Source organism: Chryseobacterium lactis (assembly GCF_003815875.1).
GTDB classification, from domain to species: Bacteria; Bacteroidota; Bacteroidia; order Flavobacteriales; family Weeksellaceae; genus Chryseobacterium; species Chryseobacterium lactis.
This window is the reverse complement of the sequence record NZ_CP033924.1, coordinates 518,815-576,485: the sequence shown is the minus strand read 5'-3', so window position 1 is coordinate 576,485 and position 57,671 is coordinate 518,815. Positions and strand designations below refer to the sequence as shown.

The window sequence follows — 57,671 nt, the reverse complement described above, 5'->3', positions numbered from 1 at the left end:
AAGCATGGGTTTCGTCAGCATACCACTTCTGGTGGTGGCTCCTACTAAGGTAAAAGGATTCAGACCAATCTGAACACTTCTCGCATTAGGGCCTGTTTCCAGCATAATATCAATTTTATAATCTTCCATGGCAGAATACAGATATTCTTCCACTACCGGAGAAAGACGGTGAATCTCATCGATGAAAAGAACGTCATTTTCTTCCAGATTGGTCAATAAACCTGCTAAACTTCCCGGTTTATCCAATACAGGACCTGAAGTAATTTTACAATTTACTCCCAATTCATTAGCGATAATATTGGCTAAAGTAGTTTTCCCCAATCCCGGAGGACCATGCAACAGTACATGATCAAGTGCTCCGCCTCGCCTTTTGGCTGCAGAAACAAAAACTTCAAGGTTTTCCAGCGTTTTTCTTTGTCCCGCAAAATCTTTAAAGCTCTGGGGACGGATTTGCTCTTCCTGCATCAGCTCCTCGCGTGAGTAGTTTTCCTTATCTGGATGTAAAAAATCTGGCATTAATTCATTTCATTTACTTCAAAGATAACAAATTTAGACTAAGGTTGAAGGCGAGATTGAGAAAAGGTTGAATTAAGACAGAAGTTAAGGCTGATGCAAGGTAAGGGCAGAGAATTAGGAGAGCTAAGACTTACTATATTGAGATATTTTAAGTATTTTTGAGAGGAAATATAAAGTTTGAATGATAAAATTTAAATTTGACCGGAAGTCTTCAAAATGACAAAATTTGTTGTACTAAAAGTTTCCGGATATTAAAAAGAATTAAATAAAGCATTCATCTTCTAACCTTTAGCCTAAATACATGAAATTAATAGGACCTTTCAAGCAGGTAGTAACACTTGCCAACTTACCATTAAGAGGAAAATTAACCGACGATCAACTTGAAATTATTGCTGATGGAGGAATTGTAGTGGATAATAATGTCATTCAGAAAATTGGGAATTTTGCAACATTAAAAGCCGAAAATCCCAACATAGAAATCGAACTGATAGAAGGAGAACAGGTTATTCTTCCTGCTTTTGTAGATTCACATACCCATATTTGTTTCGGTGGAAACAGAGCCAATGATTTTGCCATGCGTAATGCAGGGAAAACTTACCTGGAAATTGCAGAAAGCGGAGGCGGGATCTGGAGTTCGGTGCAACATACCAGAAATGCTTCAGAAGAAGAACTGCTGAACACTTTATTAGAACGTATAAACTTCCTTATTAATCTTGGAATTACAACTATTGAAGTAAAGAGTGGGTACGGTCTGGATGTGGAAAATGAGCTGAAAATGCTTCGAATCATTAAAAAAGCTCAGGAATCAACGAAAGCGACTTTAGTTCCTACATGCCTTTCAGCCCATTTGAAGCCGAGAGATTTTGAAGGAAGCAATCCTGAATATCTGGAGTATATCCTTACCGAAATTTTACCAAAAGTAAAAGAAGAAAAATTAGCCAACCGTGTGGATATCTTTATTGAGAAATCGGCCTTCCAGCCTGAAGAAAGTAAAGAATTTCTACTTAAAACGAAAGGTTTAGGTTTTGAAATTACCGTTCATGCTGACCAGTTTACTCCGGGAAGCTCAAGAATAGCGGTAGAAGTAGGAGCAAAATCGGCGGACCATCTGGAAGCAACAATTGATGAAGATATTGATTTTCTAGCACAATCGGATACCGTAGCAACAGCACTTCCGGGAGCAAGTTTAGGCTTAGGTGAAAAATTTACTCCGGCAAGAAAACTTTTGGATGCCGGAGCGATCGTAGCAATTGCCAGTGACTGGAATCCGGGCTCAGCGCCGATGGGAAATTTAATTACTCAAGCTTCCATTCTGGCTACTTTCCAAAAGTTGACCACTGCTGAGGTATTAGCCGGAATGACTTTTCGTGCTGCCTTTGCTCTTAATCTGGAAGATAGAGGAGTATTGGAACCTGGCAAAAAAGCTGATTTTGTTACTTTTAAAACGAATAATTTTCAGAATGTACTTTATAATCAGGGAAGTTTAAAAGCCGAGAATGTATTTATCAATGGGATAAAAATATAATGGCAAGCTTTTAAAGATTTGCAGGAGAAATTTACATAAACAACCAAGGTAAAGACTGAAAATAGGCCTATCGTTCTTATATCGAGGTCTTTGCATATTATTTGAAAGCTGCTTTTATATCTAAACAATATTAGCTAGCTTTACTGGATATAATGATGTGACTAAAATTGAATTTTTAAAGAATTATGTTTCAAAATATTTGGCAGGGTAGATTGGATGGAGAAGAACTTCTCTTCCACAGGCTATTTCAGAGAGTAAAAGAAGAACAGAATTACGACAATATTTCAACGAATGATTTCGTTTTACATGGCTTTGCTGTGGACGAGGGAGTGAGGAGAAACAAAGGCCGTCAGGGAGCTAAAGAGGCTCCGGATGTGATCAGGAAAAATATGTCTAATTTTCCGGTGATTCTTCCGGATTTCTCCATGCTGGATTTTGGAAATATTACCTGCGAGGACGGAAACCTGGAAAGTTCCCAGAATAACCTTGCAAAAAACGTATCTAAAGTACTTTTAAAAGGCGGAAAATCTCTCGTGCTAAGCGGAGGCCATGAAGTTACCTATGCCCATTATCTGGGCGTAAAAACTGCCTTTCCTGAACAAAAGATTGGGATTATCAATATTGATGCTCATTTCGATAACAGACAACCTGAAAATGGTGTAGGTCCAAGTTCCGGAACGGGATTCTGGCAGATCGCGCAGGAGGGTCCTATCAATTCTTTACACATCGGAATTCAGAGAAATTCAAATACATTAAAACTTTTCGATACGGCGCATCAGTATGGAATGAAATATATCCTTGCCGATGAGCTCTTTTTTGAAAATCTTTCTTCAATCTATCAACGCATTGATGACCTGTTGAACAACGTTGATTACGTCTATCTTACCATTTGTATGGATGTTTTTAATGCATCTATCGCTCCGGGAGTTTCTGCTTCCGCATATAATGGTATCTTTGCAGACGCAACCTTTATGCATTTTTACAGGCATATTTTAAAGAATAAAAAACTGGTTGCACTGGATGTAGCTGAGGTAAACCCGTCTTTTGATATTCAGGACAGGACGGCAAGACTGGCAGCATGTCTGGTGAATGAATGGCTAATGATGTAAGATAAAATTATATTCTTCCGATAGAGAAAATCACTATTTTATTTACCCTTAAGGAACAGAATTTGCTGATTTTATCCGTGCTTTTAAAATAATGGCACTCGTAAATTCATTAGCTGAATTTAAAACAGAAATTATATTATGGAACAATTGATTGAAAGCAAGCTTGTTAAAGCCGATAAAGCGTTTTCAGCATGGAGAAAAGTGCCGTTTGAGGAAAGGCAGAAGTTAATTGCAAAAGCAGCAGAAATTTTAAAAAATAATTCGGAAAAATTTGGAAGGATCATTACTACTGAGATGAACAAACCGATTTCAGAATCGATTGCCGAGGTTGAGAAGTGTGCTTTAATGATGAATTATTATGCGGATGCTGAAAATATTTTAAAACCTGAAAAAGTAGCATCTGAATTTGCCTATTCTGAAGTTCATTATGTTCCAAAAGGGGTGATTTTAGGGGTGATGCCGTGGAATTTTCCTTTCTGGCAGGTGTTGAGATTTGCTACTCCTGCAATTTTGGCAGGAAATACGGTAGTTTTGAAGCATGCATCAATTTGTTTCGGAAGTGGAAATGCGATCGAAGAAGCTCTTTTGGAAGCAGGTTTTCCGGAAGGTATTTTCCAGAACTTAGAAGTAGGACATCAGGCCGTAAAGGAAATTCTTGAACATGATGCTGTAAAAGGAGTAAGTCTTACAGGGAGTGGAAAAGCAGGTGGAGAAGTGGCTTCAATAGCTGGTTTAAATATCAAAAAATCTTTACTTGAACTAGGCGGAAGCGATGCCTTTATCATTTTTGAGGATGCCGATCTGCAGGAAGCTGCAAAATCAGGAGTAAAATCAAGGCTTCAAAACTGTGGTCAAACCTGTACTGCTGCTAAAAGATTTATCATTGATGAAAAGGTTGAGAATGAATTTTTACCTATTTTCATTGAAGAATATAAAAAATATGAGATTGGTGATCCTTTTAGTAAAGACACCAAACTAGCCGGAATGGCAAGACCTGACCTTGCTGATGAGTTGGAGGCCCAATTCAACAGAGCATTGGAAAATGGTGCGGAAATCATCATTCCTTTGGAAAGAATTTCAGAGAATCAATTTAAACCAGGTTTAATCAGGGTTCAGGAAGGAAATCCAATTTTAAAAGAAGAGCTTTTCGGACCTCTTGGAATGGTTATGATTGCTAAAGATGCTGATGAAGCTCTACAGATTGCCAACGATATCCCTTTCGGACTTTCTAATTCTGTCTGGACTAAGGATAAAGACCGCCAGGTATTCTTCATCGAAAACCTTGAATCAGGCACTGTTAATATCAACAGAATGACCAGTTCTGACCCGCGTTTCCCATTCGGTGGCTCAAAGGGTTCAGGATATGGGACAGAGCTTTCTTTACTGGCTTTAAAAGAGTTTGTGACAGCAAAGACTATCGTAGGCAACTAAAACCTTACAGTGTCATTCCGAGGAACCGAGGAATCTCGGAGATTCTTCACTGCACTTCTGAACTACGTTCGCAAACCTCCGGTTTGTGTTCAGAATGACAGAGTCCACAATATTATAATACGACAATAAAAACTCCCGGAAATTAATTTCCGGGAGTTTTTTATATGCTTTGACAAAAAGTAATTTTGCTTATTGCTTATTGCTTATTGCTTATTGCTTATTGCTTATTGCTTATTGCTTATTGCTTATTGCTTATACTGTTGTCAATCTTAATGTATTTGTCTTTCCGCCTTCATAGGATGGAGTAGCGTTAATGTTGATAACAAAATCTCCGGTTTCAATATACCCGTAGTTGTGGGTAAGCATATTAACCTGAATGATGGTTTCATCCGTAGACTTCTTCATATCATAATAATACGCGTGAACACCCCAAAGAAGGTTCAACATGGTGATCACCCTTTTATTTCCACTGTACACGATGATTTGAGAATTTGGTCTGTGAGCCGCAAGCTGGAAAGCTGTATATCCAGAGTGAGTAAGAGTTACAATAGCCGAAACATTCGTTGTTTTAGCAATTCTTACCGCTGCAAGACATACTCTGTTGGTGATGAATCTCTCATCAATACAGTTATAATCTTTTTCGATGGGCTCATTTTTATGTTGATAGAAATGAGTGGTCTCAATGTTTTTTACAATTTTAGCCATGTTTTCCACAACCTGTACAGGATATCTTCCTACAGAAGTCTCCCCTGAAAGCATTACAGCGTCAGCACCATCCAATACAGAGTTGGCAACGTCATTTACTTCCGCCCTTGTTGGCGTCAAGCTGTTGATCATGGTTTCCATCATCTGGGTAGCAATGATAACCGGTTTGGAATAGAATCTTGCTTTCTCTACCAGATTTTTCTGGATGGCAGGAACTTCTTCCATTGGAACTTCTACTCCAAGGTCACCACGGGCAACCATTAATCCGTCACATTCTACAAGAATTTCTTCAATATTTTTAACCCCTTCCGGTTTTTCAATCTTCGCGATAATCGGAGTTTTGAATTTACCATTTGGATGCTTGGCAATTAATTCCTTTAAATCAATGATATCCTGGGCATGACGAACAAAAGAAAGTGCGATCCAGTCTACTTCCATGTCCATCATGAAGTTGGCATCCTGAATATCTTTCTCCGTCAATGCAGGAAGAGAAACCTGCGTGTTAGGTAGGTTTACTCCTTTTTTAGAACTTAGAGGTCCTCCCTGGATTGTTTTAGCTTTTACGGTATCTTTTTCGTTGGTTTCAATAACCTCCAATACAAGCTTACCGTCGTCAATAAGAATTCTTTCTCCTGCTTTTACATCCTGAGGAAACTGTTGGTAAGTCATGTAAACTTTGGTAGAATCTCCTTCCATCTTTTCATTGGTGAAAGTAAGAATGTCTCCAGGGTTCAGGTAAGATCCTTCCTTTACGACACCGACTCTCAGCTTCGGTCCCTGAAGGTCTCCGAGGATACCCACCGAATACCCGTACTCGCTGTTTAGTTCTCTAATTATATCAATATTTTTTCGAACTAAGTCGTAATCTGCATGGGAAAAATTTATTCTGAAAATATCAACACCCGCCTTCATTAAATCTAACATTACCTCCTTCGATGATGAAGCCGGCCCTAGTGTTGCGATAATTTTTGTCTTCTTTAAATACTTATTCATAATACTGGATAATTTGATAAAGTTCCTCTTCAGAACTCAGTGTATAATCTTGAATTGGAAACACAAGATTTTCAGGGAGCAAAATTACGGAAAAATCAGGAAACTGTTCCGAACTATGCAGAATATATTCTACATCTACCTGATTATTTAATAAAAATTTAATGTTTTCTTCTTCTGTAAAGAGTTCGGTTTGAACTTTTTTTTGCTTACTTTCAGAAGATTTGTTTGAAATAAAAGTAAAACAAGTCTTTGAAAACTTGTGGTAGGCCTCATATCTCGGAAAAAAATAGTCATAATAATCCCCATGAAAAACAAGATCTTTTTTTCTTGAGAAACTGAGGTCGTTATTTTGATTGATTTTGAAAAAAAACTCGTGAGCGGGTATATCTTTTGCTAATCTTACCAATCCTATGGCAATATCTTCAAATTCTATATCATCCAGATCATAAAGTTTTTGAATTTCCAAGTATATTTTCTTTTTTATTTAAGATATAAAATGCTCTTTGTGCTGCCTTTTCCTCCGCTTTTTTCTTAGACGTTTCTGTTGCATTGGCAATTTTTTCGTCTCCTAACCAAACGTGGCACCTGAATACGATCGATTTATTCACCTGGATTTCTTCGCAGGTTTCATATTTTATATTGACCTTCTTCTTTTGGCTCCATTCCAGCAGCAAACCTTTATAACTTACAATTTTATTTTCAAGCTTATTGATTTCGGAAGGCGTCAGCAATTTTTCCATAATGATCTTTTTGCAAGTATCATAGTGGAAGTCCAGGTAAACGGCACCGATTAAGGCTTCAAATAAGTTTCCGGAGATATTTTCACCCAAAGCTGAAGAACTGTTTTGCTTTTGCAAAAGGTTGGTAAGTTTGAGATCTTCTCCTAGTTTATTAAGGTTTTTCCTATTAACAATCTTAGATTTCATCTGTGTCAGATATCCTTCATTAGCCTGAGGATAAGTCTGGAACAAATGACAAGAAATAATTGTACCCAAAACAGAATCTCCTAAAAATTCAAGTCTTTCGTAATTGCTGTCTTGATTTTTAGAAGAATTTTTCAAAGAAAAAGCCTCACGGTAAAGAGCAAGATTTTGAACCTCCGTACCCAAAACTCTGTTGAGCTCGGTACTGAGAAAATAGTCTCTCTCCGTTAATTGTCTTTTTCTTTTTTTGAGAAGGAATTTAGAAAAGTATTTCTGTAACTCCATTCATTGAATTTAGATTTTCTTAAATAGAACGCAAGCGTTATGCCCGCCAAATCCAAAAGTATTGCTCATGGCTACTTTTACATCTTTCTTCACAGCTGTATTAAACGTAAAGTTTAGTCTGCTGTCAATATTTTCATCATCAGTAAAATGGTTGATGGTAGGAGGAACAGTACCATGAATAATAGTTCCTAACGCAGCGATAGCTTCAATGACACCTGCCGCCCCTAGAAGGTGACCTGTCATCGATTTTGTAGAATTGATCTGAATGTCAAAAGCATGCTCGCCTAATAATCTTGAAATTGCATTGGATTCTGCGATGTCTCCTAATGGAGTAGAAGTACCATGCATATTGATATGATCTACTTCATCAGCAGTTAAACCAGCATCTTCCAGACAACTTTTCATTACCAGATAAGCGCCAAGACCTTCAGGATGTGGAGCGGTCATGTGATGTGCATCAGCACTAAGACCTCCTCCTAATAATTCTGCATAAATTGTTGCACCACGTTTTACTGCGTGCTCATATTCTTCAAGGATGATCGTTCCTGCTCCTTCTCCTAATACAAATCCGTCTCTGTCTTTGTCAAAAGGTCTTGAAGCTGTTTTTGGATCGTCATTTCTTGTAGAAAGTGCCATCATTGCATTGAATCCACCGACACCACTTGCAGTAACGGCAGCTTCTGAGCCTCCGCACACAATTACATCAGCTTTTCCTAACTGGATCAGCATTTTGGAATCAATTATAGCATTTGCTGAAGATGCACATGCAGATACAGTAGTATAATTGGGTCCGTGGAAACCATACTCGATAGAGATGTGTCCCGGAGTAATATCCGCAATCATTTTAGGAATAAAGAAAGGATTGAATCTAGGAATTTCCGTATTGGCCCATCCTAGTACTTCAGTTTCAAAAGTCTCTAAACCTCCGATTCCGGAACCCCAAATTACGCCGACTCTGTTTTTATCTACATTGTCTTCAATAATTCTGGAATGTGCTACAGCTTCTCTTGCTGCAACAAGCCCCAACTGGGTGTTTCGGTCCATTTTTTTTGCTTCTTTCTTATCGAAATGCTGCAATGGATCGAAATCTTTCACTTCACAAGCGAACTTTGTCTTAAAGTTTGTGGCATCAAAAAGAGTAATCGGAGCGGCACCGCTCTCACCTTTTACAAGATTTTCCCAGTATTCTTTTGCATTATTTCCAATCGGTGTTATTGCTCCAAATCCGGTTACAACTACTCTTTTTAATTCCATAAACTTTGTTTAATTTCTTTTTTGTTGAAGAATATTATTTATTTACTACTTCTTCGATGTAAGCGATAGCGTGTCCTACAGTAGTAATTTTTTCAGCTTGGTCATCTGGGATTTGAATGTTAAATTCTTTTTCGAATTCCATGATTAACTCAACTGTATCTAGTGAATCAGCTCCTAAATCGTTAGTGAAGCTAGCTTCAGGAGTTACTTCTGTTTCTTCAACGTCAAGCTTATCAGCGATGATAGCTTTTACTCTTGATGCAATGTCTGACATAGTAAATTATTTTTTTTAATTGTTAGATGGTGCAAATATATAAAATTCTTTACGATAAAACATTTTTTTAGTCTTTTTTGTGGATGGGAGGTCTTCATTTTAGGTGATGAAGTTTTAGTGTTTTAGTTTTCAGTGTTTTATAATAAGATGGAAGAGAAGTGTTTATTTTAAAATTGAAGGTAAGTTGACTTCTTATGAAGATGATTTTGTTTTTGAAAGGGATGGTTTTCGCCATGCTGAGCAGATAAGAAGTGAATAAGTCTATCATTTGTTCTTTATTTACCCATCGTGAAATTGGGATATTAACTATGTTGAAAGCTTTTAAAATGAAAGAATTCTTTACGAGTCTTTTCCTTATGTCGTAAGAGTTATATTATATTCCCGCACTGTTTTTGCTGTAGATGCATTATAATCACTTAAATAATATGTCTATGAATACAGTAATCGGACTTATCGCAGGAAGCTTACGTAAAGAATCTTTCTCCAAAAAAATAGCATGGGCTCTTATTGACATGGCTCCCGAAGGATTTGAATTTAAAATTATTTCCATTGAAGATTTACCTGTATACAATCAGGATTTTGATGATTACAATAATGTTCCGGAATCTTATGTAAAGTTTAGAGAAGAAATCAGAAGTATTGAAGGGGTGATTTTTATTACTCCTGAACACAACCGGTCTGTACCTGCTGCTTTGAAAAATGCCATTGATATTGGCTCCAGGCCATCGGGGAAAAGTGTATGGAATGGAAAACCGGGAGCTGTCTTCAGCAATTCACCCGGGAATTTATCGGCTTTTGGAGCGAATCATCATTTGAGACAAAGCCTTGTCTTTCTTAATATTCCAACGATGCAGCAACCTGAGGTTTATTTGCCTCATATCAACAAAATGTTAGATGAAAACGGGAATTTAAATGATAAGGATACTAAAGATTTTTTGCAGAAAGCAGTCGATGCCTACATTGAATGGTTTAAAAAGAATAAATAAAATAGCATTAATAAGTACGTTAAAATAAATACCACTGAATAGTTCGGTGGTTTTTTTTGAGCTTTTTAACAAAGTTACATTGAGCTTTTCAACAAAATAATAAGGATGTATTTGTCGGAACTTTGTCCTGTAAAATTAAAATAAATAGAGATGAAACGTATAGACAAAGCCTATATAAACGGCGAATTTTCCGCGTTGAACGGAAATGAAATTTTTGATCTGATCAACCCGTCAAACAACCAAAAAATTGGTGAAGTGGTATTGGGAGACGAAATGGATACCCAGAAAGCGATTGCTGCTGCAAAAGATGCTTTTAAAACATTCTCCAGAACAACTATTGAAGAACGTATTGCTATCCTTGAAAAATTACAAAAAGCAGTTGAAAGTCGTGAAACAGATCTTATAGAAACTATGATCCTGGAATATGGAGGAACCCGACAGTTTTGTACGGCAAGTTTTCAGAATATGGTGAGTGGTTTTAGCAGTATGATAGAAACTCTGCGTCATTTTCAGTTTACCAGAAAGGCCGGAAATACTCAGGTTCAAATGACACCGGTAGGAGTGGTGGGGATTATTACTCCCTGGAATTCCAGTAATGGTTTTATTTGCAATAAGTTTGCTACAGCAGTTGCTGCAGGTTGTACGGTGGTGGTAAAGCCGAGTGAAATGAGTGCGCTGCAAACTCAGGTTATTCTTGAATGTTTTCATGATGCCGGGCTTCCAAAGGGTATTTTTAATCTGGTTAATGGGTTAGGAAATGTGGTTGGAAGTGAAATGGTAAAGAGTGCCGATATTGCCAAAATATCATTTACCGGTTCTACTCAGACAGGAAAGATGATTGCCAAAGGAGCGGTAGATTCTATGAAGAGGGTGACGCTGGAGCTTGGAGGGAAATCGCCCAACATTATTCTTGATGATGCTGATTTGAGCAAAGTGATTCCTCAGGCTGTTTTCGGAGCGTATATGAATAGTGGACAGGCATGCATTGCGCCTACAAGATTGCTGGTTCCCCGGTCAAAAATAGGAGAGGTTAATGAGATTGCAAAGGCTGCTGCCATGCAGGTTGTAGTGGGTAATCCTACAAATGAAGAAACGAATGTAGGACCTATGGTGTCTGAGAAACAATATCAGCGGGTACAAAATTATATTCGGATTGGAGTAGAAGAAGGAGCAGAATTATTAATTGGCGGCATTGGTAAGCCGGAAGGTTTTGAAACCGGAAATTTTGTTAAAGCAACTATTTTCACGAATGTTCAGAACAATATGCGAATCGCTCAGGAGGAAATTTTTGGACCTGTTCTTTCAATTATTCCCTATCATGATGAAGAGGAAGCGATTGCGATTGCTAATGATACGGCTTATGGATTGGCAGCCTACATTTCTTCTTCTGATGAAAACCGTGCATTGAAAGTGGCTTCACAAATAGAGGCGGGCAGGGTTTGTATTAACGGTTTTAAACATGATCCGTTGGCACCATTCGGAGGCTTTAAACAATCGGGAATCGGAAGAGAGTTTGGAGAATATGGATTGGAAGAATACCTGGAAGCGAAGTCTGTTTTGGTATAAAACAATTAAAAATATTATATTTAACAGTCAGGGCAGTTTCAATTTTGTCCTGGCTTTATTAAAAGGATTACAATGTCTGAAAATTTAGATTACATCAACTACTCCTGTTACTTTACGGTTTTTCGTGAGGGAGAACAGTTTGTTTCATACAATGCATTATCCATGGTGATTTCAGGAGAAATGGAACTTAATGACGGGGAGCATCGGAAGGTTTTTAAAAGTGGAGATATATATCTTGTAAGAAAAAACCAACTTCTGAAATTCTTAAAAAGGCCGGGTGAAGAATCCGAGTTTAAATCTTTATCGATAAGGTTTGATGATGAAATGCTCAAGCAAATGAAGGCTCAGGATCACTTCGAAGTAGATGAAAAAGTCAGGAATCCTGTTTTTGTAGATCTTTCTTCTATTCCGCATTTGAAATATTTCATGGAATCTTTACTGCAGTATCAGGATCTTCTTGAAAATAGATCTCTGGAACTGGCATTATTAAAACAAAAAGAAGCTTTATTGCTTTTATTCGGACATGATGAGTCATTGAAAAATATAGTGTATGATATTTCGGATCCTTATAAAATCAATCTTGAAGAATTTATGCTGAAGAATTATCATTTTAATGTAAAACTGGATCGTTTTGCTTATCTGACAGGAAGAAGTCTGGCTGCTTTTAAAAGGGATTTTGCAAAAATATTCGGAACGGCTCCGGGAAAATGGCTCCTTCAAAAAAGACTGCAGGAAGCAAGATATCTTTTGGAAAAAGGGAAAAAAGTGTCAGATATATATCTTGATCTCGGCTTTGAAGACCTTTCTCATTTTTCGTTTGCCTTTAAAAAGCAATTTGGGTTGGCGCCCAGTAAGCTGGTTTTATAGTATTGATGCATTTCTATATTTATGTGAGGTTGATGTTAAACAAGTGATGTTTGTCCTATTAGTTTTAGAATATCAGATATTTTAGTAAAATCATATTCTATTACTTCTCTTTCTCTTTTCAAAACTTTTTGAAGAAATTCCCAATCCTCTGCTAAACTTCCAATAGTTAGATCTTTTGGTTCTTTGTAGACATCATATAATTCCTCATCTGGAATATTCCAATATAAATCTTTATTTAATAAAAACGTATTGTTACTGGAAGCTTCCAACTTATTCATTAAAATGAAAAGGATTTGTTTTAAATCTTCTTTTTGAATTTCTATTTTATTTTCCATGTGATATTTATTTATTGAGTATTACCAGCAGATTCAGGAAGTAACTATTGAAAAGCTGTAATCACTAGATTTTAGATATGACAGAATCTATTAATAAGGGAATGTCCCATTACAAATAATCGGAGTTTTAATATATTCTTCAGATAGCTTATCAATGAGATTCTTTTCATACATTGAATTAACCCCGATTCCCAAATACAGGGAATTATTATTAATAATAACCATACCTTTGGGATATTGAGAATTATTTTTATTAATAAAATAGAATTCATAATGCCTGTTTGTTTTAGATAAAATAAACGAAAGCATTTCAGAATAATCATCAGTTTCAAACTCTATTTTTCCAAAATATTGTGGATATGTAAAAAAAATATCTTTAGGTTTAAATCCGATTAACCATTTTTGCATAAAATTAAATACAATTTCTTTTTCAATTTTATGGATGTGTATATAGAGATCAGTTAATTTTGATTCATTAATATCAGAGAAATTTTTGACAACATATAATATACGATTATCCAACTTAGGCAGGATAATTCCCATTATTTTAATATAGTGATCAATAGAGTTATAAGATAATCCTGCTGTAAACACAACCAACTTGTTATTTGTTTTTAGTAAATAATAGCTAAAAACCAGAAAATTTTCTATTGCTTCACATGAGTCTAATTGCTCATCTTTAAATCCTATTATATCTTCAATTTCACGTTTTAATGTATTCTTATCTCTTAGTCTATCATAACTACTCCCGTAAATTTTAACGGCCTCTTTAGTAGGAAAATTCACGGCGGTAAAATCTTTATTATCAATTAAACACTGATAATCGCTGTCTATATCTGTTACTGTTAAGCTCATATTTAATTGTTTACTGAGTAATGTACTTATCTTCCCTGCCAGAATAAACATTTACTGTTTTCAAGTGATTCATCCTGCGCTGTTTCTTGTGAAACTTACCCTAGTATTTCCCAGATGGTCGTTGTACTGGTAAATATAGCGGTTCTATAAAATTTAATAATAAAAACCACTGTATTCGCAGTGGTTTTTGTTTTATTCAGTATAACGAACAAAGTGTTTATCTAGGTAGACTAAAGGGTTCTATTGTATCAATTTATCATTTTCATCAAAAGCAATAGCACTAATTTTTAATCTCTTATTTTTTGTAAAATCATATAAATAAAAATAGCTGCCAATTTCTGAACTGCTAAAAGAATCATGAAGTGAGAGTAAATAATCTTCTTTTCCTCTTATATAATTGTCTAGAATAAATAATTCGCTATTAAATTTATTAGAAGGATTTTGATTTGAAAAAATGATTTCATCCTGTTTTTCGGAATTATTATAGATGTATTCAATATTTTTGGATTCATTGTCATACATTATAGCATTAAAAACAAGTTTTTTTTTATTAAAAATATTATTTTCCCATGATATTATAAATAAGCTTTGTTTTTTATTGTATTTACTTAAAATTTTTTTAACCTGGCTTTTAGTTATATGGCTAAATTTTTTTTGCTGGTTAACTAATGTAAGGTCTTTATATTGTCTATATAAAGGATTACAGTTTAAAAAACAAAATGCAGATAATATCATCATTAAGAATTGTTTTTTCATTATTTATTTTTTACTATTCATGATTGTTTGCAATAGTTTTTTTTGAATTCAAATTGCTTGTCTTCAAAAAAGGATTTTATATGAGTGATTTTTTTCAGATTTAACTTTAAATTCCGTATAAACTTTATTTATTAATTCTTTTCAATGTTATATGTAAAATATAAGAAAGACAGTAATTCTATTACAAACTATTAATACTATTGAAAATAACATTTGGTTTATGACTTAGCTTCTCAACTTTGAAATCAGGCCTTACTGATATATATTCATTTTTGTCATTAATTATATAAATTATAGTTTTATCGGTATTTATGTAAACACTATCTATTTTATTTACTATTACTTTTTTCACCTTAAAACTATCTTTACTCGTTTTATCCATAATAAGGATTGCTTTCATAGTTTGGTCTAGATATATGCTATCTTTTAATTGATGTAGTGAAGAATCATTGATATTGTCGGGAAAAATTTTATTACAAGATTGGTTTAGAAGTCATGTTAAAATAGCTATTAAATATAGTTTTTTTACTGTCATAATTTTATTAGTATTTATCCACATATAATTAAAATGAATATTAATTGTTGTTGTTTCTAATGGTGTAATTGTCTTACCTCTATTGAAGGAATCTTCGTCATTTCTTGATATTCCAGAAGACACAGTGTATTTATCAAAAACATTTACATATAGCTTATTTTCCCGTTTTTGTATATAATAAACCATACCTCCATGCCAAAATGATTGATCAGCTAATCCTTTAAAATATACGAAAATGCACTTGTGGAGATGTTATTCAGAAAGCTGATCCATGCTGTTCCATCTTCCCAAATCCGGCATATATTGTCTCCATCCATAATCAAAGAACCCTGTTTCCTGAAGCTCTTTCCCAGATGGTAGTTGTACTGGTAAATATAGCAGTTTTTTTTACATGGAAATGATAAAAACCACTGTAGCTACAGTGGTTTTCATTCGTTTTTAGTATGATTGTAAATCACTTTAATAAAATAGATGGAATCTACACAATAGATGGTGTTATTTTTTGAAAATCCTATAAATAATAGGGCTTAATCCAACTGAAACCATTAAAAAAAGTCCCAAATTAGATATATTCAATTTATTAGGAAACAAAATCATTAACATAAACCATATTATCATTATACCAATCATCACGTAACCGTATATCTGAGCAAATTTTGTATTATACCAACTGTATTCGACAATTAAATTGTTACTTCTATTTTTGTTCTGAAATTTAATAATATCCATAAAATCTTCCTTGAAATCTAAATAATCACCACTTTCTTTTTTAGGAATATTTAAAAAAATTTTATAGGATTTAAAAACTAATCTGCATCCATAAAATTGTTCAGTTTCACTAAAATTATAATTACAAATATCAATTAAATCAATTTTTCGACTATTAAAATAAATATAATTATTATCTAAGGATATATTGTATGTATTTATACAATTATTCTTTATCAATATAAAACTAATACTGGTCAATATAAAAAGTACTATTGCAGGATAAATCTTGGGGTTATAATAAATAGAAGTTAATATTGTAAATAGCATTACTAAAAGAAAAGAAATAGACATATACAACATCAGTCTTTTTACCGAAAAGTTTTTTAATTTATATTGTTTCATTTAAAAATTATTTATGGATACCATATTGTAGACTTTCTGCCAATACTCTTATCTAATTGATCGCTAACTCCAAACATATAGTCTACAACTCCATAAACTGCCATTCCGGCAAAAAACTATTATTACTAATTGACCTTTATATTATTCTTTCTATTTTCAACTCGTTCTTTCTCTATTTCTCTTTGCTTAAAAATTCTTTTTCTACTAACTTTACCTGTATAAATTACCAGACAAAGAGTAAATAGTACTATTATTAAAAAATAATAATAGTACTTTCTATTAATGTCATAATATTCATTGAAATCCCGAAATCCTTCTCTGTACAAGTAGTAGGCGATAAAGACACCAGTAATTACCCAAACTAAAATATAGAGTCCTCCAGAAAGTGAGGTGTAGTTATTATCATAATATTGGCAAAATAAATCATGAATACTTATTGTTAGAAGGGCAATTATAACTAAGAAAACCGCAAATGTGGAAAATTTTGCTATCGATTTTCCTTCTTTTCTACAATAAAACGTATAAATATGATAAAATAATAACCTTATAAATCTGATCATCTTAAAATGCTGGTTTTCCATTATTATAGTAAGTCTCATAAATTGTCATTCCTGCAAAATAGCCTATTGATACCCAGGCTGTGGCAGGAAAGAAGCCGGCAACTCCCATTACCCCATCAACAATTGCCCTTGTATCAGAAATGTTACCTTTATTCCATTGATAAACAGTGTTTGCGATTCCTAAAACACCAACTGCCTTTCCAGCAACGCCAAGAACTTTGGAAGCATTCCCCAATGCCTTAGCAGAAACAGGTAGTTTTGTACTGATAGTCTCAGCAAAAATACGACTTTTCGCTATACTTGAAGATGCATTCCAATTTGACAACCCCTTCTCAGTTATTGTAGAACTAGCCTGTATGATACCGGCTATTGATGTAACTTCCCTTGGGTGGTTCTGAATCCAATTAAAGGAATTTTCCGTATAAGAACTAAAATGGCTCTGTATTTGGTTTCCCCAAACGGAACTATTTTCTGTAAATTTCAACATATTTAATTGACCAACACCTTTAATCCCTGTATTCGGATCATCATAATCTGTCCACCATTTTAAGGTGCCATTCTGATTAACTAACTCTGCTGTTCCTCCGTTTCTAAACGCCGTCATAATATCAGTATAGGCCTGTGTTTTTCCAAAAGCAGTATAATTTCCATTACCCACGTTACCTTGTTCAGGATAACCGGTTGCATAAAAAGGCTTATAAGAACCTCCCATAAAACCTGGAGTTCTTCCTGAGGTATCAATACTCCCGTCTTCTCTGAACCATCTTCCATCTACATCAAATCGTGATACAGGGTTGCCTGCAACATACGCAAAAGGACTTGTGGAGAGATATTTTTCAGAAAGCTGATCCATGCTGTTCCATCTTCCCAAATCCGGCATATATTGTCTCCATCCATAATCAAAGAAACCTGTTTCCTGAAGCTCTTTTCCATTGTACTTATAAGAATAGAAGCTTGTAAATTTAGAAGACTGAGTTCCCCCAATATGATTGAGCCCAAAAGGATAATAGTTATTGGTGTCTATTGTCTGAAGAACGCCTGCGCTGTTTTTGGCAAAACTTACCCTGGTATTTCCCAGATGGTCGTTGTACTGGTAAATATAGCGGTTTTCCGTGAAACTGTAAAAGCCTTCTGCTGTAGCTACAAAATCCAATGTCCATACTGGTTTTCCGGGAAGAGGTATAGAAGCTGCTTTATAAGCCTGCTCTTCATAAGCAGAATTGGTTTTACATGACAGGCATAGAGTTCCCATACCGTTATCAAAAAGCCTATACTGGAAGCCATCAAGATAATCTGTTGTCGTAGTGGTTCCCACATCTCCTGACCTAGCGCTGTAATAGGTTTTTCTCAACTTCGTTCCGTCTGCCCGATATAAATGGTTTATACTGATGTTAAAATTAAATCCCAAATTACCTCCACTATGACTAATATTAAGCTGATTGGGAAGATTCAGATAATTGTAATTAATAGACTGGATGCCTTTATCCTTCATGTTGATCATATTCCCGTTCAGGTCATAATCGATGAGATTGTTGCCACCTTCATAACCTGTAGTATTCAATGCATTTTCTACTACTCTGTTCAGACGGTTTCCGGTATAATTGTACACCAGATCATCTACCTGAGTTGCCGTATTTCCGGTTATCGGGAAGGCATTTCTTTTCAGGGTTTTGATATTTCCGTTCAGGTCATAGGTTAAGTTTTCATTGAAGTTATTATTAAACGGATTGGTAGCATTAGGTTCAGAATAAATAGCATCTTGCAGCCTGTTGAGGTTGTCATAAGAATAATTATATCTTTTCAAAACATTTTCTGAAGCGTTGTTCCAATCAACTTCTGTGATATTTCCATTAAATCTTCCCGGTGCAACTTGGGTATTAATAGGGTTGGTATATCTCATTTCGTACCCGAAGAGTTTACCGTTAAGATTCGAAGGGTCGTTAATTCTCGTCAGCCATCCCCGGATATTATAGGTGTAATCTATGCTTTGAAGGGGAGACGCAGTATCTGTTCCTCCTACTTTCTTATTTTTCAATTGTGAAAGTTCGTTGTATTCATTTTGAGCCAGTACCTCTTCGGGGTTATTGTCAACCTTGTGCTTATGAATAATCATTCTGTTTTGGCTGTCATAAGTAAAAGTCTGGGTGATCACTTTTTCGGTATCCGATATTAATCTTTTATGATAAACCCTGGTTTGTTTTGCCAATCCTACAAAATCCAGTTCAGATTCTGTCTTGGTATAACCTCCCAAATGATTGATAGAGGAGGTTCCGATTGCTCTTCCTTTTTCATCATAATAATTGTAGTTTTTTGTCCAGTTATTATCCTCGATATTTCTCACATACGAAGCCAACGGAAGGCTTTTTGTGTTTTTAGAACTTGTGCTTTGTCCCGGTTGTTTCAATGTATTTTGGCCTATGACAGATGAAGGAACTTCTGCACCTGCAGGAAGTGTGGGATAAGTGTCATAATAATTAACTGACAGGATGGTCATACTTCCTGTAGGAAATGCCGTTTTAGTGTAATAAATATTTTCCCCATTTTGTACAATAGGAGTGGTGTCATCCCTTTTTTCATTGTTCCCGGGATTGGCAGTCATGCTATTAACGGCATTCTGCATAGCAATCCTGGTTGCGGTGTTGGCAAAGAAGCCTGTATAGGCCACTCTTCCGAATTGATCATATTTGGAAAACATCCATCCTTTGGCAGCGAAACTATTAGTGGTTATCCCTAACAGGGCATCCTGAGAAAGAACCAATCTGTCCTGTTTATCATACACCATATACTCCCAGCCTTTTCCGGGAAGTTTCTTTTCTACCAGTCTGTTTTTACTGTCATATTTGTATTGATAGCAAAGGTTGTCTATTACAGCAGCATCCAGAGTTCCTGAAGAAGCCAGCGGAGGAATTACATAGGTAAGGAGTTTATAATCATTGTAAACATAATAGGTATCTGCATTTCGAGAAGTACTCATTACTTTTCTGATCAACACTGTTTGTCCTGAACCGTCTTTAAACTCTACGGTTGTATTTCCGTCTTCATCAGTAACCGAATTCTTGATCAGTTGGCCCGCCTGATATTCTGAAGCCGGCTGGAGAGTATTATTATAGAGCTTTTCTGTAGGATTCCATGCGGTAACAAGATCATATTTTTTGACATGATCAGGAGAATTGTTAAGGTCATAGCCAAAAGCAACGGACTTGCTATTCCAGTCATTTCCTACCTGTTTTTGCTGTAAAACCCTTTCCAAAGGAGAGTTATCCAATATTTTTTCGGAATAGATCTTTTCTGCTCCGTATATGGAAGAGGCGTTATTTAAAGGAGATGTGTAAAGGTCTCCGTTCTGTGTTCCCGATTGTGGAATAGGAAGATAACCTTTGGTCTGTCTTCCCAGGTCATCATAAACAATTGGGGTAACTATATCTTTTCCTGTAGGAGAAGATTTCACATTGATGACCTGTTTAGGTCTTCCCAAAAAGTCAAAATACTGGACGGTTTCTGCTTTTTTTATGCAGTCTGCATCCAGGCAGGTTGTACTTTGTATATAGTTTTCTGTGGTTGTTTGTGCATTGAATAATACCGCTACAAACAATATGCTGAATATATTTAATATCTTTTTCATAATTGATAACAGTTAAGAGATAAACTATGGGAACATCGGTAAAATAATTACTCATTACCCATTACTTATTACTCATGAATTATTGTTTGTAGTTGTATTTATATTTTTTTAGAACTTTTCCATTTTCATCAACAACCTGATCCAGTCTGTTGGCGTTGTCATACTTGTACAACTCACGGATTCCGGAAGGTGGTGTCATGCTTTTCATACCAACCAGAGGATCATATACGAAGGTGGTAATCTGGTAACTGACAAGATTGGAATTGTTTCTGAATGTATCAAGAGCTTCCTGAAAGCTTTTTTCCGTTGCCTCATTCACATCACCATCAGATTTGACAACAATATCAGCAATATAAGGAGCAACCTGGCCGTATGCTGCACCTTCAATTTTAGCAATAGGCTGGGTTTTGTGATATCCCCAAACTATGGAAACAGTAAGCCCATCCTTGGTGGTATACTGCTCCAGGTTTCCTTTTTCATCATATTGATTGAAGATGACTTCAGAAGCCAATATATTTTGAGAATCATAGGAAAGAGCAGAAGAAGGGAGTTTATTAGCCGCATTATCATATTTTGTTTCAGACTTTGCGATTAATTTTCCTGCATCAGAAGCATTTTTCTTTACTAAAGAAGTGGTTTCCAAAGGAATTCCGATCATGTTGGCAGTAATCAATTTTTGATTATTTTTATCCAGGGCGTATTGATAGGTTGTCTCCTGGATACTTCCGTCAAAAGAAGTTACCCTTTCCAGGTTCGGCGCATAGTTATTAGCATTTTTAATGACTTCTTTTTTAGTCTCTGCAACTCCCGAATCGAAGTAGTTTCTCGAAGTAACTTTATCTTCTTTTGTCCAGACTGTTTTTACTTTGAAAGCTCCGCCCGACAGATAATATTCAGGCCCGTCAAAATCCTGGATTGTATAATCGTAAATATCTTCTGATACTTTCTGATTGGAAGCATTGTAAACTTCAGTCTTCTCGGGTAAACCTCCCCTTGTTAAATTATAGTTTGGCCAAAAATTTCCAATAGCAGGCGTATCCTCTTCAGGTGTTCTGAAGTAATATTTGGTATAGCCTGTATTGTTACCCTGAGAAACCTTTACATTTTTATAAAGCATACTTGGCGCAGCTGCGGTCATTCCATCATTTACAGAACCACCGTCTACAAAATATTGACTTGATTTTGTAGGGTCATTAAAAAAATTATAATCATATTCTTCTATCCGTGATGCAACAGATGAAGTGGTAATATTAGCAGCCGCTAAATCAAAATACTTAATATTTTTAATACGAGGTACTCCTCCTTTTAATTCCACTTTAACTTCTTCTTTAATCGGTGGACCATCCATCGTAAATGCATGAATAACTATAGGCTTCTGTAAGTGAACAATGCCGGCATAAAAAAGTTCAATATAGTATTCTCCGGGCTGGAAGTTTCTGACCTGTATTAAGTTATATTCTGTATCCGGATCTGTTGCTCCTATTAATACTCCCAAAACATGCGCTATCTGAAAACTGTTTCCTTCCTTTTTATAAATGTTAATTCCCCAACTGCGGCCATTGAGTACGCCAACATCTGATGCGTCGATGGTAATTTCTTTAGGCTCATTAATTGTTAAAAAAAACTTCTTTCCTTCAGAATTTGTAAAACTTACATCATCATACAAATCACCAAGACCAGGTTTGGTATTTACAATAGTATAATAGTAAGGAGGGAGGTCAAAATTATATTCAATAGCACCACCTGATGGCAAATGAACTCTATGCAATACATTTGAGTTAATAATATCGTTTTCAATACCACTGAACAGATCTTTATAATCAAACTTATATTTTTCAATAATCTCTCCAGTGCTATTCACCTGACTAAATGAATTTAAGTTTCTATATACAGGATATGAATATTCGAACGTATATTTTTTTATAAAAAGATTATCGGAATTTTTTAAGACAATATTATCAATACCAAATTTGTCATTTTTATTATCTATGCCTGCCTTTTCAGAATAATTAATAGTTATTGTTCCCTTATCTTTTATTTCTATACTTGAAAGTCTGTGATTTTCAGATTCTACGGTAGTCGGATGTCCTATGACATAGGTAATATTATTTAAGTAATTGTATTTTACAATTTCCTTATTGTTTTCATCAATTATTGAAGTTAAATAATATGCACTTCTATACGTTAAGTCCGCATATATATTTCCTGTATTTGGATTAATCCCAGCCAGTACTCTCATTGGGGAAATATCATATGTTTTAAACTCATATGTAATGCCCAGGCTATTTGTTATAGTATAAGAATCTACAAGTAGGCCTGATATATTAAGAGGTCTATTAATCTTTATAATAGAAGTGTAATCTGATAATTTTACAATTTCAAAAGTATTGGTAATGCTATCCTTTTTTATTTTGAATTTTCCTGATTCTCCCGGAATACTGAAATTATAAATGTCATTATATGCATTTTTTTTATACTGGGGAGAAAAGATTGAGCTATTAAAGCTTTCATCAAAATCTCCTATAACTTCTCTGGAAATAACTCCTTGTCCAAGCATTGACCATCCTTTACCTACATTACTGGTCCATTGATCAAGGAAAGTATTTCCGGCATGATAGTTTAATCCTAAGCTAATATTTACTAGTTTATTATTTGTCGGAATGTTAAATAAGGGATATGATATATTAGGAATTCCTGTTTGTATAGAAACTGGATTATTATTATATGTTGCTAATGATGATGCAGTAGGGACAGGTTGTGTAACTCCTGCATTGAATGCTGAATTTTGGCTATAAAATGTATTGCTTATCAAGAAAGAGATCAACAATAAAAAGATTTTTTTCATTGGTTATTTTTAAATTAATTTGGCGTTAGCCTTTATTAGTATGCATTTTAATAACAATCATATAAGCGTACTGAATTTTGGTCTTCATTATCTTATACTTTGTTCTCAAACTTTGCAATTGCTTTGTTTGTTATTCGTAGAAAGCTTTGTATATCGAATTGAACTCCCTTGTTGTAAGATGCTGCTGATTAATTGTTGTGGTGGTTTGTGATAAAAGAATCCTTTGTTTCGGATCTCATATCCTTTTGTCAAACCGGTTCCTGCGCGAAGCTCAGGGTTATGCACGTAGTAAATGCACTCATGTAGAGTTTTCTCATCTATTTGTGTTTAAAAGTTAATATTAGTTTTTATTATTACAATTTTGCAAACTTAACATTTCTTGGTGATTTTTTGAACCGCAATTAGTGATATTTAATGTGAATTTTATTACTCATTTATCCTATCTTTAATTTTCTACTGCGCAAGATATTTCTACAAAGCGACAAAGCCTGTCGTGTTATCTTATAAATTTGAATTTTTTAGAAAAGGTAGGAGGAAAACAGGAAATTAATGATTGAGGGTAAAAAAAATGATGCTGCTGTCAGTATTGCGTCGTTTAATTAATAAAAAACCTCTATACTTCTGGTATAGAGGTTTTTAAATTTTTAAGGTTAACCCTTAGTGGAGTTGGAGGCTCTATCTTTTTAAATCTGTTAAAATCTTAATTAATTTATAAATGCTCTGTATTAAAGCGTTTAAAATGTTTTTAATTAAATTGAATTTATCGAAATTAAACTATATTTGAATTTTTTGGGTACAACTTTGGGTACAACTTTAAATTTGAATCATTTTAATTATGGCATCAGTAAGTTTTTTTATTAGAGGAAAAGTAGCAGATAAGGAAAGTACAATTTGGGCAAAGTTCAGAGATAGAGATATTGATATTCGTGTACCTGTTCCATATCTGAACTGTAAACCGAAAGACTGGAAAGATGGTAAGTGCAAAATACCTTCTAAAAAAATGCACAAAGACGATACAGAAACTATTAACACACGTTTAACACAATTGGAAGCAAATATTATTTCCAGTTATACGGAGGATAAGCCCGAACTAGATTTGAAAGAGTGGCTAAAATCAATCATTGAGCATAAAAGCTTAAAAGTTGAAAAAGCAAGTTATTCGGATGATGTTGTTTCTTTCATAGATATTTATATTTCCCTTAAAAAAGATAGTATTACAGAATCTACTGTTAAAAAAGCGAACGTAGTAAAACAATTATTACAAAGATATACGGATAGTAAAAGTAAAAAGACTTTCAGGAATTTGAAATTTAAGGATTTAGATAATAATTTCAGAATTGATTTTGAAAAATATTGCCAAAACGAGGTTTATAAAGTTTCAAATACTTACAAAAATTTAAAGTTCTTAAAAATGGTGTGTACTGTAGCAGAATCTTTTGATATTGAAGTACATAAACACACTAAGAATTGGAAGTTTGAAGTCGAAAAAGTAACAAGGAATGACCCGAAGTCAATATATTTAACATTTGACGAACTTAATAAGATTGAACAAGCAGAAATGCCCCATGACTATTTGGATAACGCTAGAGACTGGCTTTTAGTTGCTTGCTATACAGCCCAACGTGTAAGCGATTATTTAAGATTTACTTCCTCTATGATTGTGGAGGATGCTGAAAGTCAAAAGTATTTAGAATTTATACAGCAAAAAACAGGAGCTAAAATGAAAATCCCTTTACTAAAGAAAGTGCAGGAGATTTTAGATAAAAGGGATGGGGAGTTTCCACGAAAAATATCAGATGTGAAATTTAATCTTTATATCAAGGAAGTCTGTAAAATTGCTAATATTGACGAAATGATTTATAACGGAAAAGTAATGTCAATAGAGCGAAAAGGAAAGCCCAAAATTACCCGAAAGGTTTTTGGGGAATTTCCGAAATACGAATTGGTTACTTCTCATATTGGGCGTAAAAGTTTTGCTTCAAATTTCTATGAAAAAATTCCTACAACTTATTTGCTTAATTTTACAGGACACACTACAGAAAGGCAGTTATTGGCATATATCAACAAAACAGAAGTCGAGAAAGCCAAGTCAACTGCAAATATTTTTAATAGTTTAGGGTACTAATATGAAAAAACATATAGATGTTAATACAAAATCAGGTGTAACGCTTGATTTTATTGTATATGCGGTTACAGCAAACTTACCATATAATTTACATGGTATTGGTGGTTTTTTCTTTCAGGATTATAACTTAGTGAATAAAGCTGAAAATTACAGTTCAATAGAGCAAATCAAAAAGAATATTAAACAGTATTATCCTGATATTACCGATGAAAATGAAAGAAAATTTATTCGTTATTCATCAGAAGATATGTTTACTTTCCATTGGAAAGGGTTGTTTCACGAGAAACAAGGCTGTACTGATATAATAAAAGATTATTTTGAATACCTACATTATTTTTTAGATATAGACGAGATAATTCGTGAGGATTTCGAGTATGTAGATTTTAGTGAAGTAAATACTTTACTAGACCTGTATACAACGGAAGAGATAGAAGATATATTATATGAAGTCAATTACTATATAATAGAAGAGGGGATTTATGATGATGAAAGCCAAGAAAGAGACCTTTTTGAAGAAGAAAATTATAGAATTAAACTAGCATCCTTAAAAGAAGATTTTGAAGATTTTATTTCACTACGCTATATATTTCCGAACACGTATATCAGTTATTATGCTTCGCAAATTCATTTTTTAGACCAAAAGACAAGTAATAAAATGAGACGTTTTGTGAGAGAAATTGATGCTCTTACAAATTCGCCTTTAATTAATGAAGTTTCAACCAGTAGTAAATACTTAGAAACTCTAATATCCGAAAATGAAACTTTATGCTATAAACATTCATTTGATACCCCACAATTAGACGGTGTTTTTGAAGAAACAATGCCGCTAGTCATATTTTATGATACATTGTGGAATTATCTAAATATACTGAAAGATTCAGGTATTTTTCAGTTTACATATCTAAATAATATCTATCAATATAATTATTTAGAATTAGACGATGAACATTGTTTATATGGAATGAAATTAAAATATCTAAATTTGAAATTATATGGTGAGGATGAAGATTCAGACGAAGAAAGTTTAAGCGAAAACTTCACTTACTTTATCAAGGAAAAAGAAAATTTCATACAGTATCTAAAAAGAAAAAACTTTACAACTCGTGAGATAAATATTATTTTAAATATTTTATCAGAGAATAGGTACAATTCATTAGATATAAAAAGCCTCAATACAGCGCGTGATATTTACTTTTTTAGAATTTGTTATTTTTTCCACGTTTTCGATTATTTTACAGAAGTTGAAGGAATTATATTTGATTCAATTGTTTCGTTTGAGCCTATAATTAAGTTTAACTCTCAGAACAAAAGAGAAAATAAACAGCAGTTCCTTAAAAATTATATTAATATTAATAATTCTGAGCACAAAGATTATCCATTTACATTAAAAAAGACAGAACTTTTCTTATCAGAGATTGAATATTCATTAGGAATTAGTAGGGAAAAACTAAAAGCAATTCCTGAGATTAAAAAATATTGAAATTTTTATTACTGATAATCATGTGGTTATATCAAGTTAAGTAAAAAGTTTTTTCCCTATTTTTTCCCTGTTTTCCCTATTTGAAACTTTGCATCATAATAATAACACAAAAAATTATGACAAATTCAGCCATTCAATTGATGCAAATAGATATAGAATCTTTTGGTCAGTTTATTCAAAAACTAGTTAGGGAAGAATTAGAAAAAATCATTCCTACACAATCAGAGGAAAAAGAGTTTTATACTCGTGAAGAAACAGCAAAGCTTTTAAATGTAAGTCTAACGACTTTATTCCATTGGAATAATGATGGTACATTAAAAAATACCAAAATCGGCAACAGAGTGTATTACTCAAAAGATGAAGTATTTTCAAAACTGAAACAAGTTTCTTAATACAGCGAGAAATTCTTATCAATCCAATTATTTCTTAATCATTTACCACACTTTTAATGTTTAATCAAAGCACAGTCGAGTATTGTGTGTGTATCTCTTGTGCTAAATTTAAAATAACAATTATCATGTCAAATACAATTCAATTATTAGGTCAAAGCTATAATGTACAATATCACTACAATGATTTAACAACTATTTCGGAACTACAATCCTATCTTACTATTACAGATTTAAATAGATATAGCCAGTTAAAAGAAGATATTGAAAAAAACGGAATTAATGACCCGATTTTATTTTATACCACTGCAAACGGAATCAAACTCGTTATTGACGGTCATGTGCGTTTAAAAGCTTGTATTGAGCTTAAAATAACAGATATACCGACAAAAGAAATTCGAGAAGATTTTAAATGTCTGGAAGATATTCAGTTTTGGATGTTTAAAAATCAATGCCAAAGAAGAAATCTTACACCAATAGAAAGATTGCAGCTAGCATGTTTATATGAAGAAACTATTGAAAAAAGGGCAAAAGAAAATCTTGTCAAAGCAGGCAAAGGTGAGACTATAGATGATAAAATAGATACTATTTTAGAAATAGCCAAGCTTGCCGATGTTAGTAAAGCAACAGTTGCCAGATACAGAAAGGTTATAAAAAATGGGTCTGATAAAATTAGGGCAAAAATGATAAAGGGAGATGTAAGCATTACATCAGCATATATGCAGACACAAAATAGTCGAAAAAAGAAGAGTCTGAATCCTGATGTAAAAACAGATATTCAAGAAGATGTGCAACAAGAGCCAGAATTAGAAAATTTGCAGACTGAAATTTCTGTTGAAAAATATGCAAATGATATTAATACAGGCAGACATCTTTTAGTAAATAATGAAATTGAATATTTTATTGTAGCTAAAGATGAAACTAAAGTGAAAGATTTCATATCTCAACAACCAGGTGCTAAATATAAGCTTTTCATATTAGAGATTTAGCCTTATCTCTAAAGATACAAGGCTGTAACCACAGAATCTTTTTCCTGTTACACCGCACAGACACTGCGAACGGGTAAAAAACATCTTTTTATTATTATGCCGTATAATAACTCTGTGTACATAAATTAAGCCCCTAAACGTCCCAAAAATCAACTAAAACATTTTCAATAACAAAATCCCCAAGACATTGCAAAAAAAAGCTGTGTACAGCCCTTGTTATGCCTTTTTATAACATAATTATGAGCGAACGTTATATCTTAATACCTAAAAGTCTGACTCTTGAGCAAAGACTGTCTAAATTTCCGCCTGATTTTGAATTGAGCAACGATTATTGTCTTTATTTTATCTCCGAGCTTATTAAAGAATCATCTTATCAGAATCAAAAAAAGAATGATTTGCCGTCTTCAACCAAATTTTTTATACCTCGATGTTCACAAATCAATCAATCTATTTACAAAGATTCAAAAAAACATTTAGATTACCTGTATAAAGATTTTTCAGGTGAAGGTCGGATGTTGTTTAGAAAAAATTATGAAGAAGATAAATGTTATTCTTATAATCTGCCTGAGTACTATTGGGGTGATGGTGAACTAAAACTCGTTTGTATTACTGAAGAAGACCTTATAGATAATATCATAAAATATGACAAGCCTCAAATTGATAACATAGTCCGAAAACGTTTCAATTTTACAATTAACTACTTTGATATTAGCCGTTTTGAATTTGATGCTGAACTAGCTTTAAATGAACTTTATCTTAAGTATCAGCAGACTGGAAATTATGCGAAGTATCTTAAAAATGCTGTCAGGATTATGAATTTTAAAAATGGTTACTTTCCTTTCTGGCATAAGCCTAAAACGGACGGGAGATTACATACCGCAATCACACAGTTTCCTAAGACTTGCAGAAAATATCTAAAATATGACGGTGAAAGTCTGGCGGAAGTCGATTTATCGTCCTCAATTCCATTCTTTCTGTCTTATGTTCTCTCTATTCCCACAGATACGGATACAGCTATATCCGCTAAGGATGCCGTACTATACGCACAGTTACCGTACAGTGAAGACATACTATATCATTATATGTTAGCGGAATCTTCGGTAATCCCTTCTATCAGGGAGATAGCGGATTTCGCAGGGTTGATTCAGAATAACCGACTTTATGAGTTTTTTATGGATGATTTTATGAACTTAGATAATTTTGAATCAAATTTTGAAAATATGTTCCAAAGACCTTTTGACGGAGATACGGACGAATTAAAAAAATACAGTAAACGAAGATTATTATCAATGCTCTTTGCAAATACTAAGTATTATGAACAGGAACAATCTGTTTTTTACCGCCATTTCCCAAGTATACATGATGTTGTCAAAAAGTTTAAACAGGCGAAATTTAGGGATTTTAAGAAGTCTAAACGACATAAAAAACTTTCTTTTATGCTGTTTCAATTAGAGTCTCATTTTATGCTGAATATTATTGCACGTGAGATTAATAATAAATTTAAACGCAAAATTCCACTGTTTACACTTCATGATTGTTTGGTCGTAAAAGAATCAGATTTAGACCAAGTTTATGAATTGATGCATGAAATATTTATGCGTGAAATTGGTTATGCTCCAAATATGACCCAAAAGGTTTGGAAGTAGGGTTTTATTGTGATTAATATATTTACACTCTAAAATAAATATTATGAGTGAAAAACATCACATTGAAAAAATTAGTAGTTACAATGACAAGATTTCTATTTACAATTTAGTCTACAAAAAATTCAAGTTTAAATGGTGGGTTCGTATTATTATTCCGCCATTAATACCAACGGTAGCATCCTTTATACTCTTATTCTGTCAAAGGGATTTATGGATTCTTTTGACTTTTCCTCTTATGGTGTTCTTTAGTGTTGTTTCTATCAATTATATGATAGGACGAGTTGAAGTCGTCATTAGAACCTATTACAGCTATGCTTTGAATGATAATAACAAGTATAATTATGATTCCTTTTTGGAAATACAAAAACAGGAACTATTTAATTTATTGGGAAATACTCTGACTAAAAAAGATAATTTGCTTTTTCTGATTGATAAACTTTCTACACAACAAAACAAATATTCTTACGGGCTTTCAGTTCAAACAGTAGTAATAACAATTTCAATTATTACAGGTAGCTTTTTATCTAAGTTTTTAGATTATTCGTCAAATATGCAAGATTTTTATGATGGTTCAAGGATTCTAATTTCTGTTTTACTCCTAATAGGATTTACGATAATTATTGTTGATATTTTCTTGGTGAAAGGTTTTGTAAAGCAATATATAAAGAATAGAAACAGATTGGTAAGGACATTAACTAATATTTACTTGGATAAATATATTGAGTGATTTTTAGCTAGTGCTTTAAAATGATTGGCTTATTTGAGGATTTTGCGTATTTTGCAGAACAAGTTGAGATTATGAAAAAACTTTATATTTTCCCTATTTTTCTGTATTGTTTATCTTTTGGGCAAGAGAAAAAAGATTCTTTAAATTCGGATTCTAAACATTTATATGAATTTAAGTTCCGTTGTTTTCAGTTGCCAGGCTCAAAATGTCCTCAATCCTTTAATTCAAAGGATGATAAACCCAAAGGAACTAAAAAACTTGATATAAAGCAACCTCCCAAAGAGGAAGAACCAGAGCCATCAGCTTACTACATTTATTCTAAACAAGCCTAAGCGATAAAAAACATAATTGGCTTTACTATTACAGTAGAGCCAATCATTATGTTATTAAAAACTTTTAGTGTCAACAAGCGAATATTATTCTATTTTAAATCCATAAAGCCATTCGTTCAATGCACCGCCTGAACTTTCAAGTCCAATTGCATCCATAATTTTTTCAAAATATCCACAGATATATTCTCTATCCTCTGTATCTAGGTTAAAACTATCAAATTTCATTAAACTTTTTTTAATTAAATTCTGATACTGTTCATCAGTGAAATTATTTTCTGCACCTTTTGAAAAATCATCAATAATGTTATCCAATAAATCTGATAAAGATTTTTCATTCGATTTATTTTCAAGTCCCGTATACAGACCATTTGAAACAAATTTAGGTTCTGTCTTTAATTTTTTTAGGTTTTGAATTTCATTCATTGTTTTGTCAGAGCTTTTATTACAGGCATAAGTAGTTAGTGTAATTAAAGACAATACAATAAATCTATATGCCAAACTTTTGTTAAATATTTTTGTCAATTTATTTTGATTTAGATTACACCTTTTTCTTTAAAGAAATTTTCAACATCTGTTTTAAATCTTTCTTTATCAAAATCTTGAATTTTTTTTGGGAGTTTGTCTAAATGACGAAAAGATTCTAACAATTTTTTCACAAATATTGATTTACTATTTTCATCAGAAGCATTTACAAACTCGTCATATAATTCATAATCAAACTTAATATTATAGCCATATTTTTTGACTATCTCCATCACCTCTCCTGTAAGACGGTTTTTAGTTTTTTTATAATCAATGTATTTAGGTTTGTTTTCTTTATACCAATCTTCATATCCTGACTTTGTTTTTACACATAGAAATCCAATCAAAAAAGTTTCTATATCACTTCCATAGTTTTTATTTTTTAATAACTCTTCTAAATTGTTTGATATATTTTGAACTATATCAGATTTTTTATTAGAGTTAGTATCGGTATGTTGTACTATTGCAAAATTCATAAATTATCTAAATATTTTATTTCCTGGGGGTAAATTTCCATTTTGGAAAAAGTAATTGTAAATTTTAGCTTTTTCCATCATTTTTATTTGTCTTTGAGTTCCGCTAAATTCATTAACTTGTTTAACGCCTGGACCTATTGATTTTAACTCGCTGTCAGAGTATCTATTTTGTGATGTTGTTTCTCCATACTTCCAAACATCACCTGCATTAAGATGTGTTGTTCCCGTAGGTGCTGAACTTCCTGAACTCATAACAGGATATTCGCCGTCAGCTGTAGCTCTTAATGAATATTGAGTTCCATTTGGTCCTTCAGGTTTTTCATCAATTTTAGACATTTCATAATCCAATTTTTGGATTAATGCACCTGTCAAATATATTGAAGCAATCCCCGCAGCTATAACGTCCGCAGGTACATCTTCTGGACCACCACCTGCTGTTATCGTCATTCCTGCTGCTGTAAGACCTTGTTTTGCCAATTTCCCCGAAGTGTCAACCGCATAATCTGCGTAGTCTTCTCCAACTAGGACCTCACTACCATTTTTAAGAATGAATCCATGCTCACCTAATTGATAGGTATTGCCATCAGTAGCGGTATATGTAGCCTGTTCACTGTTTGGTGCTATATAGGTTGCTCCTGCTCCGTATGCCTGTTCTGCATCTGCTTGGCTTGTCACTCTGCTATCATAAAAGACACCGTTTTGAGTTCTTACCCAATCGTTATTACTTCTACCATCTGGGTCAATATATCGCAAAGGATTATTGAAAGCATACGCAAATGGTGACCATCTTCTAGTTGTTTCTGCGAGAGGGTCAATTACTCCCCATCTTACAACATCATTCATATATAGCCTAGCACCAAAGTCGTAAAACCCTGTTTCCTGTAATTCTTTGCCTCCGAACTTGTAATTTTTGAAGCTACTTTGCCCAAAGAATGAGTTTCCTGTTTTCAGGTGATTCATTCCGAATGGGTAATAATCGTTATTGTCTACAATTTCAAGAACTCCTGCGCTGTTTCTTGCAAAACTTACCCTTACATTGCCTAAATGGTCTTTGTATTGGTAAATGTATTGATTTTTGTTGTAATCATAAAATCCTTCCGATGTTGCAAAAAATTGTAAATCTGGTGTTTTTAAATTGGCAATAATCCCGCCACCGCCAAAAGGTGGGTCAATCGTTGGCTCAATAATTCCGATAGGTGTAAATGCTTGTGGCTCAAATGCACGTTTTGACATCATTAAAAGTTCTGAGCTTCCACCTCCGCCCCCTGTACTACTTGATGTGGATTTGAAATATTGGAATCCATCTAAATAATCAGTTGTTTGTACAGTAGTATCTGTTCCCGCAAAACCAATTGAGCTTTTAATATTCTCTTTTCTTAGTTTTGCTCCGTCAGCACGGTATTTTGTATTAATCTGTGTAGTAATTTGGTCAAAGCCAATATTTACAGTATTAGGCAAATTCAAATGATTATAAGCTATTCCTGTAATCTGCTTATCCATCATGTTTTTCATATTTCCGTTCGCATCATACTCAATCGGAAAACCTGTTGTACCCTCATATCCTGTACTGTTACCGCTATTATCTTTGATTCTGGTAGCTTGATTTCCGTTATAGTCGTAAGCGAGATTATCAATTACGGTAGCCGTATTGCTTCCATATTCCATTACAGATGTTCTGTAAAGATTTATTACGTTCCCGTTCAAATCATACGCTAAAGATTCAATGTTTTCTTTGCTGTATGGATTAATTGGATTCTGATAATAACCTGCTGTTAATCTGTTTAATTTATCATAAGCATAGCCATATCTTTTTGGTGTTAAAGACGGATTTGCACCTATTGTTTCAACGGCTCTCCAGTCCACTTCTGTAATGTTCCCGTTATATCTCGGAATTACATTTTTACCTGCAAACTGTGTCGGGTCGGGATTTTCTATTCCGTCTCTGCTTGTGTATTTAATTTTATATGAAAACAATTTACCGCCTAAATCAGGTGCGGTCATTTGATTTTTGTTAATATCAGACATCCAACCTCTGATATTGTAGGCGTAATCAATGCTCTGTAAATTATTTCCTACTTTTTTATTAACTAATTGTGAAAGTTCATTGTAGGTATTATCTGCCAATAATTCCTCTGGGTTACTATCTACCTGATGATAATGTTGTTTAAGTCTGTTCCCCTCGTCATAAACAAATCTTTCTTTGACTGTAACTCCTGCTTCATCTGCTTTTCTTGCATGATATGTATAAGCTTTTAACGGATTTCCTGTAAAATCTAGTTCGGTTTCCGTTCTGGAATAACCTCCCAAATAATTTATTGAATATGTGCTTACAACCCTACCTCTGTCATCATAATAATTGTAGTTTTTTGTCCAATTATCATCTTCAAGATTCTTAACCATTGTCATTACCAAAAGGCTGTTTGTACTGTGGTTAATGGTTGCGGGATTATTTGGATTGTCTGTTAGAATATCTGCTCCAAATACAGTGGTGGGAAATGTTGGATTGAAACTGTATGTCGGATAGGTATCATAATAGTTTACAGTTAAAACCTTTTCGATTGAGCTTAAAAATGAGTTGCTGTAAAATATTCTCATGCCACTGTTGATAAATCCACCGTCTCTCGTTTCTTTAACAACTATATCTTTAGCCTGATTTTGTAGTGTAACTCTGTTTCCACCCGTCATAATAGCTGTGTAGGCTAAGCGTCTGAAAGAATCATATTTGAAAACTAGCCATTTATTTTGCTCTCTTTGGTTCGCATCCTGTGAAGCTACTAATTTGTCTCCCTTATCATAAACCATGTATTCCCAACCCTTGTTAGGTATTTTCTTTTCAACGAGATTGTCTCTGCCGTCATGTCTGTATTGATAGCAAAGGTTGTTCAGTACATTATCTGGTATCTGTGTTGCTGGTGCTAAGTTTTTGATTGCTTCTGACGCACTAGGCGGTACAACAAATGCTAACTGATTGTATTCGTTATAGATATAGTAAGTGTCCGCATTTTCTGTGTCGCTCAATACTTTTCTTACTAGAACTACCTGACCTTTGCCGTCTTTGAACTCAATGGTTTTATTTCCGTCTTCATCAGTAACGATGTTTTTATATAATTGAGCTTTTTTATAGTAGCCGTTCAGGGAGTTGGTGCTGTTGGTGACTTTTAGAACTGATAATGTTCTACCCTCAATATAATCGGTAGTAGTTTCATAACGTCTCACTTCATTATCGGAATTAGCATCATAATCCATTTTTACAGGTTTGTTGCTCCAATCATTACCAACCTGCGTGAGTTGCTGTAACCTATCTAATGGTGAGTTCTCCAACTGCTTCTCTGAATAAATCTTTTCTGCTCCGTAGACTGATGAAGCATTTCCTAGCGGATTGGGTACAATATTTCCGTTGAGTGTGTTTGACTGTGGTACAGGTAAGAAATCTTTGACCTGTCTGCCAAATCCATCATATTCGATGTGCGTAACGACATCTTTTCCTGTGGGTGAAGCCTTTACATCAACAACCTGTTTAGGTCTTCCTAATCCATCAAAATACTGTACTGTTACGGCTTTTTTAACACAATCTGCATCAAGGCATTTTGTAACCTGTACGTAGTTTTCATTGGAGGTGGGTGTTTGTGCATAAGTACATAAACTTATCAGCATTCCTATGAATGCGAATAAGGTTCGTAATAGATTTTTTTTCATAATTACTTGCGATTTTTTACATATTAAATTTTTATTTGGGCGACAATTTAGAAAAAATCATTGGTTCAAAGCATAGGTATTTTCCCTGTATTTTGAATTATTATTTTCCCTTTTTACAAATCTATATCTGTGGGGCGACAAAACTTGACGTATTTTTTTTCTCCAAATTTTCCCGATTAGAGTGTTTAGGTTTGTTTAAATGTGTGATATAAGTAAGATAAAAGTTATAGTATGTATTGGTACTATCTTGCAGATTCTTTGTTAACCCCTCTTTTCATGGGTGTTTACAGAGATTGAAAACATAAGCCCCAACCAATAAGGTCAAGGCTCAATTTTACAGTAAATATCCGCTATAAATGTATTGCCAATTATTATATTTGAGATTGATTATGGCATTTTCACTTTTGCTTATCACAAACGTTATCGTACATTTTTTACCGCTTGAATCAACACAATAATAATCCTGCACCAAACTATCATCAATATATTGTGTTGGTTTAAAATCAAGGATTCTGTATGTTTCCTGTGGACTTGAATGTACTATGATTCTTTGTTCATCTGCATTTATGGTTACTGTAACGGATGTTTTCTTTAATCCGCTCCACTCAGTCCAATATCCGCCTTTGTTCTGCCTGTACTTCACATATTGTGTCTTCATCTGGGATTTTTGCCCGAAACAGATTGCAGATACTAAGAGTAATACAATTACTAATAGGTTTCTCATAGCTAATTACTTTTTGAAAGGATTATTACCTTCTCTCATAAAAACTGTACCCATTTTTTGATATTGGATTGGCTGACCTTTTACACAGGCTGTATAAATTCCACTCCCGAATCCATTTTGCGCTCTGATAATAGTTACCTCTTTTTCCTCAACACCGTTATCAATGGCTACAAACTTTTTTAGTCGGTTGTTCTTGATTGGTTCTTTAAAATCTTTAGGTAAATCACATTCTTTTGCAGTTTCTTTTGGTTTTTCCTCCTGCGCAAAAAATAATACTGGTGTCGTTGCTAATAATAGCGTAAAAAATAATTTTTTCATATTGATAAATTTTAAAAAATTGTAGTTTAAAAACAGTTGTTTATAGCCGTTGTATTTGTTGGTTTAGGCGTTTTGTTGGTTTGAATATTTGAATCGATTTTTGCCGTGTTTCCGTGCGTTATACAATATCCTATTGGCTCTTGTTTAGAATGACTACAATTGATACCTAAAGTTGGTAATATCAGAATCAAAACCTTTAGACGGTATCTTTTGAAAAACAGGACGATAAGAGTGTATGCTAACCAAAATAGCAGGAGGTATTTGTAATCAGTAAATACAGATTTTGCATACAACACGCCTTTGTTTGAGTAGCTTTTAAACTCAGAATCATACAGTAGCTCACTGCACATCATTCCGTTTGTCGGTAAATCTATCTTTGTTCCGAATGGCGTAGTCTGATACAATGCGCCAACAGGCGTTGTGCGGGTGTCATACGTTCCGCTAATAACAATCTTATGTCCGTAGTCTATTGTAGGATTGCTAAGATTCGGGATGTAGGAAAATGTACTGTAATGTTCTATCGCAAAAACTGTTACAAATGCTAGTGCAAAACCTATCAGTATCGATTTAGGGATGTTTTTGTCTATTTGAATAGTTTTCTTTTCCATAATTATCTTGTTCGTATGTAATTAGAATTGCTTTCCAAATGAGTAATCATTTTCAAAAATATCTGAAAGTAGTCGTAATCATTCATAAATACTTCTCTGGATATGTTTTGAATATTATCACGAAATAGTTTGTAACTGTTTTCTGTCCCGAATTTATGGTCTTGATATGCGGTATCAATACATATCTGTCTTAGGTTGTTTTCATCAAATATTTTTGAAATCAGCACTGGAATTACTTCCGTACCGTCTTTGAACTTGTAATTTAACCCGTAGTTTCGTAGTTGGTAATACTTATTGAGATAATCTGTTTTAGATAGATTGTTGCAATCAAATTTTTCCTGTGAGAATACTGTTATACCCATGAACAACAGAAGAGAAATAAAGACTTTTTTCATAGTGATTTATTGCATCACTCAGTCCCAAAGTGAAAGGTTATTAATACAGAAAGCGTGGGACTAAGCCTTATTGGTCTCAGGCATCGCCAAACGCCCCACCCCAAAATAAGTTTAGCCCACGCCATAGCGTAGGCATTAACCTATTATTCATTTGAGGTGTGTATCTTAATTTTGGCGATTTTGAGACACTCAAATAATAGCTAACGCTTTATATTTTTTCGTTAAAATTCTAGCTACAAAAATATGAAATTTTACGAATCTTTCTGCTTTGCTCAAAAAACCTGTGAAATTTTTTCAGCATTAAAGATTTTATCTAGGTTTTAGGTATGGTAAGTAGTTTCTATGTTTTTATAGGGGGATTGAAAAATCAGATTTTAAATAGGCTCATTTTTGTTAATATATATCTGCCTATTAACCCCAAAACGATAAAGCTATCTAGCCATATATACTCAAATTTATCTCATAATTAATCTCTCTCTAACAATTCTAAACCAACATTTCGTGTTACTATGGCAGACGGTCTGTGGTGTTCTGTATGTGATGTTGATTTTACCTGCGGAGTTTCGGGAAAATGTATAATACTTGGGTTACTAATTACACCACCCGTCAAATTTTCATGTAAAAATGCACCCCCTATACCAAATCTCAAAATTTTGAATATGTATCGGGTGTGTACCTACTATAACGGTTTGGGTGTGGGTTGTAGTAGTTTTTTCGTAGTGTCCCCTATGCTCGGATTTTGTTTTTCTCAGACCTGCTTTTGTTTTTATGCGCTCGGAGTGGTTAAAAAGATTTTAACTAACCTTGAAAAGTATTGATATTTTGAGTAAAAAGTGTCTTAAAAGCTGGTGGTTATCGTGTTTTTTACGTATCTTTACTCTGTACTTAACTACTAAAAATAACCTTGTGTCTTTGGATACAAGGCTTACATAAAATAAAAAAGCCTTGAAGCGGTGCAACGCAACAAGGCAACATCAATAAATTTTAACGTATCTAAAACTTATCAACATGACAAATTTACGAAATTGTCTTGATACTGCGAGTATCTATGTAGGAACCTATGCCAAGTACAACAACGGCTCATTATTTGGGAAATGGCTTGATTTAGCCGATTACTCAGACTATGACGAACTAATTACCGCAATGTATGAGCTTCATTCTGACGAACAAGACCCTGAATTTATGTTTCAGGACTACGAATGTCCTTTTCTTGAAAAAATGGGATTGTTGAGCGAATGTCATATATCTAAAGACATTTACGAAATAATTGAACAAATTAACGATTCAGGACATGACTTAGAGGTTTACGAAGCCTGTTTAGATTGTTTAGGAAATATAGATTTCCACAGTTTATACGAGTATGTAAATAATTTTTATTACGGCGAGTTCGGAAGTGATGAAGATTTTGTACAATGGCTTTACGAAGATGATACTTTTAATATTCCTAATTGGGTTGTGATTGATTGGAGCGCAACTGCACGAAGCATAATGTTTGATTATTTTGAAAGTAACGGACATTATTTTAAATCGTAGTATATTTGTATTATTATAATAACTTATTGTATTCTTAAAATTCAAATAAGTTTAATTAAATTCAAACAGATTTAAAAAAGTACATTTCAAAAATTTGGGTACAACTTTGGGTACAAAAATAAAAAAGAGAAAATGTAATTGTTTATAAATCAATAAATTACAAATTCTCTTTAGTTTGAAAAGTGGAGTTGGAGGGATTCGAACCCTCGTCCAAACAAGCAATACATAAGATTTCTACATGCTTATTCTACCATTGGTTTTCGACTGGAGGCAGAGGATAGACACCCAACTTCCAGCTTATCTTCTAAAGTTTTCGAGTTTTAGCCAAAGTATCTAAAACCTTATTCCCGCATTCCTATATCCCAGGATCAAACGCCGCAGAACAGAGCATTTGTGGAATATCTTGCTTCCTTACTATCTTCAGGAAAGCGCTTAGATCTACTATAATTCGATATTAAGCTGCAAGAGCGAACTCTTCGTTGCCAGTTAAAGTTGTGTAGCAAGGGATTTAAGAGATCGCGCTACGGTTCTCTGCATGCTTACTTACCCATTGATCTTGCTGTCGAAACCAGTCAACCCCATGAATAAAGTGAATGCAAAGATAAAGTATTTTGTTCAAATACCATTAATACTGGCTATAGCTTTTTTTAATAATAGTAATTATTCAAAATTTTGATTTCGGTTAATAAAAAAATGCCGGTTATTTTACCGGCATTGAAAAGCTTATTCTCTGTTCTTTAAAAGTACCCAGCCGGATAATTCCATAGGTTTCTTAGTGAATCGGTCTTCCCATGATAACTTGTACCAATAGGTATCGGTAGGCAGAGGTCTTCCTAAATATTTTCCATCCCATATAGGATTTTTTGAAGTGATTTTAAAAACCTCTTTCCCATATCGGTCAAAAATATTGCCTGCAAAATTTCCGTATTTACTGATGATACTGAAGTTGAGAACATCGTTGATACCATCAGAATTAGGAGTGATGATATTAGCCATAAAAAATGTATAATATTCTGCTATTGAAGAACAGGATGTCCCTTTATTTCTTACCGATACAGGATATTGAGTGTTTCTGAGTACATTATTGAAGATGTTGGAGGTTTGCCATGTTAGCTCTCCGTCGATAGAATATTCCATAGGAGTAGTGCCATTGTTTTTAGCAATAATTGTTAAAACAGGATCTTTATAAAGGATCTTCAAAATTTGTGGTCTCGGAATATAGGAAACGATAGAAGTAAAAGTTTTAGAACAATAACCATTACTTATGGTTACCGTATAAGTTCCCTCAGTATTTACATTGATGGTCTGTGTGGTTGCTCCGGTATTCCATCTGTAAGTATAATTTAACCCTGATCCGGCATCCAGAATGGCTTTGTCCCCCTGGCAAATCTCTATATCATGCAATGTAGATGCAATCTCAGGTACCACCCGGATAGTAATAGTTGCTGTTCCTGTACATCCGTTTGCTCCTGTACCGGTTACAGAATATGTTGTAGTGGTCCCTGGACTGACAGTTTGTGTGTTTCCTGTTCCCGAAAGGCTATTCCATGTATAAGTTGTGGCTCCGGATGCAGTTATGGTAACAGATTCTCCTTTACAGATGGTCAGTTGTGGAGAAGAAAGGATAACAGTGGGCGGAGTGGTATTTTTAGTCACAGTAACGGAAGCTTGTTTTACACATCCGTTACGGGTTGCACTGGTAATGGTGAGCGTATAAGTTCCTCCATTATTGACAATCGGGGTAAGAGTATTCCCTCCGGAGACAATATTTCCACCGGCGGTTGCAGCCCATAAAAATGTAGCTCCGGTTTGATACACGGAAGAGCTGGCGTCTAAAGTGATTTGTGAAGTTGTACAGGTAATTGAGGCTGGAGTTGCAATATTGACTGCAATTAATGGATCCATTGTTACCGTAACAGATTTTTGATATTGGCATCCGGCAGGAGTGGTTACGGTCACTGTATAGATTCCCGCAGTTGTTACTGTGTTAGCGGCGGTGTTTACTCCATTGGACCAGGCGAAAGTATTTCCCGTACCCGAGGCGGTTGCTGTTAATGTAGTAGATGAACCCTGACAGAAGACTGTGTTTCCCGTAACCTGAAGATTAGGATCTGTTCCTGCTCCGATCGTAATACTTACCGGATCACCGATACAGGCTCCATTGGTATTTGTTAAAGTATATGTTCCGGCTGTGGTGACGGTAATGGATGGCGTAGTAGCACCTGTAGACCACGTATTTCCGGTAGGTATACTTGATGTTAAAATTACACTGTTACCATTACATATTGCAGTTGATGAAGCAGTAATCACAGGTGTGGGTTTAACATTTATAATTAACTGAAGTTCTGCAATTTTAGCACAAGTTGTAGACTTTATTCTTACATAAATAGTCGCATTCCCTGATACATAAGCTGTTGGATTGACAATAGTATTGGTGTTGCCAGCAATTGCATCTGCCTGAGAAACATAATAATCAAAACTTACTCCTGGAGTTGAACTGAGGTTATTTTGAGCTGAGGTTAAATCAAAAGTAGCTGTCGTTGCACTAGAACACTGGCTTAAACTAGCATTTTGAATCGTAGGAACAACTCCCTGAGTAACAGCCACTGATTTTTGATATTGGCATCCAGTCGGAGTTCTGACTGTTACAGTATAAGTTCCTGGTGATGAAATAGATACAGTATTTCCGCTTGTGCCATTAGACCAGGTATAGGTATTTCCTGTGCCTGTCGAAGATGCTGTAAGTTGGGTCGGGGATTCACACAATATAGTGCTTCCCATGATTTGGATATTTGGATCAGATTCAGCGGTAATTGTTATAGAAGCAGGTTGACTTGTACATCCAGTAGTTGTGTTGGTTAATGTATAAGTTCCAGGAGTGCTTACAGTAATCGTAGGCGTTGTTTCACCTGTTGACCATGTATTTCCAGTAGCCTGACTGGAGGTAAGAGTAATATTTCCACCATTACAGATAGTAGAAGAAGAAGCTGTAATCGTAGGAGTTGTTGTCGTACTGATACTAAGCTGAAGTTCTGCAATTTTAGCACAAGTTGCAGATTTTACTCTGACATAAATAGTCGCATTCCCTGATACATAAGCTGTTGGATTGGCAATAGTATTGTTATTTCCTGCAATCGCATCTGCCTGAGAGACATAATAATCAAAACTTACTCCGGGAGTTGAGCTTAGATTATTTTGAGCTGAGGTTAAATCAAAAGTAGCAGTTGTTGCAGTAGAACATTGGCTTAAACTGGCGTTTTGAACAGCCGGAACAACTCCTTGAGTAACAGCCACTGATTTTTGATATTGGCATCCGGCCGGAGTTCTGACTGTTACAGTATAAGTTCCTGGTGCTGAAACAGACATGGTATCTCCATTTGTACCATTAGACCAGGTATAGGTATTTCCTGTGCCCGTCGAAGATGCTGTAAGTTGGGTCGGTGATTCACACAATATAACGTTTCCAGTAATTTGGATATTCGGATCAGATTCCGCGGTAATCGTTATGGAAGCAGGTTGACTTGCACATCCCGCTGTTGTGTTGGTTAATGTATAAGTTCCAGGAGTGGTTATAGTAATAGTGGATGTTGTTTCGCCCGTTGACCATGTATTTCCTGTAGCTTGGCTGGATGTAAGGGTAATATTTCCACCATTACAAATAGTAGAAGAGGAAGCGGTAATCGTAGGAGTCGATGTCGTACTGATACTAAGCTGAAGTTCTGCAATTTTTGCACAAGTTGTAGACTTTACTCTGACATAAATAGTCGCATTCCCTGATATATAAGCCGTAGGATTAGCAATAGTATTGGCATTTCCTGCGATGGCATCTGCCTGAGAGACATAATAATCAAAACTTACTCCCGGAGTTGAACTGAGATTATTTTGAGCTGAGGTTAAATCAAAAGTCGCAGTTGATGTGGTAGAACATTGGCTTAAGCTGGCATTTTGAACAGCCGGAACAACTCCCTGAGTAACAGTTACTGATTTTTGATATTGGCATCCGGCCGGAGTTCTGACAGTTACAGTGTAAGTTCCTGGTGCTGAAACTGAAATAGAGTTTCCATTTGTACCATTAGACCAGGTATAGATATTTCCTGTACCGATTGAAGATGCTGTGAGTTGAGTCGGTGACTCACATAATGCAAGGTTTCCTGTAATTTGTATATCTGGGTTTGCCTCTCCTGTAATAGTAATGGAGGCAGGTGAGCTGGTGCATCCGGTCGAGTTATTAGTGAGTGTATAAGTTCCCGGGGTGATTACAGTAATTGTAGGTGTTGTTTCACCGGTTGACCAAGTATTTCCGGTAGTTTGATTAGACGTTAAGGTTATGCTTCCTCCATAACACAGAATAGGTGAGGAAGCTGTAATAGTAGGTGTTGGAGCAGAAGTAATAGTAAGTTGTATTCTGGCATCCGAATTGTCACATAAAATCTGTGCAGGATCTTTGATGGAAACAGCAATTGTTGTATTTGAGTTAAACTGAAAATTAGTTGGGTTAGCAATAGGAGTTGAACTTCCTTGTATATAATAAGTAAAAGTATAATTACCTGGATTGGAAGTGAATTGAGAGTTGAATGAAGTAAGATCAACTGTATTACTTCCCGGACAGAAAGATTTTGTAATGATACTCTGCAAAACCGGTACTTTATCTGTATAGATTTTTACATTTTTAATTGAATGTCTCGCTGAGGCTCCTCCTGTTGATGCTGAAAAGCCAAAATATCCCTGTGTCATCGTAGTTGCACCACCCGACGGTGCAAATGACTGAGAGGTAATCGTGTTGCCATCAATCTTTATTGTGATAATCCAGTTGGCTGGAGTTGTAGGATCTATTTTTCCTGTGACTTCAACACGTTTATATGTAGGTCCTGTAAAAGGTTGTGTAGAATTAAGGTCAGGAGAATGAAATGAACTTCCGGCCGTATTGAAGAATTCTATATTATTAGTATCTGTTGTATTTTGTACCACTCCATAGGCTACATGTACTTTGCTCATTGAAGAAGAAGTAGCATTATTGAAAATATCAAATCCAAGCATAAGCCCTACAGCGTTTTGGGGAATACCTAATCCTGATCCACCCTGGCTGGTAACAGGTGGGTTGGCCAAATACCAGAAAGCAAAACCATCTCCTTTTCCAAAACTGGAAGTACCACTTCCGTCAATCCTGAAATCAAATTCTACCCGCCATTTGTCACAATACTTAAGGTTAATTGGGGCATTTAATTTGATAGCTCCGGATGCACCTGTTATGTCGTCAACGAGTCTGACAAAATCCCCGCTTACAATTGTACTTGGAACTAATGTCCATCCAGTGGTGTTTACAGGATTTCCCGTTAATTGATATGTTTGCGATAAAGCCTTATTTGTACATAGTAATAAGATGAAAAAATATAAAAGTAGATTTTTTTTCATTAGCTTTTTTTGTTTGATTTTACAAATCTATTTTATTTTATTTCTTTGATAATCTGATGGTTGTGTAAATAATAAAGAGATTTATACGGCATTTTTGTTTTTATTTCTTTTTTCTAAAAAAAAATCTAATTTTTTACATTAAATTCAATTGAATACTGAACTTTGATGGTTTTTGAAAAAAAGTTTTGTGAAATATTTTGCAGTTAATGAAAAAAAAAGTACTTTTGCAATCCAAAATGAGATGTAAAATATGTTAATAATTCCAGTTAAAGATGGTGAATCCATCGACAGAGCTTTAAAAAAATACAAAAGAAAATTTGATAAAACAGGTACAGTTCGTCAATTAAGATCTAGACAAGCGTTTATCAAGCCTTCTGTAACTTTGAGACAATCTAAGTTGAAAGCTGCTTACAAGCAAAGAGCACTTAGCAAGGAAGAGCAGGCTTAAGAATTTTTTCTTAAACACATATTAATTCACTTCTTAAATTCTTATATTTGAGGAGTGAATTTTTATTTTTATACCTATGATGCTGGAAAAGTTTTTAGAATACTTACAATTCGAAAAAAGGTACTCACCTCATACCATTACAAGCTACAAAAAAGACCTTGATGACTTTTCCCATTTCTACCTCCGAACAGAATCTTCTGAAGACCTGGCGAAAGCCGACAAGAAAATAATTCGAAATTTTATCGTTGAACTAAGTGAAAACAATATTTCCAAAAGAAGTATCAACAGAAAATTATCGTCACTCCGAAGTTTTTATCTTTTCCTTCTCAAAATTGGTGAAATCAAGGTTTCTCCTACCGAAGGTATCTCTTCCCTGAAGTTTTATGCTGAAAAACAGATCCCTATCTCCCAGGAAGAAATGACAGATCTTAACGAAAAGGTTTTCGAGCAACTCCATAATATTCTTGAAAAATGCATTATCGAAGTACTTTATCAAACCGGGATGCGGAAAGCTGAGCTTTGTGGCCTGATATTTGAGAATGTTGACTTATACGGAAATGAATTAAAAGTAATAGGAAAAGGGAATAAAGAAAGGGTAATTCCCATTTCCAATGAATTGTCTGAACTCCTTACGAGTTATCTGGAAATAAGAAAACCACAGACAGAATATCAATCCTATTTTTTTGTAAATAAGACCGGGAAAAAACTCAACGAAAAATTTGTTTATGTGGTAGTTAATAAGTACCTTAGTCTTATAACAACAAAAGAAAAAAAAAGTCCTCACATCCTTCGGCATAGCTTTGCTACCCACGTGTTGGATAATGGGGCGGAGATCTCCAAAGTAAAAAAAATATTAGGGCATTCCAGTCTTGCCAGTACTCAAGTCTATACGAATGCTAATATTGAACAATTGAAAAAAGTGTTTAATCAGGCTCACCCTCGAGCATCAAAAAAAGAAGAATTATGAAGATTTCAGTTCAATCAATTGGTTTAACACCACACGAACCACTAGAGTCACACATCGAAAAAAAAGTAAGTAAACTAGACACGTTCTATGACAAAATTCATGAATGTAAGATCTTTTTGAAAGTAGAAAATAATTCGGATAAAGCGAATAAAACAGCTGAGATTATTTTGGCGGTTCCGGGAGACGATATCGTAGTAAAGAAGACTTCTGTAAGTTTTGAAGAAAGTTTGGATCTTTGTGTTGATACAGCTAAAAAGCTACTAATCAAGAAAAAAGAAATGGCTTAGGAAAAAAAGTTAAAAAAAGTTTATAAAATATTTGAGAATTCAAAAAATCCGTTCTATATTTGCACTCGCAAAAAAGGAACAGCGATCTTTTGAATTCTTTTTTATTTTGCCTCCATAGCTCAGTTGGCCAGAGCACGTGATTTGTAATCTCGGGGTCGTGGGTTCGAATCCCTCTGGAGGCTCAATTAATATAAAATATCTGGGGAGATTCCAGAGTGGCTAAATGGGACTGACTGTAACTCAGTTGCTTCGGCTTCGTAGGTTCGAATCCTGCTCTCCCCACATTTTATATTAGAAAAAAAACTTGCAAGATTAAATTAAATTTCTTAGTTTTGCACAGCGTTTACCAATGGTTTTGGAAACAAAATTGCGGAAGTAGCTCAGTTGGTAGAGCGTCAGCCTTCCAAGCTGAATGTCGCGGGTTCGACCCCCGTCTTCCGCTCAAAAAATCGCCCGATTAAAGTGATTTTTTTAACTGCTGAAAAGTGAAGAGTAGAGTTTCTCAATCACTTTCAGTTCAAAAATATTAAATGCCTCCATAGCTCAGTTGGCCAGAGCACGTGATTTGTAATCTCGGGGTCGTGGGTTCGAATCCCTCTGGAGGCTCAATTTAATATAAAATATCTGGGGAGATTCCAGAGTGGCTAAATGGGACTGACTGTAACTCAGTTGCTTCGGCTTCGTAGGTTCGAATCCTGCTCTCCCCACATTTTATATTAGAAAAAAAGTTGCAAGATTAAATTAAATTTCTTAGTTTTGCACAGCGTTTACCAATAGTTTTGGAAACAAAATTGCGGAAGTAGCTCAGTTGGTAGAGCGTCAGCCTTCCAAGCTGAATGTCGCGGGTTCGACCCCCGTCTTCCGCTCAAAAAAAATCACGCTACTTAGTGTGATTTTTTTAGTTGATGCCGACTTAGCTCAGCGGTAGAGTGCTTCCTTGGTAAGGAAGAGGTCACGGGTTCAAGTCCCGTAGTTGGCTCTCGATTTTCCCGAATTTTTTTCGGGATTTTTTTTTGCCCTATAGTCAACAAAATTTTGGATTTCAATTTTTTTGTTATCTGATTTTTATAATTCCCTCTACCTTTTTTCAGTCTATATTTTATCTTCTTACCTCGGTAATTCGGTCAGTGCCCAAAAAATGATTAAATTCGTGTAAAATAAATTTTTGATGAATATTCTTTTATTAGAAGATGATCTCATTCTGTCCGCAGAACTTTGCCGATTTTTGGAATCAAATAATTTTACCTGTGATAAGATTTATGACGGGGAAACTTTCCTTCGCCAGATTAAAAATAATACCTATGATCTATACCTGCTAGACATCAATGTTCCCAAAGTGAATGGGCTTGATGTATGTCAAACCATTCGTTCTTTTGATAAAAATACTCCTATCATTATCATTTCAGCGTATGGAGATATTTCCGATAAGAAAGATGCTTTTACGAGGCTTGCCGATGATTATCTGGTAAAACCCTTTCAGTTTGAGGAACTGCTTTTAAGAATCAACTCTTTATTAAGAAGAAAAGCTCCGTCTGATGCTTCTGATCAGGATATTATTAGAATCGATGACTTGATCATCAATAAAACAGAACAGAAAGTCTATCGTGGAGGAAATGAAATAACCCTTACCTTAAAGGAATTTCAATTATTGGTTTACCTTGCGGAAGCGCAGGGAAGAACAGTTTCTAAACAGCAGATCACTGAGCATGTATGGGAACATAACTTTAATACCAATACCAATACGGTAGAGGTCTACATCAATTTTTTAAGAAAGAAAATTGATAAAGATTTTAAAATAAAACTCATCCACACCCGTTCCGGTTTCGGATATTATTTAAGTCCATTATAAATGTCTTTAAAACGAAAGATAGCATTAACGATCAGTATTGCCTTTTCATTGCTTTTTGGAATGGTGATGGCTGTTATTTATTTATCTTTTAATGATTTTAGAAGAGATGAGTTTAAAGAAAGATTCAGGCAGAGGCTGGAGTTTACGACTCATTTTATTTCGAAATCTAAGGATTTTGAGGAAGAGGCACCTGTTTTTTTTAATGAAAATTCAGACAATATCCTTTTAAATGAGACTATTTTAATTTTCAATCAAAAAAAAGAACTGATCTACAGTACTATTAAAGACCGAAATGTTACCTGGGATAATGCAATGCTAAGGGAACTGGATAAAAAGAAGACCATCTACACAGAAAAGACAGTTCCTGAAATTTATGCGGCATTAAAAAATATCAACGGCGAGAATTATTACATCCTGACCAGTGCTTTTGATACCAACGGTAAATCAAAATTGGGTTATCTTAAATATCTCTTGATTACCGCTTATGTGATGAGCACGCTTCTTATCGGATTCTTCAGCTATTATTTTGTGGAAAAATTTCTACATCCTCTCGAAGATCTGAATAAGGAAATCTCAGAAGTTACAGCCCATAAATTAACCACCCAGATTCCGGTTCAGCATTCTAATGATGAAATAAGCGTTCTTGCCAATTCATTTAATACCATGATCGCAAGGTTGAACGATGTCTTCCAGTCACAGAAAGATTTTACGGCCAGCGCATCACATGAAATCCGGACTCCGATCACAAGGATGGCCTTTCAGTTGGAAAACCTGATAAAATTTGAAGAACATTCCCCAGAGACCCTATTGTCTTTACAAAGGATTCAGCGGGATGTTTACCAACTATCCGATCTCACCAATTCATTATTATTACTGACTAAGTTTGATAAAGAAAATATTCAGACGATTTATGAAGAAGTAAGAATTGATGAAGTGATTTTTGAAGCATTTGAAGGGGTGGAAAAAAGCTACCCGGATCTGAAGCTGGATTTCCTGATTACTGAAGAAACTTCAGAAAATGCTCTTTTAACCATAAGCGGAATTCAGTCACTGTTGGTGATTGTCTTTCTTAACCTGTTCAAAAATGCAGCAATATATTCAGATAATACTGAAGTGAAGGTTTTAATCACTGAAACAAATGAACACCTTGCTGTAGAAGTCATCTCTCACGGGGACACTATTTCCCAGGAAGAGCAGCCCAAGTTATTTGAAGCTTTTATGAGAGGAACTAATACTCAAAATATAAACGGATCCGGATTAGGACTCAGGATTGTAAAGCGTATTTTGGAATATCATGGTGCTGAAATTCTCTATTCTTCCCCTGCGGAGCTCATCAATGAGTTCGCAATTACTTTTAAAAAATAAAACAGTTCAATCGCTTTTTGGAAATAATATTGCAGTTTTTGTTAAACTGTAGATTGAGTTTTTCTTAAAATTCAAACAGTGGAGAAAAATTTTAATCCACTATGGTTTTGAATAATTGTAAGAAATCGCCCTGTTTAAGGACATTTTAATTTTTTTTTAAGGCTCATTTAAGTTTCTTTTAATCACATCAAAGCAATTTTGTAATTTAAAAAGAAAAAATAATGAACAGAATTGCAGTGCTGTGCCTTACCATTTCCTCATTCGTGGCGGCACAACAGCAAATGTCCCTCTCGGACTGTGAAGAAGCTTTTCAGAAAAATAACCTCCAGTTGCTTGCTGCGCAGTATAATATCAGCGAAGCAGAAGCAGATGTTATTCAGGCAAAAATATGGGATCTTCCTAACCTTTCGGTTGAGTTGAATGCCTTTGACCCTGAAAATAATAAAGTTCTTCATATAGGCAGTACGGGAGCAAAAGAATTTGGTATCGATCAGCTCCTGGTCCTGGGGGGTAAAAGAAAAAATGAAATTGCCTTTGCGAAATCGAATAAAGAAATTGCAGAACTTCAGTTCAAAGGACTTATTATAGATTTAAGAACACAACTGAGAAATACTTTCTACAGTATTATTTTTGATGAAAAGAAAGAAGACAATATAAATCTTCAGCTTAAATATATTACCAATCTTTTGAATGCCTATGAAAATCAGAATAAAAAAGGCAATGTTTCTTTAAAAGATGTAGTGAGACTTCAATCACTGGTTATCGGATTGCAAAGTGATAAAACTGAAGTTACCAACAATATTATTCAGCAGAAACAAACGCTGAAGTTGCTTACCGGAAGTCAGACCGAAATTCAACCCAGTATTTCTGAGGAAGAGTTGGAGCAGTTGTTCAACAGACAACCCTTGACCAATATGGAAGAGTTGCAACAAAAAGCATTAGACAACAATACCAATTATCTTACCTTTATTAAGATAACACAAAGCAGCCAGCTTAACCTGAAATGGCAAAAATCACTCAATACACCGGATTTAACTGTCGGAGCTCGCTATACCCAACGAGGGGCAGCTTTTGATAATCAGGTAGCTGTTTCTTTTGGAATCCCTATTCCGTTATGGAAAAAAAATAAAGGGAACGAGATGAAAGCAGAATATCAGATAGAAGAAAATAAGAAAGATGAGGCGAGACAGAAAGAAGAACTGCTGTCCCAGGTCAATTCCACCTATAAAATATGGGACAATCAATACCAGCAGTATTATACCTTGCAGCCCCATGATTTTAAAAATATGGATCTCGTATTTAATGGGATTGTAAGTAACTTTCAGAAAGGAAACGTAAGTCTTATTGATTTTACTGACTTTATGGAAAGTTATAAACAAAGCGTTCTGCATATCTACGAAATGAAAAAACAGATCATGCTTTCAGCCGAGCAACTTAATCAACTAGTACAAACGAAAATCTTCTATTAAAACAATGAAAAAATATATAATCCCGGTATTAGTAGGTCTATCATTCATAGCCTGCTCTAAAAAAGAGGAAGAAAAACCCAATCAGGCCAAAAAAGGTTTTGAGTTGAGCAATACCATGCTAAACTCTATTACCTTATCAAAAGCTGAAAAAAAGAATATAGAAAACGAATATAATTTTTACGGAAAGATTTCTGCTGATAAAAACAGTTATATTGATGTTTACCCATTGGTAGGGGGAAATGTGATGAGTGTAAATGTTGAATTAGGAGATTATGTAAAGAAAGGGCAGGTTCTGGCCACCATAAGAAGTACCGAGCTTGCAGAAATTCAAAAAGACGTAAGTGATGCCAAAACTGATTTGGTAGTTGCCAAAAATAACTTGCGTGTCTCCAAAGAATTATATGAAGGAAAGCTAAATACTGAAAGAGATGTCCTGGAAGCGAAAAGTCAGTTACAGAAAGCACAAGACCAGTTGCAGAGAGCGACTGCTGTAAGTACCGTTTATAATGTGAAAACTGGAAATATATATAGTGTTGTGGCTCCTATCAACGGCTATATCGTTCAAAAAAACATCAATAAGGATATGCAGCTGAGAAGCGACCGTAGTGAAAATATTTTTGACGTTGCCAATACAACCAATGTATGGGCAATCATGAACGTCAACGAGTCTGATATTGATAAAATAAGTCTTGGAATGAAAGCACAGGTTTCTACGCTTTCTTATCCTGATAAAGCTTTTGACGGGAAAATTGATAAAATATTCAAGATTATAGATCCTCAAACCAATGCCATGCAGGCAAGAGTAGTTCTTGATAATGCCAACGGACTGTTGATTCCCGATAGTAAAGCAACAATTAAGGTTTCCAGTTTAGAAAACAACAGCATGCTGACTGTTCCGTCTAAAGCGGTCATTTTTGATGATAACAAAAGTTTTGTTGTTATTTTCAAGTCAAGAACAGACGTGAAAATCAGAGAAGTTAAAGTATTGAAGCAGGTTGGCGATATTACCTATATCGCAGATGGTCTTAAAGAAGGAGAAGAAGTGATTACCAATAACCAATTGTTGATATACCGCTCTTTGAATAGCTAAAATTGTAGTGATTTAAAATAAATTCTTTCAACGACTTTTTTAGGTCATCAATTTATCTGTTATGAATAAATTCATTAAAAATATAATCGCTTTTTCATTAAAAAATAAAGCCTTTACCTTTATCTGGGTAGCTATTCTGGCAATAGCCGGGTTTATAAGTTTCAAAAATATGCCCATTGAAGCTTTTCCGGATGTTACCAATACCCAGATTGTTATCATTACCCAATGGAATGGACGTAGTGCGGAAGAAGTAGAACGCTTTGTCACTACCCCCATCGAATTGGCCATGAGCCCGGTTCAGAAGAAAACCAGTGTGAGAAGCACCACCATGTTTGGGCTTTCCATTGTTAAAATTCTGTTTGATGACGGGGTGGATGATACTTTTGCAAGAAATCAGGTCAATAACCAATTAAGAACCATTAATCTTCCTGATGGAGTAGATCCTGAAGTACAACCACCCTACGGGCCTACCGGCGAGATTTTCAGATATACGCTGGAAAGTAAAACAAAAGATTCCCGAAATTTGCTTACCCTGCAAACCTGGGTTATTGACCGTGCTTTAAGAGGAGTACCGGGAGTTGCAGATATCAATGTTTTTGGTGGACAGGATAAAGTATTTGAATTAAGTATCGATCCCAGAGCCTTAGATAAATACAACCTGACTCCGCTTCAGGTATATGATGCGGTTACAAAGAGTAACCTGAACGTAGGTGGTGACGTTATTGAAAAAAACGGTCAAGCTTATGTAGTCCGTGGAATCGGATTGGTAAAATCTGCCGGTGATATTGGAAATATTACCATTCAGAATGACAGTGGAAACCCGGTGCTGGTAAAAAATGTAGCGGAAGTTCATGAAAGCTCGATGCCTAGAGTAGGGCAGGCTGCTTTAAATAATCACGATGATACGGTAGAAGGAATTGTCGTGATGAGAAAAGGAGAGAATCCGAGAGAAGTTCTGATAGGCGTAAAAGCGAAAATTAAGGAACTGAATGAAAAGATTCTTCCAAAGGACGTCAAAATGGTAACTTTCTACGATCGTGACAACCTGATGGATTTTACAACAAAAACGGTAATGCATAACCTTATTGAAGGAATTGTATTGGTAACGGTAATTGTTTTAATTTTCATGGCAGACTGGAGAACAACGTTGATTGTTTCGATTATCATCCCATTGTCCCTGTTGTTTGCATTTCTATGTTTAAAAATGGCAGGCATGAGCGCCAATCTACTTTCATTAGGAGCGGTAGACTTTGGAATTATCATCGATGGAGCCGTCGTCATGGTGGAAGGGCTATTTGTAATGCTCGACCACAAAGCTCATAAATATGGAACGGAAAAATTTAATAAACTGGCAAAAGGAGGCTGGATCAAGCAGACGGGAACCGGCTTAGGAAAGGCTATTTTCTTTTCAAAATTAATTATCATTACCTCTCTGATCCCGATTTTCTCATTTCAAAAAGTGGAAGGGAAAATGTTTTCACCTTTGGCGTTTACCCTGGGATTTGCATTAATAGGAGCTTTGATATTCACATTAACTTTGGTTCCGGTACTTTCACATATCCTTTTAAATAAGAATGTAAAAGAAAAAAATAATCCGTTTGTGAATTTCTGGGACAGAATTGTTCTGAAAGGATTCAATCTGACCTTTAAAAATAAAAGGATGAGTATGATTGTTGCAATTTCTTTCCTGGCAGTGACTTTATTCTCCGGAAAATTTCTGGGAACTGAATTTCTTCCTCAACTGAATGAAGGATCACTTTGGATTACTGCAGAAATGCCGATGAGTTCATCATTAAAAGAATCTTTGAAAACTGCCAATCTTTTGAAGAAAGATATTATGAGTTTTTCCGAAGTTACCGATGTTTTGGCACAAACGGGTAGAAGTAATGACGGAACTGACCCCAACGGTTTTGGATTCGTACAATTTGCAGTAAATCTTAAACCTCGGGAAGAATGGAAGCGGAAGATCACCTATGATGAGTTGATTACGGAAATTGATAAAAAGCTGAGAAGCTACCAGGGAATTACGTTTAACTATTCCCAACCGATTTCAGATAACGTGGCAGAAGCTGTGGCAGGATTTAAAGCTGAAAATGGAATTAAAATTTATGGAGACAACTTGGAGACGTTAGACAAACTGGCTCATGAAGTTTTAACCAAAATCAAAGATGTTGATGGGGTGAAAGATCCCGGAATCATTAAAAATATTGGTCAGCCGGAAGTAAGTGTGGTTCTGGACAGAGATAAAATGGCGGCTTACGGGGTAATGCCTGCCGATGCTCAGGCAGTATTGGAAATGGCTTTTGGAGGTAAAACAGCTTCCGAAATGTTTGACGGAGAGAGAAAATTTCCCATCCGTCTCCGTTATTCCCAGGAATACAGAACCGATGAAAATGATATCGCTTCTCTGATGGTTCCTACGCAGGACGGTGCCAAAATTCCTTTAAAAGAAATCAGTAATATCGTTAAAGATAACGGAGCAGCCTTTATCTACAGAGATAATATTAAAAGGTATATTGGAGTAAAATTCTCTATCCGTGACAGAGATTTAGGAGGAACCATTGCCGACGCCCAGAAAAAAGTAGCGACTATTGAACTTCCAGATGGCTATTCTATCGGATGGACGGGGCAGTTTGAAAACCAGCAACGTGCCTCACACAGATTGACACAGGTAGTACCGGTAAGTATCCTGATGATATTTTTCCTTCTTTTTATTCTGTTTGGAAATATAAAAGACTCACTACTTGTACTGGCCAATGTTCCGTTTGCTCTGATCGGAGGAATTATTGCCCTGCATGTTACCGGAATCAATTTTGGTATTTCTGCAGGGGTGGGAATGATTGCCCTTTTGGGAATCTGTATCCAGAATGGAGTAATTCTTATTACAGAATTCCATCAGAATATGAGAGACGGGATGGATATAGACTCCGCGATACTCAACGGAGTAAAATCCAGAACCAGACCTGTAATTATGACCGCACTGATGGCGTCCATTGGACTTATGCCGGCCGCTTTATCCACAGGTATCGGATCTGAATCTCAAAAACCTCTGGCCATTGTGATCATTGGTGGGCTGATTACAGCAACGGTACTTACGCTGCTTATTTTCCCGATTATTTTCTGGATATTTAACAGCCATAAAAAGCTGCGTGAAGCTTGATTATCTTACATTTTATATAGTAATTGAGCCTGGAATATTCTGTATTTCAGGCTTTTTCATAAAAGGTTTCAGAAAGTTTTTTTCAATCGGGAAAAATTACGTAAATTTGCAGTCTCAATACGTTGAAATATAAGGTTTGTCCTTCATTGGATGAGAATATTGAAAGTTTTTTTAATAAAAAGTTTTTGGTATTTAAAAATTCATTATATTTGCACACCGAAAATTTGAAAAACAATAAATAAATAATTTTAAATCATGGCAAAGGAAACGTTTAATCGTAACAAACCACACTTGAACATTGGTACTATTGGTCACGTTGACCATGGTAAAACTACTCTTACAGCTGCTATTTCTGCTGTATTAGCTAGCAAAGGTCTTGCTGAGAAAAAAGACTTCTCTGCAATTGACTCTGCTCCAGAAGAAAAAGAAAGAGGTATTACTATCAATACTGCTCACATCGAATACGAAACTGAAAAAAGACACTATGCTCACGTTGACTGTCCAGGTCACGCCGACTATGTTAAGAACATGGTAACTGGTGCTGCTCAAATGGATGGAGCTATCGTTGTATGTGCTGCAACTGACGGACCAATGCCTCAGACTAGAGAACATATCCTACTTTGCCGTCAGGTAAACGTACCAAGAATCGTTGTTTTCATGAACAAAGTTGACATGGTAGATGATCCTGAATTATTAGAGCTTGTTGAAATGGAACTTAGAGACTTATTGTCTACTTATGATTTCGACGGAGACAACTCTCCAGTAATTCAAGGTTCTGCGTTAGGAGCTCTTACAGCTGCTACTGCATCTCCTGCTAACACTGAAGATAAGTGGTTCAAAAGCGTAGAAGAATTAATGGATGCTGTTGATACTTGGATCGAGCAACCGCCAAGAGATACTGAAAAGCCATTCTTGATGCCAATCGAAGATGTATTCTCTATTACAGGTAGAGGTACTGTAGCAACTGGTAGAATCGAGGCTGGTGTTATCAACACTGGAGATCCAGTTGATATCGTAGGTATGGGTGACGAAAAATTAACTTCTACTATTACAGGAGTTGAGATGTTCAGAAAGATCCTAGATAGAGGTGAAGCTGGAGATAACGTAGGTCTATTGTTGAGAGGTATTGAAAAAACTGACATCAAGAGAGGTATGGTTATCGCTAAGAAAGATTCAGTGAAGCCACACAAAAAATTCAAAGCTTCTGTTTATATCCTTTCTAAGGAAGAAGGTGGACGTCACACTCCATTCCACAACAAGTACCGTCCTCAGTTCTACGTAAGAACTACTGACGTTACAGGTGAGATCTTCTTACCAGAAGGTGTAGAAATGGTAATGCCAGGAGATAACTTAGAGATCACTGTAGAATTGTTACAGCCAATCGCTCTTAACGTAGGTCTTAGATTTGCGATCAGAGAAGGAGGTAGAACAGTTGGTTCAGGTCAGGTTACTGAAATCCTAGACTAATCATCTTAAAATAAATAAAGCTTCCGAAAGGAAACTCTCGGAAGCTTTTTATCTACGGGCATCGTCCAATGGTAGGATACCGGTCTCCAAAACCGTTGATCAGGGTTCGAATCCTTGTGCCCGTGCAAATATAAATTATGAGTTCATTTGTCGATTTTTTAAAAGGTTCTTATAACGAATTCAGACATAAAGTTGAATGGCCAAAGTGGGCTGACCTTCAGTCATCTACTATTGTAGTGACTATTGCGACAGTGATTCTGGCATTGTTTACTTTTGGAGTTGATGAATTGTTTTCTAAATCAATCAGCAACATCATAGGAATGCTAATCAACTTGTTCAATTAATTAAAAGTATTTTCCCATAATGAGCGAATTGAAATGGTATGTGCTGAAAGCTATCAGCGGACAGGAAAATAAAGTGAAAAACTATATTGAGACAGAAATCAAGCGTTTAGGGTTTGAGCAGTACGTTACTCAAGTGGTTATTCCTATGGAAAAGGTTATTCAGATTAGAAACGGTAAAAAAGTTCCTAAAGAAAGACCTTACTATCCTGGTTACTTAATGATCGAAGCTGATCTGATGGGAGAGATTCCTCACGTTATCAAGAATATTCCCGGAGTTATATCTTTCTTAAGCTTAACAAAAGGAGGTGATCCTGTTCCAATGAGAAAATCTGAGGTAAACAGAATGTTGGGAAGAATGGATGAGCTTTCAGAATTCGCCAGCGATGTGGAAATTCCATATGTAGTAGGTGAAAACGTTAAAGTAATCGATGGACCTTTCAACGGATTCAATGGTACAGTTGAGAAGATTCTTGAAGACAAAAAGAAAATCGAAGTTTCTGTTTTGATCTTCGGTAGAAAAACTCCAATGGAGCTAAGCTACATGCAAGTAGAAAAAGTATAATAATTACTTATATAAAAATATAAAAGATCGCTTTTTTAGCGGTCTTTTTTGTTTGATAATTATCTGCTTCGTAAGAACGGAATAATAGAAAGTAGTAATGACTTTGAGGAAGTTATGGCTGTGCTTATGTAAAGAAAAATAACCAAATGGATTCTACCTTCAGTAAATAATCCTGATATCTTAGTTATTATGAGTTTGTCATTCTGAATACAACGAAGTGAAATGAAGAATCTAGC

General features: G+C 35.0%; 45 protein-coding genes, 8 tRNA genes and 1 other RNA gene (1 of these 54 running past the window's edge). 33 read left to right on the top strand and 21 right to left on the bottom strand.

Annotated elements, in window-relative coordinates; genetic code table 11:
* Positions 1–516, bottom strand: partial view of a Holliday junction branch migration DNA helicase RuvB gene (ruvB, locus tag EG342_RS02530; protein WP_103291855.1) — the 5' portion only. 507 nt of this gene lie to the left of the window's left edge; 516 of the gene's 1,023 nt are visible here — the first part of the coding sequence; its start codon is at positions 514–516; its stop codon lies off the left edge, out of view.
* A 301-nt stretch (positions 517–817) separates the two neighbouring features.
* Between ruvB and hutI the strand changes: the two genes are divergently transcribed.
* The 3 genes from hutI to EG342_RS02515 all read left to right on the top strand — a co-directional run bounded on the left by hutI (position 818) and on the right by EG342_RS02515 (position 4,581).
* Positions 818–2,041 (top strand): imidazolonepropionase, encoded by a 1,224-nt coding sequence (gene hutI, locus EG342_RS02525; RefSeq protein ID WP_103291856.1) that lies wholly within the window; start codon positions 818–820, stop codon positions 2,039–2,041.
* Between the two features lie 185 nt (positions 2,042–2,226).
* Entirely contained in the window at positions 2,227–3,150 is a 924-nt protein-coding gene (hutG, locus tag EG342_RS02520; protein ID WP_103291857.1) for a formimidoylglutamase, read from the top strand.
* A gap of 138 nt (positions 3,151–3,288) precedes the next feature.
* Positions 3,289–4,581: an aldehyde dehydrogenase family protein gene (locus EG342_RS02515; protein ID WP_103291858.1), complete on the top strand. Its 1,293-nt coding sequence runs from the start codon at positions 3,289–3,291 to the stop codon at positions 4,579–4,581.
* Positions 4,582–4,833: 252 nt separating this feature from the next.
* On the opposite strand, the gene pyk is transcribed toward EG342_RS02515, so the two are convergent.
* The 5 genes from pyk to EG342_RS02490 are packed head-to-tail and all read right to left on the bottom strand — an operon-like array spanning position 4,834 to position 9,015.
* The gene (gene pyk, locus EG342_RS02510) at positions 4,834–6,279 is read right to left on the bottom strand and encodes a pyruvate kinase (RefSeq protein WP_103291859.1); all 1,446 of its coding nucleotides are present in this window, start codon (positions 6,277–6,279) and stop codon (positions 4,834–4,836) included.
* Entirely contained in the window at positions 6,272–6,745 is a 474-nt protein-coding gene (locus EG342_RS02505) for an IPExxxVDY family protein (protein ID WP_103291860.1), read from the bottom strand. Before EG342_RS02505 ends, pyk begins: the two co-directional genes overlap by 8 nt.
* Positions 6,723–7,487, bottom strand: a complete 765-nt coding sequence (gene rnc, locus EG342_RS02500) for a ribonuclease III (RefSeq protein ID WP_103291861.1) — start codon at positions 7,485–7,487, stop codon at positions 6,723–6,725. The genes EG342_RS02505 and rnc overlap by 23 nt, the downstream gene beginning before the upstream one ends.
* A 9-nt stretch (positions 7,488–7,496) precedes the next feature.
* Positions 7,497–8,741 (bottom strand): beta-ketoacyl-ACP synthase II, encoded by a 1,245-nt coding sequence (fabF, locus tag EG342_RS02495; RefSeq protein WP_103291862.1) that lies wholly within the window; start codon positions 8,739–8,741, stop codon positions 7,497–7,499.
* 34 nt (positions 8,742–8,775) lie between these two features.
* Positions 8,776–9,015, bottom strand: a complete 240-nt coding sequence (locus tag EG342_RS02490; protein WP_002976354.1) for an acyl carrier protein — start codon at positions 9,013–9,015, stop codon at positions 8,776–8,778.
* Positions 9,016–9,446: 431 nt separating this feature from the next.
* Here EG342_RS02490 and EG342_RS02485 point away from each other — a divergent pair, with 431 nt between their 5' ends.
* From EG342_RS02485 to EG342_RS02475, 3 genes are all read left to right on the top strand, one after another.
* Positions 9,447–10,001, top strand: coding sequence for an NADPH-dependent FMN reductase (locus EG342_RS02485; protein WP_103292159.1), 555 nt, complete (start codon positions 9,447–9,449; stop codon positions 9,999–10,001).
* 150 nt (positions 10,002–10,151) lie between these two features.
* Positions 10,152–11,567: an aldehyde dehydrogenase family protein gene (locus EG342_RS02480; protein WP_103291863.1), complete on the top strand. Its 1,416-nt coding sequence runs from the start codon at positions 10,152–10,154 to the stop codon at positions 11,565–11,567.
* Positions 11,568–11,639: 72 nt separating this feature from the next.
* Positions 11,640–12,434: a helix-turn-helix domain-containing protein gene (locus EG342_RS02475; RefSeq protein ID WP_103291864.1), complete on the top strand. Its 795-nt coding sequence runs from the start codon at positions 11,640–11,642 to the stop codon at positions 12,432–12,434.
* A gap of 35 nt (positions 12,435–12,469) precedes the next feature.
* Here the strand turns inward: EG342_RS02475 and EG342_RS02470 are convergent, their stop codons facing one another.
* The 6 genes from EG342_RS02470 to EG342_RS02445 all read right to left on the bottom strand — a co-directional run bounded on the left by EG342_RS02470 (position 12,470) and on the right by EG342_RS02445 (position 23,055).
* Positions 12,470–12,769 (bottom strand): hypothetical protein, encoded by a 300-nt coding sequence (locus EG342_RS02470; RefSeq protein ID WP_103291865.1) that lies wholly within the window; start codon positions 12,767–12,769, stop codon positions 12,470–12,472.
* Between the two features lie 90 nt (positions 12,770–12,859).
* Positions 12,860–13,624: a hypothetical protein gene (locus EG342_RS02465; protein ID WP_123868018.1), complete on the bottom strand. Its 765-nt coding sequence runs from the start codon at positions 13,622–13,624 to the stop codon at positions 12,860–12,862.
* Positions 13,625–13,864: 240 nt separating this feature from the next.
* Complete coding sequence (locus EG342_RS02460; RefSeq protein WP_103291867.1) at positions 13,865–14,380, bottom strand: hypothetical protein; 516 nt, start codon at positions 14,378–14,380, stop codon at positions 13,865–13,867.
* A gap of 1,030 nt (positions 14,381–15,410) precedes the next feature.
* Complete coding sequence (locus EG342_RS02455; protein ID WP_103291870.1) at positions 15,411–16,028, bottom strand: hypothetical protein; 618 nt, start codon at positions 16,026–16,028, stop codon at positions 15,411–15,413.
* Between the two features lie 561 nt (positions 16,029–16,589).
* Complete coding sequence (locus tag EG342_RS02450; protein WP_103291872.1) at positions 16,590–20,210, bottom strand: DUF6443 domain-containing protein; 3,621 nt, start codon at positions 20,208–20,210, stop codon at positions 16,590–16,592.
* Positions 20,211–20,289: 79 nt separating this feature from the next.
* Positions 20,290–23,055, bottom strand: coding sequence for a hypothetical protein (locus EG342_RS02445; protein ID WP_103291873.1), 2,766 nt, complete (start codon positions 23,053–23,055; stop codon positions 20,290–20,292).
* A gap of 835 nt (positions 23,056–23,890) precedes the next feature.
* On the opposite strand from EG342_RS02445, the gene EG342_RS02440 reads away from it, so the two are divergent.
* The 7 genes from EG342_RS02440 to EG342_RS02410 all read left to right on the top strand — a co-directional run bounded on the left by EG342_RS02440 (position 23,891) and on the right by EG342_RS02410 (position 30,743).
* Positions 23,891–25,180: a site-specific integrase gene (locus EG342_RS02440; RefSeq protein ID WP_103291874.1), complete on the top strand. Its 1,290-nt coding sequence runs from the start codon at positions 23,891–23,893 to the stop codon at positions 25,178–25,180.
* A gap of 1 nt (position 25,181) precedes the next feature.
* The gene (locus EG342_RS02435) at positions 25,182–26,660 is read left to right on the top strand and encodes a hypothetical protein (protein WP_103291875.1); all 1,479 of its coding nucleotides are present in this window, start codon (positions 25,182–25,184) and stop codon (positions 26,658–26,660) included.
* A gap of 116 nt (positions 26,661–26,776) precedes the next feature.
* Positions 26,777–27,052, top strand: coding sequence for a helix-turn-helix domain-containing protein (locus EG342_RS02430; RefSeq protein ID WP_103291876.1), 276 nt, complete (start codon positions 26,777–26,779; stop codon positions 27,050–27,052).
* Between the two features lie 125 nt (positions 27,053–27,177).
* Positions 27,178–28,038 (top strand): ParB/RepB/Spo0J family partition protein, encoded by an 861-nt coding sequence (locus EG342_RS02425; protein WP_164465144.1) that lies wholly within the window; start codon positions 27,178–27,180, stop codon positions 28,036–28,038.
* Positions 28,039–28,277: 239 nt separating this feature from the next.
* A complete protein-coding gene (locus EG342_RS02420; protein WP_103291878.1) occupies positions 28,278–29,684 on the top strand; it encodes a hypothetical protein in 1,407 nt (468 codons plus the stop codon).
* A gap of 43 nt (positions 29,685–29,727) precedes the next feature.
* Entirely contained in the window at positions 29,728–30,411 is a 684-nt protein-coding gene (locus EG342_RS02415; RefSeq protein ID WP_103291879.1) for a hypothetical protein, read from the top strand.
* Between the two features lie 71 nt (positions 30,412–30,482).
* A complete protein-coding gene (locus EG342_RS02410; protein ID WP_123868017.1) occupies positions 30,483–30,743 on the top strand; it encodes a hypothetical protein in 261 nt (86 codons plus the stop codon).
* Between the two features lie 84 nt (positions 30,744–30,827).
* Here the strand turns inward: EG342_RS02410 and EG342_RS02405 are convergent, their stop codons facing one another.
* From EG342_RS02405 to EG342_RS02375, 7 genes are all read right to left on the bottom strand, one after another.
* Positions 30,828–31,265, bottom strand: coding sequence for a DUF4844 domain-containing protein (locus EG342_RS02405; RefSeq protein ID WP_103291881.1), 438 nt, complete (start codon positions 31,263–31,265; stop codon positions 30,828–30,830).
* An 11-nt stretch (positions 31,266–31,276) separates the two neighbouring features.
* Positions 31,277–31,741: a hypothetical protein gene (locus EG342_RS02400; RefSeq protein WP_103291882.1), complete on the bottom strand. Its 465-nt coding sequence runs from the start codon at positions 31,739–31,741 to the stop codon at positions 31,277–31,279.
* A gap of 3 nt (positions 31,742–31,744) precedes the next feature.
* Positions 31,745–35,437, bottom strand: a complete 3,693-nt coding sequence (locus EG342_RS02395) for a DUF6443 domain-containing protein (protein ID WP_103291883.1) — start codon at positions 35,435–35,437, stop codon at positions 31,745–31,747.
* 334 nt (positions 35,438–35,771) lie between these two features.
* Positions 35,772–36,161 carry a hypothetical protein gene (locus EG342_RS02390; protein WP_123868016.1) on the bottom strand — a complete coding sequence of 130 codons (390 nt, stop codon included), beginning with the start codon at positions 36,159–36,161 and terminating at the stop codon, positions 35,772–35,774.
* Between the two features lie 6 nt (positions 36,162–36,167).
* Positions 36,168–36,479 carry a hypothetical protein gene (locus EG342_RS02385; protein ID WP_103291885.1) on the bottom strand — a complete coding sequence of 104 codons (312 nt, stop codon included), beginning with the start codon at positions 36,477–36,479 and terminating at the stop codon, positions 36,168–36,170.
* A 26-nt stretch (positions 36,480–36,505) separates the two neighbouring features.
* On the bottom strand, positions 36,506–37,087 hold the full coding sequence (locus tag EG342_RS02380) for a hypothetical protein (protein WP_185126900.1): 582 nt from the start codon (positions 37,085–37,087) through the stop codon (positions 36,506–36,508).
* 2 nt (positions 37,088–37,089) lie between these two features.
* Positions 37,090–37,482 (bottom strand): hypothetical protein, encoded by a 393-nt coding sequence (locus EG342_RS02375; protein ID WP_103291886.1) that lies wholly within the window; start codon positions 37,480–37,482, stop codon positions 37,090–37,092.
* Positions 37,483–38,490: 1,008 nt separating this feature from the next.
* Between EG342_RS02375 and EG342_RS02370 the strand changes: the two genes are divergently transcribed.
* Positions 38,491–39,015, top strand: a complete 525-nt coding sequence (locus EG342_RS02370; RefSeq protein WP_103291887.1) for an antirestriction protein ArdA — start codon at positions 38,491–38,493, stop codon at positions 39,013–39,015.
* A gap of 180 nt (positions 39,016–39,195) precedes the next feature.
* On the opposite strand, the gene ssrA is transcribed toward EG342_RS02370, so the two are convergent.
* Both ssrA and EG342_RS02360 read right to left on the bottom strand, forming a co-directional pair.
* Positions 39,196–39,595, bottom strand: a transfer-messenger RNA (tmRNA) gene (gene ssrA / locus EG342_RS02365).
* A gap of 143 nt (positions 39,596–39,738) precedes the next feature.
* Positions 39,739–44,427, bottom strand: coding sequence for a T9SS type B sorting domain-containing protein (locus EG342_RS02360; protein WP_103291888.1), 4,689 nt, complete (start codon positions 44,425–44,427; stop codon positions 39,739–39,741).
* A gap of 250 nt (positions 44,428–44,677) precedes the next feature.
* Here EG342_RS02360 and rpsU point away from each other — a divergent pair, with 250 nt between their 5' ends.
* The 19 genes from rpsU (at position 44,678) to nusG (ending at position 57,435) form a co-directional block, all read left to right on the top strand.
* Entirely contained in the window at positions 44,678–44,875 is a 198-nt protein-coding gene (gene rpsU, locus EG342_RS02355) for a 30S ribosomal protein S21 (protein WP_045501128.1), read from the top strand.
* Positions 44,876–44,954: 79 nt separating this feature from the next.
* Entirely contained in the window at positions 44,955–45,842 is an 888-nt protein-coding gene (locus EG342_RS02350) for a tyrosine-type recombinase/integrase (protein WP_103291889.1), read from the top strand.
* A complete protein-coding gene (locus EG342_RS02345; RefSeq protein ID WP_103291890.1) occupies positions 45,839–46,129 on the top strand; it encodes an HPF/RaiA family ribosome-associated protein in 291 nt (96 codons plus the stop codon). Before EG342_RS02350 ends, EG342_RS02345 begins: the two co-directional genes overlap by 4 nt.
* A gap of 108 nt (positions 46,130–46,237) precedes the next feature.
* A tRNA-Thr gene (locus EG342_RS02340) sits at positions 46,238–46,311 on the top strand.
* 19 nt (positions 46,312–46,330) lie between these two features.
* A tRNA-Tyr gene (locus EG342_RS02335) sits at positions 46,331–46,411 on the top strand.
* An 87-nt stretch (positions 46,412–46,498) separates the two neighbouring features.
* Positions 46,499–46,571 (top strand) — tRNA-Gly (locus EG342_RS02330).
* Positions 46,572–46,661: 90 nt separating this feature from the next.
* Positions 46,662–46,735, top strand: a tRNA-Thr gene (locus EG342_RS02325).
* Between the two features lie 20 nt (positions 46,736–46,755).
* Positions 46,756–46,836, top strand: a tRNA-Tyr gene (locus tag EG342_RS02320).
* Positions 46,837–46,922: 86 nt separating this feature from the next.
* Positions 46,923–46,995, top strand: a tRNA-Gly gene (locus tag EG342_RS02315).
* 41 nt (positions 46,996–47,036) lie between these two features.
* Positions 47,037–47,108 (top strand) — tRNA-Thr (locus EG342_RS02310).
* Between the two features lie 189 nt (positions 47,109–47,297).
* A complete protein-coding gene (locus EG342_RS02305; RefSeq protein WP_103291891.1) occupies positions 47,298–47,978 on the top strand; it encodes a response regulator transcription factor in 681 nt (226 codons plus the stop codon).
* A complete protein-coding gene (locus EG342_RS02300) occupies positions 47,979–49,343 on the top strand; it encodes a sensor histidine kinase (RefSeq protein WP_103291892.1) in 1,365 nt (454 codons plus the stop codon).
* A 221-nt stretch (positions 49,344–49,564) separates the two neighbouring features.
* Positions 49,565–50,812, top strand: coding sequence for a TolC family protein (locus EG342_RS02295; RefSeq protein ID WP_185126901.1), 1,248 nt, complete (start codon positions 49,565–49,567; stop codon positions 50,810–50,812).
* 4 nt (positions 50,813–50,816) lie between these two features.
* Positions 50,817–51,902 (top strand): efflux RND transporter periplasmic adaptor subunit, encoded by a 1,086-nt coding sequence (locus EG342_RS02290; RefSeq protein WP_103291893.1) that lies wholly within the window; start codon positions 50,817–50,819, stop codon positions 51,900–51,902.
* A gap of 61 nt (positions 51,903–51,963) precedes the next feature.
* Complete coding sequence (locus EG342_RS02285; RefSeq protein ID WP_103291894.1) at positions 51,964–55,062, top strand: efflux RND transporter permease subunit; 3,099 nt, start codon at positions 51,964–51,966, stop codon at positions 55,060–55,062.
* Between the two features lie 255 nt (positions 55,063–55,317).
* Entirely contained in the window at positions 55,318–56,529 is a 1,212-nt protein-coding gene (tuf, locus tag EG342_RS02280; RefSeq protein ID WP_103291895.1) for an elongation factor Tu, read from the top strand.
* 54 nt (positions 56,530–56,583) lie between these two features.
* Positions 56,584–56,654: transfer RNA gene (locus EG342_RS02275), tRNA-Trp, on the top strand.
* A 12-nt stretch (positions 56,655–56,666) separates the two neighbouring features.
* Positions 56,667–56,873, top strand: coding sequence for a preprotein translocase subunit SecE (gene secE, locus EG342_RS02270; RefSeq protein ID WP_045501119.1), 207 nt, complete (start codon positions 56,667–56,669; stop codon positions 56,871–56,873).
* A gap of 19 nt (positions 56,874–56,892) precedes the next feature.
* Positions 56,893–57,435, top strand: coding sequence for a transcription termination/antitermination protein NusG (gene nusG, locus EG342_RS02265; protein WP_002976412.1), 543 nt, complete (start codon positions 56,893–56,895; stop codon positions 57,433–57,435).
* The last annotated feature ends 236 nt before the right edge of the window (positions 57,436–57,671 follow it).

Bases quoted from the DNA above. Each gene is read 5' to 3' on its own strand.
- EG342_RS02375 (WP_103291886.1), bottom strand. From the start codon at position 37,482: ATGAAAAAAGTCTTTATTTCTCTTCTGTTGTTCATGGGTATAACAGTA.
- EG342_RS02490 (WP_002976354.1), bottom strand. From the start codon at position 9,015: ATGTCAGACATTGCATCAAGAGTAAAAGCTATCATCGCTGATAAGCTT.
- EG342_RS02300 (WP_103291892.1), top strand. From the start codon at position 47,979: ATGTCTTTAAAACGAAAGATAGCATTAACGATCAGTATTGCCTTTTCA.
- EG342_RS02455 (WP_103291870.1), bottom strand. From the start codon at position 16,028: ATGAAACAATATAAATTAAAAAACTTTTCGGTAAAAAGACTGATGTTG.
- EG342_RS02475 (WP_103291864.1), top strand. From the start codon at position 11,640: ATGTCTGAAAATTTAGATTACATCAACTACTCCTGTTACTTTACGGTT.
- EG342_RS02350 (WP_103291889.1), top strand. From the start codon at position 44,955: ATGCTGGAAAAGTTTTTAGAATACTTACAATTCGAAAAAAGGTACTCA.
- rnc (WP_103291861.1), bottom strand. From the start codon at position 7,487: ATGGAGTTACAGAAATACTTTTCTAAATTCCTTCTCAAAAAAAGAAAA.
- EG342_RS02435 (WP_103291875.1), top strand. From the start codon at position 25,182: ATGAAAAAACATATAGATGTTAATACAAAATCAGGTGTAACGCTTGAT.
- EG342_RS02390 (WP_123868016.1), bottom strand. From the start codon at position 36,161: ATGAGAAACCTATTAGTAATTGTATTACTCTTAGTATCTGCAATCTGT.
- pyk (WP_103291859.1), bottom strand. From the start codon at position 6,279: ATGAATAAGTATTTAAAGAAGACAAAAATTATCGCAACACTAGGGCCG.
- EG342_RS02295 (WP_185126901.1), top strand. From the start codon at position 49,565: ATGAACAGAATTGCAGTGCTGTGCCTTACCATTTCCTCATTCGTGGCG.
- EG342_RS02485 (WP_103292159.1), top strand. From the start codon at position 9,447: ATGAATACAGTAATCGGACTTATCGCAGGAAGCTTACGTAAAGAATCT.
- EG342_RS02370 (WP_103291887.1), top strand. From the start codon at position 38,491: ATGACAAATTTACGAAATTGTCTTGATACTGCGAGTATCTATGTAGGA.
- EG342_RS02400 (WP_103291882.1), bottom strand. From the start codon at position 31,741: ATGAATTTTGCAATAGTACAACATACCGATACTAACTCTAATAAAAAA.
- EG342_RS02440 (WP_103291874.1), top strand. From the start codon at position 23,891: ATGGCATCAGTAAGTTTTTTTATTAGAGGAAAAGTAGCAGATAAGGAA.
- EG342_RS02290 (WP_103291893.1), top strand. From the start codon at position 50,817: ATGAAAAAATATATAATCCCGGTATTAGTAGGTCTATCATTCATAGCC.
- hutG (WP_103291857.1), top strand. From the start codon at position 2,227: ATGTTTCAAAATATTTGGCAGGGTAGATTGGATGGAGAAGAACTTCTC.
- EG342_RS02470 (WP_103291865.1), bottom strand. From the start codon at position 12,769: ATGGAAAATAAAATAGAAATTCAAAAAGAAGATTTAAAACAAATCCTT.
- EG342_RS02345 (WP_103291890.1), top strand. From the start codon at position 45,839: ATGAAGATTTCAGTTCAATCAATTGGTTTAACACCACACGAACCACTA.
- EG342_RS02430 (WP_103291876.1), top strand. From the start codon at position 26,777: ATGACAAATTCAGCCATTCAATTGATGCAAATAGATATAGAATCTTTT.
- hutI (WP_103291856.1), top strand. From the start codon at position 818: ATGAAATTAATAGGACCTTTCAAGCAGGTAGTAACACTTGCCAACTTA.
- EG342_RS02395 (WP_103291883.1), bottom strand. From the start codon at position 35,437: ATGAAAAAAAATCTATTACGAACCTTATTCGCATTCATAGGAATGCTG.
- EG342_RS02445 (WP_103291873.1), bottom strand. From the start codon at position 23,055: ATGAAAAAAATCTTTTTATTGTTGATCTCTTTCTTGATAAGCAATACA.
- EG342_RS02420 (WP_103291878.1), top strand. From the start codon at position 28,278: ATGAGCGAACGTTATATCTTAATACCTAAAAGTCTGACTCTTGAGCAA.
- EG342_RS02415 (WP_103291879.1), top strand. From the start codon at position 29,728: ATGAGTGAAAAACATCACATTGAAAAAATTAGTAGTTACAATGACAAG.
- EG342_RS02425 (WP_164465144.1), top strand. From the start codon at position 27,178: ATGTCAAATACAATTCAATTATTAGGTCAAAGCTATAATGTACAATAT.
- EG342_RS02480 (WP_103291863.1), top strand. From the start codon at position 10,152: ATGAAACGTATAGACAAAGCCTATATAAACGGCGAATTTTCCGCGTTG.
- EG342_RS02305 (WP_103291891.1), top strand. From the start codon at position 47,298: ATGAATATTCTTTTATTAGAAGATGATCTCATTCTGTCCGCAGAACTT.
- EG342_RS02450 (WP_103291872.1), bottom strand. From the start codon at position 20,210: ATGAAAAAGATATTAAATATATTCAGCATATTGTTTGTAGCGGTATTA.
- EG342_RS02465 (WP_123868018.1), bottom strand. From the start codon at position 13,624: ATGAGCTTAACAGTAACAGATATAGACAGCGATTATCAGTGTTTAATT.
- EG342_RS02360 (WP_103291888.1), bottom strand. From the start codon at position 44,427: ATGAAAAAAAATCTACTTTTATATTTTTTCATCTTATTACTATGTACA.
- EG342_RS02515 (WP_103291858.1), top strand. From the start codon at position 3,289: ATGGAACAATTGATTGAAAGCAAGCTTGTTAAAGCCGATAAAGCGTTT.
- EG342_RS02410 (WP_123868017.1), top strand. From the start codon at position 30,483: ATGAAAAAACTTTATATTTTCCCTATTTTTCTGTATTGTTTATCTTTT.
- rpsU (WP_045501128.1), top strand. From the start codon at position 44,678: ATGTTAATAATTCCAGTTAAAGATGGTGAATCCATCGACAGAGCTTTA.
- EG342_RS02385 (WP_103291885.1), bottom strand. From the start codon at position 36,479: ATGAAAAAATTATTTTTTACGCTATTATTAGCAACGACACCAGTATTA.
- EG342_RS02380 (WP_185126900.1), bottom strand. From the start codon at position 37,087: ATGGAAAAGAAAACTATTCAAATAGACAAAAACATCCCTAAATCGATA.
- secE (WP_045501119.1), top strand. From the start codon at position 56,667: ATGAGTTCATTTGTCGATTTTTTAAAAGGTTCTTATAACGAATTCAGA.
- EG342_RS02460 (WP_103291867.1), bottom strand. From the start codon at position 14,380: ATGAAAAAACAATTCTTAATGATGATATTATCTGCATTTTGTTTTTTA.
- tuf (WP_103291895.1), top strand. From the start codon at position 55,318: ATGGCAAAGGAAACGTTTAATCGTAACAAACCACACTTGAACATTGGT.
- nusG (WP_002976412.1), top strand. From the start codon at position 56,893: ATGAGCGAATTGAAATGGTATGTGCTGAAAGCTATCAGCGGACAGGAA.
- fabF (WP_103291862.1), bottom strand. From the start codon at position 8,741: ATGGAATTAAAAAGAGTAGTTGTAACCGGATTTGGAGCAATAACACCG.
- EG342_RS02285 (WP_103291894.1), top strand. From the start codon at position 51,964: ATGAATAAATTCATTAAAAATATAATCGCTTTTTCATTAAAAAATAAA.